Source organism: Glycomyces sp. L485, assembly GCF_022548875.1.
GTDB lineage: Bacteria > Actinomycetota > Actinomycetes > Mycobacteriales > Micromonosporaceae > Glycomyces.
In genome coordinates this window covers 56,238-112,993 of the sequence record NZ_JAKZEW010000001.1, presented here as the reverse complement: position 1 = coordinate 112,993, position 56,756 = coordinate 56,238, and the positions used below count along the sequence as shown (strand labels likewise).

General features: G+C 67.7%; 55 protein-coding genes and 3 pseudogenes (1 of these 58 only partly in view). 37 read left to right on the top strand and 21 right to left on the bottom strand.

The features are described from left to right. Window positions 1-57: 57 nt before the first annotated feature. Complete coding sequence (locus tag L0U85_RS00560; protein ID WP_241375658.1) at window positions 58-954, bottom strand: hypothetical protein; 897 nt, start codon at window positions 952-954, stop codon at window positions 58-60. 629 nt (window positions 955-1,583) lie between these two features. On the opposite strand from L0U85_RS00560, the gene L0U85_RS00555 reads away from it, so the two are divergent. After that, complete coding sequence (locus L0U85_RS00555) at window positions 1,584-2,432, top strand: hypothetical protein (RefSeq protein WP_241375657.1); 849 nt, start codon at window positions 1,584-1,586, stop codon at window positions 2,430-2,432. Beyond that, window positions 2,429-2,794, top strand: a complete 366-nt coding sequence (locus L0U85_RS00550; RefSeq protein ID WP_241375656.1) for a hypothetical protein — start codon at window positions 2,429-2,431, stop codon at window positions 2,792-2,794. The genes L0U85_RS00555 and L0U85_RS00550 overlap by 4 nt, the downstream gene beginning before the upstream one ends. A gap of 169 nt (window positions 2,795-2,963) precedes the next feature. Here L0U85_RS00550 and L0U85_RS00545 read toward each other — a convergent pair whose 3' ends face one another. Then, window positions 2,964-3,131 carry a hypothetical protein gene (locus tag L0U85_RS00545; protein WP_241375655.1) on the bottom strand — a complete coding sequence of 56 codons (168 nt, stop codon included), beginning with the start codon at window positions 3,129-3,131 and terminating at the stop codon, window positions 2,964-2,966. A gap of 153 nt (window positions 3,132-3,284) precedes the next feature. Further along, window positions 3,285-4,223 (bottom strand): NAD(P)-dependent alcohol dehydrogenase, encoded by a 939-nt coding sequence (locus tag L0U85_RS00540; protein ID WP_241375797.1) that lies wholly within the window; start codon window positions 4,221-4,223, stop codon window positions 3,285-3,287. 127 nt (window positions 4,224-4,350) lie between these two features. On the opposite strand from L0U85_RS00540, the gene L0U85_RS00535 reads away from it, so the two are divergent. The 3 genes from L0U85_RS00535 to L0U85_RS00525 are packed head-to-tail and all read left to right on the top strand — an operon-like array spanning window position 4,351 to window position 6,820. Beyond that, the gene (locus L0U85_RS00535) at window positions 4,351-5,007 is read left to right on the top strand and encodes a DUF2306 domain-containing protein (protein WP_241375654.1); all 657 of its coding nucleotides are present in this window, start codon (window positions 4,351-4,353) and stop codon (window positions 5,005-5,007) included. A 14-nt stretch (window positions 5,008-5,021) separates the two neighbouring features. Further along, window positions 5,022-6,143: a histidine kinase gene (locus L0U85_RS00530; RefSeq protein WP_241375653.1), complete on the top strand. Its 1,122-nt coding sequence runs from the start codon at window positions 5,022-5,024 to the stop codon at window positions 6,141-6,143. Next, a complete protein-coding gene (locus L0U85_RS00525) occupies window positions 6,140-6,820 on the top strand; it encodes a response regulator transcription factor (RefSeq protein WP_241375652.1) in 681 nt (226 codons plus the stop codon). Before L0U85_RS00530 ends, L0U85_RS00525 begins: the two co-directional genes overlap by 4 nt. 34 nt (window positions 6,821-6,854) lie before the next feature. Here the strand turns inward: L0U85_RS00525 and L0U85_RS00520 are convergent, their stop codons facing one another. Genes L0U85_RS00520 through L0U85_RS00505 form a run of 4 tightly spaced genes read right to left on the bottom strand, consistent with a single transcriptional unit; the run spans window position 6,855 to window position 9,829 of the window. Beyond that, complete coding sequence (locus L0U85_RS00520; protein ID WP_241375651.1) at window positions 6,855-8,039, bottom strand: hypothetical protein; 1,185 nt, start codon at window positions 8,037-8,039, stop codon at window positions 6,855-6,857. Next, the gene (locus L0U85_RS00515; protein ID WP_241375650.1) at window positions 8,036-8,365 is read right to left on the bottom strand and encodes a type VII secretion target; all 330 of its coding nucleotides are present in this window, start codon (window positions 8,363-8,365) and stop codon (window positions 8,036-8,038) included. Before L0U85_RS00515 ends, L0U85_RS00520 begins: the two co-directional genes overlap by 4 nt. A 4-nt stretch (window positions 8,366-8,369) precedes the next feature. After that, on the bottom strand, window positions 8,370-8,753 hold the full coding sequence (locus L0U85_RS00510) for a YbaB/EbfC family nucleoid-associated protein (RefSeq protein WP_241375649.1): 384 nt from the start codon (window positions 8,751-8,753) through the stop codon (window positions 8,370-8,372). Next, the gene (locus L0U85_RS00505; RefSeq protein WP_241375648.1) at window positions 8,750-9,829 is read right to left on the bottom strand and encodes a carboxypeptidase-like regulatory domain-containing protein; all 1,080 of its coding nucleotides are present in this window, start codon (window positions 9,827-9,829) and stop codon (window positions 8,750-8,752) included. The genes L0U85_RS00510 and L0U85_RS00505 overlap by 4 nt, the downstream gene beginning before the upstream one ends. Window positions 9,830-10,144: 315 nt before the next feature. Between L0U85_RS00505 and L0U85_RS00500 the strand changes: the two genes are divergently transcribed. After that, a complete protein-coding gene (locus L0U85_RS00500) occupies window positions 10,145-11,023 on the top strand; it encodes a class I SAM-dependent methyltransferase (protein WP_241375647.1) in 879 nt (292 codons plus the stop codon). A 108-nt stretch (window positions 11,024-11,131) separates the two neighbouring features. Here L0U85_RS00500 and L0U85_RS00495 read toward each other — a convergent pair whose 3' ends face one another. Next, window positions 11,132-11,470 (bottom strand): YciI family protein, encoded by a 339-nt coding sequence (locus tag L0U85_RS00495; RefSeq protein WP_241375646.1) that lies wholly within the window; start codon window positions 11,468-11,470, stop codon window positions 11,132-11,134. A 396-nt stretch (window positions 11,471-11,866) separates the two neighbouring features. Further along, window positions 11,867-12,976, bottom strand: coding sequence for a hypothetical protein (locus L0U85_RS00490; protein WP_241375645.1), 1,110 nt, complete (start codon window positions 12,974-12,976; stop codon window positions 11,867-11,869). A gap of 257 nt (window positions 12,977-13,233) precedes the next feature. Here L0U85_RS00490 and L0U85_RS00485 point away from each other — a divergent pair, with 257 nt between their 5' ends. From L0U85_RS00485 to L0U85_RS00450, 6 genes are all read left to right on the top strand, one after another. Next, window positions 13,234-14,040, top strand: a complete 807-nt coding sequence (locus tag L0U85_RS00485; protein WP_241375644.1) for a hypothetical protein — start codon at window positions 13,234-13,236, stop codon at window positions 14,038-14,040. A 157-nt stretch (window positions 14,041-14,197) separates the two neighbouring features. Continuing rightward, window positions 14,198-15,019, top strand: a complete 822-nt coding sequence (locus L0U85_RS00480; protein ID WP_241375643.1) for a hypothetical protein — start codon at window positions 14,198-14,200, stop codon at window positions 15,017-15,019. A 524-nt stretch (window positions 15,020-15,543) separates the two neighbouring features. Further along, a complete protein-coding gene (locus L0U85_RS00475; RefSeq protein WP_241375642.1) occupies window positions 15,544-16,146 on the top strand; it encodes a DUF1707 domain-containing protein in 603 nt (200 codons plus the stop codon). Window positions 16,147-16,436: 290 nt separating this feature from the next. After that, the gene (locus L0U85_RS20350; RefSeq protein ID WP_277605191.1) at window positions 16,437-19,409 is read left to right on the top strand and encodes a S8 family serine peptidase; all 2,973 of its coding nucleotides are present in this window, start codon (window positions 16,437-16,439) and stop codon (window positions 19,407-19,409) included. Between the two features lie 140 nt (window positions 19,410-19,549). Beyond that, entirely contained in the window at window positions 19,550-21,052 is a 1,503-nt protein-coding gene (locus L0U85_RS00455; RefSeq protein WP_241375641.1) for a family 43 glycosylhydrolase, read from the top strand. 82 nt (window positions 21,053-21,134) lie between these two features. Beyond that, the gene (locus L0U85_RS00450; protein WP_241375640.1) at window positions 21,135-22,613 is read left to right on the top strand and encodes a family 43 glycosylhydrolase; all 1,479 of its coding nucleotides are present in this window, start codon (window positions 21,135-21,137) and stop codon (window positions 22,611-22,613) included. 60 nt (window positions 22,614-22,673) lie between these two features. On the opposite strand, the gene L0U85_RS00445 is transcribed toward L0U85_RS00450, so the two are convergent. Beyond that, window positions 22,674-23,396 carry a response regulator transcription factor gene (locus tag L0U85_RS00445; RefSeq protein ID WP_347177316.1) on the bottom strand — a complete coding sequence of 241 codons (723 nt, stop codon included), beginning with the start codon at window positions 23,394-23,396 and terminating at the stop codon, window positions 22,674-22,676. Window positions 23,397-23,657: 261 nt separating this feature from the next. Between L0U85_RS00445 and L0U85_RS00440 the strand changes: the two genes are divergently transcribed. The 7 genes from L0U85_RS00440 (at window position 23,658) to L0U85_RS00410 (ending at window position 30,687) form a co-directional block, all read left to right on the top strand. Then, window positions 23,658-24,701, top strand: a complete 1,044-nt coding sequence (locus tag L0U85_RS00440) for a hypothetical protein (protein ID WP_241375639.1) — start codon at window positions 23,658-23,660, stop codon at window positions 24,699-24,701. A 14-nt stretch (window positions 24,702-24,715) separates the two neighbouring features. Next, window positions 24,716-25,444 carry a DUF2993 domain-containing protein gene (locus L0U85_RS00435; protein ID WP_241375638.1) on the top strand — a complete coding sequence of 243 codons (729 nt, stop codon included), beginning with the start codon at window positions 24,716-24,718 and terminating at the stop codon, window positions 25,442-25,444. Between the two features lie 362 nt (window positions 25,445-25,806). Continuing rightward, window positions 25,807-26,658: a sulfurtransferase gene (locus tag L0U85_RS00430; protein WP_241375637.1), complete on the top strand. Its 852-nt coding sequence runs from the start codon at window positions 25,807-25,809 to the stop codon at window positions 26,656-26,658. A 30-nt stretch (window positions 26,659-26,688) separates the two neighbouring features. Then, window positions 26,689-27,003, top strand: a complete 315-nt coding sequence (locus L0U85_RS00425) for a DUF1416 domain-containing protein (RefSeq protein WP_241375636.1) — start codon at window positions 26,689-26,691, stop codon at window positions 27,001-27,003. Between the two features lie 1,201 nt (window positions 27,004-28,204). Beyond that, window positions 28,205-29,767 (top strand): hypothetical protein, encoded by a 1,563-nt coding sequence (locus L0U85_RS00420; protein ID WP_241375635.1) that lies wholly within the window; start codon window positions 28,205-28,207, stop codon window positions 29,765-29,767. After that, window positions 29,749-30,015, top strand: coding sequence for a hypothetical protein (locus L0U85_RS00415; protein ID WP_241375634.1), 267 nt, complete (start codon window positions 29,749-29,751; stop codon window positions 30,013-30,015). Before L0U85_RS00420 ends, L0U85_RS00415 begins: the two co-directional genes overlap by 19 nt. A gap of 27 nt (window positions 30,016-30,042) precedes the next feature. Continuing rightward, window positions 30,043-30,687 carry an ATP-binding cassette domain-containing protein gene (locus tag L0U85_RS00410; RefSeq protein ID WP_241375633.1) on the top strand — a complete coding sequence of 215 codons (645 nt, stop codon included), beginning with the start codon at window positions 30,043-30,045 and terminating at the stop codon, window positions 30,685-30,687. Window positions 30,688-30,690: 3 nt separating this feature from the next. Here the strand turns inward: L0U85_RS00410 and L0U85_RS20980 are convergent. Then, window positions 30,691-30,807 (bottom strand): annotated as a pseudogene (locus tag L0U85_RS20980) (sigma factor); the annotation flags it as partial. An 89-nt stretch (window positions 30,808-30,896) separates the two neighbouring features. On the opposite strand from L0U85_RS20980, the gene L0U85_RS00405 reads away from it, so the two are divergent. Beyond that, on the top strand, window positions 30,897-31,514 hold the full coding sequence (locus tag L0U85_RS00405; protein ID WP_241375632.1) for a hypothetical protein: 618 nt from the start codon (window positions 30,897-30,899) through the stop codon (window positions 31,512-31,514). A gap of 5 nt (window positions 31,515-31,519) precedes the next feature. Here the strand turns inward: L0U85_RS00405 and L0U85_RS00400 are convergent, their stop codons facing one another. Then, window positions 31,520-32,662, bottom strand: coding sequence for an NADH-quinone oxidoreductase subunit D (locus tag L0U85_RS00400; protein ID WP_241375631.1), 1,143 nt, complete (start codon window positions 32,660-32,662; stop codon window positions 31,520-31,522). A 104-nt stretch (window positions 32,663-32,766) separates the two neighbouring features. On the opposite strand from L0U85_RS00400, the gene L0U85_RS00395 reads away from it, so the two are divergent. From L0U85_RS00395 to L0U85_RS00380, 4 genes are all read left to right on the top strand, one after another. Next, window positions 32,767-33,210: a DUF1707 domain-containing protein gene (locus L0U85_RS00395; protein WP_241375630.1), complete on the top strand. Its 444-nt coding sequence runs from the start codon at window positions 32,767-32,769 to the stop codon at window positions 33,208-33,210. Window positions 33,211-33,711: 501 nt separating this feature from the next. After that, complete coding sequence (locus L0U85_RS00390) at window positions 33,712-34,455, top strand: 5-oxoprolinase subunit PxpA (protein WP_241375629.1); 744 nt, start codon at window positions 33,712-33,714, stop codon at window positions 34,453-34,455. Beyond that, window positions 34,452-35,111, top strand: coding sequence for an allophanate hydrolase subunit 1 (locus tag L0U85_RS00385; protein WP_241375628.1), 660 nt, complete (start codon window positions 34,452-34,454; stop codon window positions 35,109-35,111). The genes L0U85_RS00390 and L0U85_RS00385 overlap by 4 nt, the downstream gene beginning before the upstream one ends. Window positions 35,112-35,160: 49 nt before the next feature. Beyond that, a complete protein-coding gene (locus L0U85_RS00380) occupies window positions 35,161-36,051 on the top strand; it encodes a biotin-dependent carboxyltransferase family protein (protein ID WP_241375627.1) in 891 nt (296 codons plus the stop codon). 23 nt (window positions 36,052-36,074) lie between these two features. Here the strand turns inward: L0U85_RS00380 and L0U85_RS20975 are convergent, their stop codons facing one another. The 3 genes from L0U85_RS20975 to L0U85_RS00365 form a co-directional block, all read right to left on the bottom strand. Beyond that, a complete protein-coding gene (locus L0U85_RS20975) occupies window positions 36,075-36,872 on the bottom strand; it encodes a class I SAM-dependent methyltransferase (protein WP_241375626.1) in 798 nt (265 codons plus the stop codon). A gap of 140 nt (window positions 36,873-37,012) precedes the next feature. Next, on the bottom strand, window positions 37,013-38,167 hold the full coding sequence (locus tag L0U85_RS00370; RefSeq protein ID WP_241375625.1) for a PLP-dependent transferase: 1,155 nt from the start codon (window positions 38,165-38,167) through the stop codon (window positions 37,013-37,015). Window positions 38,168-38,364: 197 nt separating this feature from the next. Then, complete coding sequence (locus tag L0U85_RS00365; protein ID WP_241375624.1) at window positions 38,365-40,419, bottom strand: cytochrome c oxidase assembly protein; 2,055 nt, start codon at window positions 40,417-40,419, stop codon at window positions 38,365-38,367. 168 nt (window positions 40,420-40,587) lie between these two features. Here L0U85_RS00365 and L0U85_RS00360 point away from each other — a divergent pair, with 168 nt between their 5' ends. The 4 genes from L0U85_RS00360 (at window position 40,588) to L0U85_RS00345 (ending at window position 43,676) form a co-directional block, all read left to right on the top strand. Then, on the top strand, window positions 40,588-41,694 hold the full coding sequence (locus L0U85_RS00360; protein ID WP_347177315.1) for a DUF5925 domain-containing protein: 1,107 nt from the start codon (window positions 40,588-40,590) through the stop codon (window positions 41,692-41,694). Window positions 41,695-41,708: 14 nt separating this feature from the next. Next, the gene (locus L0U85_RS20970) at window positions 41,709-42,569 is read left to right on the top strand and encodes a pentapeptide repeat-containing protein (protein WP_241375623.1); all 861 of its coding nucleotides are present in this window, start codon (window positions 41,709-41,711) and stop codon (window positions 42,567-42,569) included. A 222-nt stretch (window positions 42,570-42,791) separates the two neighbouring features. Then, a complete protein-coding gene (locus L0U85_RS00350) occupies window positions 42,792-43,115 on the top strand; it encodes a DUF3817 domain-containing protein (RefSeq protein ID WP_241375622.1) in 324 nt (107 codons plus the stop codon). Window positions 43,116-43,181: 66 nt separating this feature from the next. Further along, window positions 43,182-43,676 (top strand): NUDIX hydrolase, encoded by a 495-nt coding sequence (locus L0U85_RS00345; RefSeq protein WP_241375621.1) that lies wholly within the window; start codon window positions 43,182-43,184, stop codon window positions 43,674-43,676. Window positions 43,677-43,693: 17 nt separating this feature from the next. Here L0U85_RS00345 and L0U85_RS00340 read toward each other — a convergent pair whose 3' ends face one another. Continuing rightward, window positions 43,694-44,020 carry a phenolic acid decarboxylase gene (locus tag L0U85_RS00340; RefSeq protein ID WP_241375620.1) on the bottom strand — a complete coding sequence of 109 codons (327 nt, stop codon included), beginning with the start codon at window positions 44,018-44,020 and terminating at the stop codon, window positions 43,694-43,696. A gap of 355 nt (window positions 44,021-44,375) precedes the next feature. Between L0U85_RS00340 and L0U85_RS00335 the strand changes: the two genes are divergently transcribed. Next, a complete protein-coding gene (locus L0U85_RS00335) occupies window positions 44,376-45,260 on the top strand; it encodes an aminoglycoside phosphotransferase family protein (RefSeq protein WP_241375794.1) in 885 nt (294 codons plus the stop codon). Between the two features lie 79 nt (window positions 45,261-45,339). Here the strand turns inward: L0U85_RS00335 and L0U85_RS00330 are convergent, their stop codons facing one another. The 3 genes from L0U85_RS00330 to L0U85_RS00320 all read right to left on the bottom strand — a co-directional run bounded on the left by L0U85_RS00330 (window position 45,340) and on the right by L0U85_RS00320 (window position 47,287). Continuing rightward, window positions 45,340-45,867, bottom strand: coding sequence for a hypothetical protein (locus L0U85_RS00330; RefSeq protein ID WP_241375619.1), 528 nt, complete (start codon window positions 45,865-45,867; stop codon window positions 45,340-45,342). A gap of 164 nt (window positions 45,868-46,031) precedes the next feature. After that, entirely contained in the window at window positions 46,032-46,511 is a 480-nt protein-coding gene (locus L0U85_RS00325) for an NUDIX hydrolase (RefSeq protein ID WP_241375618.1), read from the bottom strand. A 221-nt stretch (window positions 46,512-46,732) separates the two neighbouring features. Further along, on the bottom strand, window positions 46,733-47,287 hold the full coding sequence (locus tag L0U85_RS00320) for a histidine phosphatase family protein (protein WP_241375617.1): 555 nt from the start codon (window positions 47,285-47,287) through the stop codon (window positions 46,733-46,735). 450 nt (window positions 47,288-47,737) lie between these two features. On the opposite strand from L0U85_RS00320, the gene L0U85_RS00315 reads away from it, so the two are divergent. From L0U85_RS00315 to L0U85_RS00305, 3 genes are all read left to right on the top strand, one after another. Further along, window positions 47,738-48,511: a hypothetical protein gene (locus L0U85_RS00315; protein WP_241375616.1), complete on the top strand. Its 774-nt coding sequence runs from the start codon at window positions 47,738-47,740 to the stop codon at window positions 48,509-48,511. A 34-nt stretch (window positions 48,512-48,545) separates the two neighbouring features. Then, window positions 48,546-49,262: a hypothetical protein gene (locus L0U85_RS00310; protein ID WP_241375615.1), complete on the top strand. Its 717-nt coding sequence runs from the start codon at window positions 48,546-48,548 to the stop codon at window positions 49,260-49,262. A gap of 491 nt (window positions 49,263-49,753) precedes the next feature. Beyond that, on the top strand, window positions 49,754-51,103 hold the full coding sequence (locus L0U85_RS00305) for a hypothetical protein (RefSeq protein ID WP_241375614.1): 1,350 nt from the start codon (window positions 49,754-49,756) through the stop codon (window positions 51,101-51,103). 65 nt (window positions 51,104-51,168) lie between these two features. Here L0U85_RS00305 and L0U85_RS00300 read toward each other — a convergent pair. Next, window positions 51,169-52,110 (bottom strand): annotated as a pseudogene (locus tag L0U85_RS00300) (YafY family protein); the annotation flags it as partial. A gap of 85 nt (window positions 52,111-52,195) precedes the next feature. Between L0U85_RS00300 and L0U85_RS00295 the strand changes: the two are divergent. The 5 genes and pseudogenes from L0U85_RS00295 to L0U85_RS00275 all read left to right on the top strand — a co-directional run bounded on the left by L0U85_RS00295 (window position 52,196) and on the right by L0U85_RS00275 (window position 56,501). Beyond that, window positions 52,196-52,618: a VOC family protein gene (locus L0U85_RS00295; RefSeq protein WP_241375612.1), complete on the top strand. Its 423-nt coding sequence runs from the start codon at window positions 52,196-52,198 to the stop codon at window positions 52,616-52,618. An 8-nt stretch (window positions 52,619-52,626) separates the two neighbouring features. Next, window positions 52,627-52,842: pseudogene (locus L0U85_RS00290) on the top strand (IS701 family transposase); the annotation flags it as partial. Window positions 52,843-53,307: 465 nt separating this feature from the next. After that, entirely contained in the window at window positions 53,308-54,327 is a 1,020-nt protein-coding gene (locus L0U85_RS00285) for a LacI family DNA-binding transcriptional regulator (RefSeq protein ID WP_241375611.1), read from the top strand. A gap of 23 nt (window positions 54,328-54,350) precedes the next feature. After that, a complete protein-coding gene (locus tag L0U85_RS00280; RefSeq protein ID WP_241375610.1) occupies window positions 54,351-54,791 on the top strand; it encodes a hypothetical protein in 441 nt (146 codons plus the stop codon). A 183-nt stretch (window positions 54,792-54,974) separates the two neighbouring features. After that, window positions 54,975-56,501, top strand: a complete 1,527-nt coding sequence (locus L0U85_RS00275; protein WP_347177320.1) for a glycoside hydrolase family 32 protein — start codon at window positions 54,975-54,977, stop codon at window positions 56,499-56,501. 158 nt (window positions 56,502-56,659) lie between these two features. Here the strand turns inward: L0U85_RS00275 and L0U85_RS00270 are convergent, their stop codons facing one another. Continuing rightward, window positions 56,660-56,756: the final stretch of an ATP-binding cassette domain-containing protein gene (locus L0U85_RS00270; RefSeq protein WP_241375608.1), read on the bottom strand. Its footprint extends 692 nt past the window's final position; only the last 97 of its 789 coding nucleotides appear in the window; its start codon lies beyond the right edge, outside the window; the stop codon is at window positions 56,660-56,662.

The following is a 56,756-nucleotide window of genomic DNA, read 5'->3' as shown; positions in this document are numbered from 1 at the left end:
CCGCTCCGTGCGGTTCGGATGATCGTCCTCCGCGGAGGCTCGGTCTGAGAACCTATATCAGTCTGAAGTCTCCAGCAGCGCTTCCCCTCCGGATAGAGCTGCGGCGCAATCGCCTTCCACAGTGACTTCGAAGGAAAAGGTTTCGACTGCTCGGCCGGAACTGAGCTCTACGCTCATCGGCACCACGGTCGAACCAGTGGACGTGACCGGGTCACCATCGAAGCTCTGGATCGCGCTGGCCTCGCCGAAGAGCACTTCCCAGTCAGAGAGAGCGTCACTCAGTTCCCGCGGCTCGACCCCTTCGTACTCCCTGCACTGGTGGCCGGCAGCGGCCTCGATGTTGCGGGCGACGAAGACCGCGCTCAGATACCGTGCGGCCAGCTCTTGCGGATCACCGGCCGATCCGGGCTCGTCCTGCTCCTGTTCGTGCCGAACCGCTTGAGTCACGCAGAAGTCGCCATCGGACTCTTTGACGGTGACTGAAAAGGACTCTTCGCGGAAGGAATTCCCTGCTATATAAGAGATCGTCGCATCGACCTCGGCCCCTTGAGCCGTCATTTCCGGCAGTTCGGTCTTGACCTCCGTCTCAGGATAGCTTCCTAGCTCCTCTTCATAGAAGGCACGCAGCTCGACGAGATCGGCCGGCTTCACTCCCGGCGAGGCTCCGTCGCAGAGGACCTGCTCCGCGCGGTCTACGTCGTCGTCACTACCGAAGCGCAGGTAGCGTGAGGCGGCGTTGATCTCGTCGGTGGCGGGCTGGTCGCGGACATCGGTGGCGGCGGAGCTTCCGCCGGAGGCGAAGCCGGGGGCGATCCAGGCGCCGCCGAGCAGCACCACGGTCCAGACGCCGGCCATCGAGACGACCCGGCCCCAGTTCCTCGGCGGGTCGCCGAAGTCCGGCCCGTCGTCATCGACCGGCTGAAACCTGAACCTGCGCTTCGTGCCTTCGCCCACGATGACTACCGTACCGAAGCCCGGTCCCGCGCGCTCAGCTCGACCGCATGCGATCCGAGAACCGCCGTCTCAAGCTTGGTGGCACCCTAACCGCCTGAAGCCATGCTTCATGACCGACATCTCCAGTTCCGCCCCTGAACCCGAAATCGGATCTGGCCTCCAGCGCTGTCGCTGCAGCAGTCGCCGTACGAACCCACTTCAGGACTATCCAGCATGCCTGGGACGGGTAGGGCCGCCGTGGTGCTCCTGTGGATTCTGTTCGGTCCGAGCATCTGCGGCGGTCTCGTCACCACTTACGGTCGCCTTCCCTTGCATTCGATTGAACCTGCTCTCGGAAGTTCTGCCCCGGTGAACAACAGGGGACAACATGAGAGTTTGTCTGATGAGCTCAATAGACATGGGGGCCAATGAGGTTCACCGAGCAAGCGAAATGTGACGCCAGAGACGCTAGACGGTTTTGGTTGGTTGGCGTGTCATTGCTTGAAAGCACTAGTACAGGTGTGTAACGCTTTTGTGCACGCGCAGTGCGCGGACTCCAAGACCAACTGAATACGGAAGCGGCGGGCCGCCCTTCAAACGCCAATCTGACCGGCGGCCCGCCAACCCAAACCATCGGAAGGAAACCCTCCATGGTCTCTGTCAGCGTACGTCAAGAACGCCCCGAGGCGGTAGAGCGAAACTCGTACGACTACCCGCATCCCGACAACCCCGGCTTGAGTGAAGTCCCAGGCCAGGGGTACTTCGACTGGGCGGGCCGCCGCCTGTTCCTTCCCGACGGCTCACCCGATCCGGCTACGCCTGGTGCGTACCGGTATCAAACGCGTCCGGACCTGTGCGATGTTGAAGCGCCGGACTCTGATCCGGCTTCGCCGCGTTACGAACCGCCGCACCTGCGGCACCAGCCGGGTGATACCTGGATCATCGATGCCAACCGCCCCCACGACCCGGAGGACACGGGTCCGTACGGGACGCCGGGTTGGCGTCAGGACCGGCGCACCGGCCGCCATCGTCGCGGGGAGTTGCCCGATCCGATTCCCCCGTGGGAGAAAGAGCCCGATCCGGTCGCCGAGGCAAGGCCGAGCCCGGCCCCGAGCTGTCGCCGGGTCTTGAGCGAAGAAGACCTCGGCGGCGAAGAGCCGTACCGGTTCTCGAACCTGCGCGAGGATGCCTGGGACCGGTGGCTGGTCGACTCCGAGCCGCTCGCCGCCGCCCATAAGTCCACATTTTCGGCGACTGAACGCGAATGCGGGCGCACGATCGCGGCCCTGCTCCGTCTCGTCTGGTGGATCGTCGTGGTACTCAAGGGGCCAGAGGCAGCAGCACCCTCAGACCCGCCGGCCAACACGAACCCGGTCGACATGCGGCACGTCCCGGCCAACAGGCCCAGCCCGCACCCCAGGTCCGAAGCGCCCTACGTCCTCCAGTGGGAGCGGCACTTCGACCAACTCCACCCGGCATCGGGAGGCGGTGTCCGGTGAGCCGCTCCCGCCGCACGCCACGACAAGTCCGCCGCCGATACTTCGTCGCGCTCACCGCGCTGCCTGTCCTTGCCGAGGCTGTTGAGAGCACCGATCCAGATGGGCTTCCGGTCCTCGCCGTCGAGACCATCGGAGGCCGAACGCTCCGATTCGCCACGCTCCCAGCCCAGCCACGGCTCCGCGTCACCTTTGCCGACATCGAACCGGCAGTCCTCGGATCGATCATCGGCCTCGACGGCGACCGCCCGGAGTTGCGGGTCGCAACACCCGTCCATATGGATTGGAGCGCAACACACTCCTCTGCAATCGCCGACACCGCTGCCCGCATCTGGGCCGCCCACCAGCGCGCTTGCGACCGCTGAACTGCTGACGGGCCGGGGCTTCGCCCCGGCCCGCGCGGTCGACAAGCCGCTTGGCATTCCAGTTGGGTCGTATCAGTTTGTCCAGCGCGATGTCAGGGCCTGCTCTACCAGTATCATGCCTGGTCACAGGCTCGCATACGAGTGGTAGGGCGGGCGAGGTTCCACAGCCTCACAACTGATCTCCGGCTGCAACGTGCGCAGGAGGGTGTGTCCCGCCGCCGTCCTTCGGGTCGTCCTCGCAGGTGCGTTGGCTCTCGGCCATGTTGTTGGGGATCAGCAGCGCTTCGGCAGCACGCTCGGGATGCTCGAGACTGAGCCAGCCGTCGCCCGTGAACACGCCGTCGGACTCCTGCCACGCTTCAAAGGAGTATACGGTCGCACAAGTCAGCGCTACCCGATCTGTGTCTACTGCACACGCGTCCAGCCGACGTCCGACAGAGACTCGCCGTTGTATACGAACCGGTAGGCGAAGTTGACCCGGTCGCCCTCTTCAGGCAGCTGGGGGTGGGGTCGAGGATACGGTGATGCTCACGTTTCCCCTCTTGTGTCCCTTATCGACGTATCGGTGCGCCTCGACGATCTCCTCCATCGGGTACGTCCGGTCGATGACTGGTCGCAGGTGGCCCCGTTCGATCAGGTCTTTCAAGTGCAACAGGTCGGCATACTCGATCTTCGGGAGGCGGGAGTTGTTCACGAAGACGCCACCTTGTTTCAGGATTCGTCGACAACGCGCCGCACTGGTCTTCATCACGGCGTCGTACACGATGTCGTACCTGTTCGCAGTCCGGGTGAAGTCCTCTTCGGTGTAGTCGATGACCTCGTCGGCGCCGAGGGAGACGACCAGGTCACGGTTCCCGGTGCCGCAGACGGCGGTGACTTCCGCACCGTGGTGCTTGGCGAGCTGGACGGCGTACGTTCCCAAACTGCCGGAGGCGCCGTTGATCAGGATCTTGTGGCCTTGACCGACCCGCGCTTTCTGGAGGTTCTTCAGCGCGGTGAGTCCTCCCGCAGGTACGGCGGCCGCCTCCTCATGGGTCAGGTTCGCGGGCTTCGGCGCCACCAGCCCCGTCCGTTGGACACGGCCGTTGTCCACGGCGGGCAGGCACCGGTACTCGGCATATCCGCCCAGCCCGAACCCGGTGAACGCGAACACCTCGTCGCCCGCCGTGAAAGACGTGACGTTCTGCCCGACGGCTTCGACGACACCGGACAACTCCAGTCCGAGCACGAGGTTCTTCTTCGGTGCGAAAAGTCCGTAGACCAGCCTCGCCAAGAACGGGTCCGCCCTCCTGATCCGGGTGTCACCGACATGCGCCGTCGTCGCCAACACCTTGACCAGCACGTCGCCGGCCGCAGGCTCCGGCTTGTCAACCTCTCGCAGCGCGAGGCCCTCGGGCGGCCCGTATCGCTCGCACACAACCGCTTTCATCTCCACCGGAGCCTCTCCTCGATCCACGAGAATGGACACTCACCCTATCCGCATCGCGACAGGCCGCAGCGAGACATTCGGCCACATGGCCGAAGCGCCCGAACGTCGCGGCCAGCAGGATCACGGTATGGACCTTTCTCGGAACCCTCCTCGCCGCGAGTGGCTGATCGCTGCCGGCCTCATCCTGCTCGCCCTCGTTCCCGCCCTCGCCGGGATGATGCGTATCGGCGAGATCGCCACCGGCGCAGCGGAGACGACCGCCAACTCCCGATTCCTGCGAATGCCGCTGCCGGTCGTCCTGCACATCACCGGCGCGCTCGTCTACTCGATCGTCGGAGCCTTCCAATTCCTCCCCGGACTGCGGCTGCGGCACAACGCCTGGCATCGCTTCGCCGGGCGGTACCTGCTTGTACCGGCCGGGCTCACAGTGGCCGCAAGCGGGGTGTGGATGACCGCGTTCTACGACATGCCTCCCTCCGACGGCGTCGCGCTCGCGGTCTCGCGATACATCGTCGGCGCGCTCATGATCGCCTTCATCGCGCTGGGGGTCGCGGCGATCGCCCGGCGGGACGTCGCCGCGCATGGGCCGTGGATGATCCGCGCCTACGCCCTGGCGATGGGCGCGGGCACCCAAGTGCTCACATCGGGCCCGTTCCTGCTGATCTTCGGAGAACCCGACGTCTTCTGGCGCTTCGCGCAGATGAGCGCCGGTTGGCTCATCAATGCCGCCGTGGCGGAATGGGTAATCGCCCGTCGGCACCGACCCGCGCTGAGCGCGACATGAGTAGCATCCCGAGCGTGCGATGGTTGATCAGGTCCGTGTGGTCTCGTCCGGCCGCCGCGGGCGCGGACGGCCCGAAGCCGCGGGATGCCGTGCTCGTGATCGCGCTGGCCGCGACGACCGTCCTCGAAAGCACCGTCCGTTCGGACCTGTCTTGGCCGTTCGCGACCACAGTCCTGACGCTCGCACTCCTGGCGGGACTGCCGTGGCGACGTTCTCGACCGCTCATCGTCGTGGCGGCCACGACACTCACGACGTCGGGATTCGAGATCGCCCAGGCCGCTGCGGGAGTAGAACCGAACGCGCTCGTGACGATGTTCGCGCTGCTCGCGGTTCCCTATGCCGTGTTCCGCTGGGGATCGGGGCGGGCTCGTATCGCAGGCGGCGCGGTTCTCGCAGCCGGCCTTGCGCTCTCGATCGCGCTCGGCGGTGACGGGCTCCCCGGTGCCGTCGCCGGGGTCGCGATCGTCGGAGTTACGTGTCTGATCGGTGCGCTGCGGCGCGAGCGTGTGGAGTCACGCGTACGGGAGTTCGAGGCCGTCCGCGCGTCCGAACGCGAGGCTCTAGCCCGCGACCTGCACGACACCGTTGCGCACCACGCCTCGGCCATCGTGATCCGCGCGCAGGCGGCGGCCGCCGACCCGCGCGACACGGCACGCGTAGCGGAGTCCCTCGGTGTCATAGAGAGCGAAGCGCAGACGGTCCTCGCCGACATGCGCGCGCTCGTGGGCACCCTCCGCGCTTCCGCCGACTACGCTCCCTCCGCGGGACTCGCCGAGCTGGCCGGCCTCGCCGACCCCGGCCCGCCGAGCGTCACCGTGCGGGTCGACGCGCCGGACTCGCCGTCTGCCGTCGTCGCGTCGAGCCTGTTCCGGATCGCGCAGGAGGGCGTCACGAACGCGCGCCGACACGCCCGGGCCGCCAAGGCGATCGACGTCGCCGTCACCGTCGGCCCGGAAGTCGCACGCATCGTCGTCCACGACGACGGCGCCCCCGCACGCCCGGCCTCGGGCGAGGGGCATGGGCTGAGGGGGATGTCGGAGAGGGCGGCGCTCCTGGGCGGGGACGTCGCCGCTGGCCCGGACTCGGCCGGAGGCTGGACGCTGCGCGCGACGATCCCGGTCAGAGGTGCGGCATGATCCGGGTGGTGGTCGCCGACGACCAGGAGAGCGTGCGCACGGGTCTTCGCATGCTGCTGGAGACGCTGCCGGACATCGAGGTCGTCGGCGAGGCCGCAGACGGCGTGGCGGCCGTCGAGCTCGCACGAAGTCTCCGGCCCGACGTCGCGCTCCTTGACATCCGGATGCCCCGACTCGACGGCATCGAGGTGACCTCCCTGCTCGCGGGCCAGGGTGTCGCCGATCCGATCGCGGTCGTCGTCATCACCACTTTCGACCTCGACGAGTACGTTCACGGCGCGCTTCGCGCCGGTGCCAAGGGATTCCTGCTGAAGGACGCCGGGCCGCAGCTGATCGGCGAAAGCCTACGGGCCGCGGCGAACGGCGACGCCCTCATCTCGCCCAGGATCACGGTCCGGCTGCTCGAAGAGTTCTCACGCCCGCGTCGGCAGGTCCGGCAGCCGGTCTCGCCGCTCACCGCCCGAGAGGAGGACGTGCTCGCGCTGCTGGCCGTCGGACTGACGAACGTCGAGATCGGTGAGCGGATCTTCCTCTCGCTCGGAACGGTCAAGACGCATATCGGCGGCATCCTGGCCAAGCTCGACCTGCGCAACCGAGTCGAGGCCGCGATGTGGGCGTATGAGACGGGCCGGGCGCGCTCCGAAGCCCCGGACGACACGCGCCCCGGCCGACGCTGACGCCTCCGGACCGCGCCATTCCGACAGGAGGACCTCAGATGCGCTCGGTGGTCGATTCCTCCGCGTCCTGGCCCGATTCGCCGGCGGCGTAGTTGTTCTTCATGCCGCCGAGGAAGCCGCGCAGACCGGTGGCGCCGGTGCCACCCGCGACTTCGGCCAAGTACGCCAGGCCGGAACCGTTCTCGCCCCACTTGAGACCGTTGTCCCAGACGTTCTTGACCGAACCGTAGGCGTCCCCCACATCGTCCGCGATCGAGGTCGGCCCGCCGACGCGGCCGTAGCCGGGGATGTACGGCTGGGGAAGGTTGTACCCGCCGTTGAAGTTGAACATGTCCCCTTTGAGCACCGGGAACCTGTCCTTAAGCTTGTCGAAGGGGATGTCGAGCGCCCTCATGTTGTTCGCGATACCTCCCGCCAACTCGTCGGCCATCTGCGACACGCTGCGGATCATCTTGCCGAAGGCGTTGTCGGCGTGCTTGATCTGGCTCAGCGCCTCCGCGACCTTCGCCAGGCCCTTGGAGACCTTGGTGCCGATCTTCGCGGAAGTCTGGATCGCGCTGGTGATCGTCATCGCGATCCCGGCGCCGATGGAGCCGCCGAAGGACCACGCGGCGTTGGCGAGGGCCGCCAGGCCGATCATGATCGCGCGGGAGACGAATTCACAGAGCAGCTCCAGCACAATGGCCTTGAGCGTCGAGACGATGATGCCGATGACCATGTAGCACTGGGACACCGCCTGGGCCGCGGACGCGGTCCCGTCGAGCAGCTCCGAATAGGCCGCTCCGACCGACTTGTAGGCGTCCGCCGCGTCGCCCTTCCAGCCCTCCACCTCGGCCATCATCTCGGCCACCGAACCGCTGGAGGCCTGGAGCCCGCCGGCGATGTTCGACCAGGTCTCGGTGAGCGCGGAGATCGCGTTCGGGTCGCCGGTGAACCACTCGAGCGGCTCGCGAAGGAAGTCGACGTGCTCGATGAGGAAGCCGACTCCGGCCATGACCAGTTCTTTGAACGGGTTGAGCGCGAAGGCGAGCACATCGAGGCCGGCCACCGCGCCGTCGATGGCGAAATTAGACCAGTCCCAATCCTCGCTGCCGGCGGCGGAGAGGTCCGTCCCGACGTTGGTCAGGCTTTCGGCGAAACGGCTGCCCGCGAGCGGCGCGGGGTCCGACAAGCCGTCCCCGTCACCGTCATTGCTGACATAGAAGGCGTTGTCGCTCATTCCATCGCCTCCGCGATCTTGTCGAAGTCCTCGGCGATCGCGGAGTCGATGCTGTCATAGACGGCGGCGGTGCCCGCCACGGCCTCGGCGAGCGCGTCGTTGAAGCCGATCGCGGCGTCCATCGCGCTCTTCGCGTTCCAGGTGACGAGCTCCATGGCGGGGACGGCGATGGGGCTGATGATGGCGCCGTAACTCTCGTTGAATCCGCCGCCCTCGGCCATATCGGCCGCCGCGCGGCATTCCTTGACGACCCCGCCGACGACGCTGGCGATGTTCGCGCCATGCTGCGCCAGCGTCTCGGGTTCGACGTCGATTCCCTGTCCCATGTGCCTACCTTTCGTTCAGCCGGGTCGCGTTGCGGTACACGGACATCGTCTCGGAGTCCGCGCCGAGGACCGACTCCATCACCGAGTCCAGATTCTGCACAGCCTGCTGCATGGCGTTCCGGTACGTCTCCAGGACCGTCTGGCGCAGCGTCTCGGCGGCCATGCGGCGCACCTCCGGAGTGAACCGAATGTCCTCGAGTCCACCGGAGACGTTGACGGTCACGGACACTTCGCTGTCAGGGGACTCCGCCGTGGCATGGGCCTCGGCCATCGCGGCCTGCAGGTCCTGGGCGCGCTCCTGCATGGCACGGTTCCGCTGCTGGAAGGCTTCGAAGTAGGCCTCCGGGTCCTCGAAGATCGACGGCCGGCTCGAATTGCGGTCACTCATGACGGCGAGACTAACTCACCGCGACGAACCCGCTCGTGGAAGAGGCTGTGGTGAAACCGTTCATCCGTCTGGCCGTCCAGCGGCCTGCGCGGAAGGCGGCGCTTGCGGAAGCCGATCAGATTGCCGTCGATGCCGTAGGCGCGGGCCTCCGATTCGAAACCAGTCAGGCGCAGCGAGTAGATGTCGTTCTCGTAGTGCTGGATGACCGTGCCGTTGAGGCGAAGGTGCGTGACCCATCCCGGCTTGACCTCGACCGTGTCGTCCCAGGTGACGAAGCGGTCGTCGTCGCAGGCGCGCTCGCCTTCGCCTTGGCGCGGAGCGGCGAGCTCGACCTCGTGCGCGCCCTGCGGCAGCGGAATCCACCAGCGTCCCCAGGAGAGATGAAGGTCCGATCCGCCGATCACGACGGTCGGATCGGGCATCCAGGGCCGGTGACCGGTCACCTCGGGTTCGCCGTAATGTTCGAGCAGGTACCAGTCGATGCTCTCGTTCCTGTCGATGCGCTGCCAGACGACCTCCCAGGTCAAGTCGAGCAGCACACCGCCTCCGTGCGGTGTCGCATCGGCGATCTTCGAGGCCGTCATCGGCAACTCGTACACGCTCGGGCCACCGGTGTCCCGAGGCTCGACAGCGATCCGCTCCTGCTGGCGCCGATGGCGTTTCGATCGCCGCATGGTGCCGACGTGGTGGACGGTCATGGCCGCCCACAAGGCGAGGACGAGCAGACCGAACGCGCCGCCCGCGATGAGCCTCTCCCGATCGGTGTCCACCAGCCCCGGAACGAGCGCGCCGATGAGGCAGCCCGGGAGCGCGACGATCAGCAACGCGATCGCGACGGCGAGCGGTCCGTAGAACACCGCCGTCCAGTACCGGATCCGGCGCGCGAACCGGTCGGGCTCCAGCGGCAGTTCGACGTCCGCGGAAGGCCAGGCGCGATCCGGGTGCGAGTCGAGGGCCACGGTCTCGCCCTCGGCGACCGTCACCGTCCACCAGCCGGCGAAGCCCCCGGCCTGGACGGAGCAGCGGTAGTCGCCGGGCGGCAGTCGCACCCAGGCGGTCCCTACCCCCTGCGCCACCGGTCGGGAGTCGACCATCAGCACGGGCACGCCGGGAAGCGGGAACCGACGCACCGCGGCGTGCCCTCGGGGCTGCCCGCTGTTCAGCGGTCTGTCCGCCCTGGTCGCTTTTCGCAGACGTACCTTCAAAAGCCCGTAGCCGCTGCCGACGCGGTCCGGAGGCCGTCCGGTGACGACGTGGAAAGGCGATTCGGGGTGCGAGGAGACCTCCGGATTCGGCGTCGTACTCAGCGCTCTTCTCCTGCCTCGTCGGGGTGGCACCGATTGTAAACTCGCGGCCCCGCGACCGGCCCCGACGCTGGTAGGTTCGGCACCATGGCACACGTTTCGTCCCATGAGTCCAGCGCGGTGATCGACTTCGGCGAAGAGGCCGAGCGGTTCCGCGAGCACGCCGACGACAAGGCCGAAGGGGAGCGGCGCGCGGCCGCCCGGATCTCCCGGGAGAGCGACGCCGTCATCGTCGACGTCGGCTGCGGAGCCGGGGGCATGGCCCTGGCGCTCGCCGCGTCGCACCCTGGTGCGCGCGTGATCGCCGTCGATGCCGAGCAAGCCCTGGTCGACCTGGCCCGGGAACGAGCCGAGGACGCGGGGCTGGCGGTCGAGACCGCCGTGTCCAATATCGACGAACCCGAGCGTCTGGCCAAGGCCGTCGGCGCGCCCGCTGATCTCGTCTGGGCCGGGCACGTCCTGCACCACGCCGCCGATCAGCAAGCGGCGCTTGACACACTGGCCGGTCTCCTCGCCACGGGCGGGCGGCTCGCCATCGGCGAGGGCGGCGTGGCCTCGCAGTTCCTGCCCTGGAATGTCGGCATCGGCCGTCCGGGCCTGGAACTGCGCCTGGCCGAGGCCGGGTCGCGACGCATGGAGGCCGAGAACCTCGAACACAGGGCCGAACCCATGCCGTACGGCTGGAACCTGGCTCTAGAGCGGGCGGGACTGGCCGAAGTCAGCGTGATCAACGACGTCACCGCGCTGCCCGCCCCGCTCGAAGGCGAAGCCCTGAAGCGGGCGCTGCACGTCCTGTCGTCGCGGGTCGGCTGGTTCGAGGACTTCATCGACGCCGAGGACCAGGTCGTCTGGGAGACCCTGCTCGACGAGGACAGCCCGCACTGGCTCGGCAGACGCCGCGACCTCCACCACCTGGAGATCCAGTCGATCTACATGGGAGTCAGCCCTGGCTCGAGTGATGGATGACGCCGCCGGAGCCGGGAGCCGCCGGAAGAGCCCCGAAACGAGAGACAGTCATGCGGCGGCCAGTGGGGCCCGTAGCGAGACTCCCCGAGGAGACCTGACCGAGCGCGTTCACATTCCGGGCATCGGTTGTGATTCGTGGACTTCGATCACACACCCACCGGACATCTGCAGGTGCGGGTGGGATCTCGCCAGATCCACCGCAGCATCACGGCTGTCGGCTTCGAGAATGGTGTAGCCGACGACATCACTAGTGCTCGGCTGCGTGTCTCCGCTCGCGTCGACGCGTGTGCCTCCCGCGAGCGGTGTCCCGAAGTCCACCAGCCCCTTGCCGACCCGCTGACTCCATGCAATCCACTGCCGCATTACCTCCTCCATCTGCTCCGGGTCCGGTGGGGCGGCGTCGGCGGGCGGCGTCGGTGCGTGGTAAATGTAGACGAACTTCGGCATGTTGACCTCTCTCTACGGATGACTGAGTCACCTGGACTGATCGCGGGGCGCGAAGTTCGGCCGAGTTGCCGCCGGTCAACTACTGGCGAACTGCGTCTGACACCGGCCGGGCGGCTTTCTCTGCCACGATAGATTTCCTGGCGCTCTCCAACCTGGGATTCGTGAAATCACGCAGGAGACGCTCGGAATGGGATCCCCCCGTCCAATCGCAGGCATCGAGCAGCCCGTCATCTGCAACCGGGCTCTGACGGCGAAATGGAGCTCTTTTCTAGAGTGTGGGGCACCCGAGCTGGGGGTATGGAAAAGGACACGCTGTCGGCCACATAGGATTCGAGGTGCAAACCAATACGAATCCTGTTCCGCAGCAGAAGACGCCGCCCACATCGCGCCTCAAGCTCAGTCGCCGGCGTCGAGCGTGCCGGTCTCGGCTTCGAGCCGGAAGAGCCGGTCGAGCGCCGCGATCCCGTAGACGTCGGCGAGCCCCTCGGCACGGGCGAAGTCGCTGAGCAGGTCGAAGCCGTCCTCGACACCGAGCCTGCCGAGCCGGTAGGCGGCCTCGATGCGTCCGTACCACGGAAAGTTCGCGTCGACGGCCAGCGCCGAGTAGGCCTCGATCCCGCTATCGGGGCAGATCCCGTGCAGCGCTTCGGCCGCGTCGACTCCCAGGTTGTAGTCCATGCTGGACTCGACGCCCTTGATGATGCGCCACAGTGCGCATTCGGCGGCAGGGACGCTGTCCTCGGCCAGCTGCTCGGCGCAGATGATCCGCAGCCGCGGGGTGATGAGCGGCGCGGTGGCCAAGTGGCGAAACGCCGTCGCGGCCGATCCGCGGTCGATGCGGCGCAGCGTGTTCGCCGCGCTGTGGCGGACGTACTCGGAGACGGCGTCGTCGGTGACCAACTGCGTGAGGGCGTTCCCGGCTGCGCGGGTCGCGAAGTCGACGAGCGCGCTGGCCGCGTCCAGGCGGTACTGGTCGTCGACGGCGGCGTCGGTGGCGATCGATTCGAGTGCGCGGGTGCCGTCCTCGGCGCTGAAGCGGACCATGTGCTCGGCCGCCTCGAGCCGCACTTCGCAGTCCACTTCAGATGACTCGGCCACCGGCCTGAGCCGCAGAGCCATGTCGCCGCCGCCGAGGTCGACGAGGTCCTGGATGAGCTGGATGCGCAGATCGGGCTCGACGCCCTCGTTCTTGATGCTGCTCACCAGGTTCTTCATCGCCCGCTCGCGCCGCTCGGGCGGGCGCACCTCCGCGGCGGCGTCGACGGGCTCGGCGACCTCGTCGGGCCAGAAGGAGTCGCGCGGCCTGATCTCCTTGTCGAGCTTGGGGTTCTGCGCCTTTCGTCGTCGCCGCTGCCAGCGGCATGTCGCCCACGTCGCGGCGAGAGCCGGGTAGATCAGGCCGTAGCCCAAGAGGCGGTTGACGCCGATTATCTCGACCACGGGCAGCGGTGCGAGCACGCTGGAGAGCCGGGCCGTCCACAATCCAATGGGAGGGACAGTCGCCATACGTTGAACCTCGGTTTGAAGTCGGCTGGAAACCGGGAATCGGAGGTGGGGTGCTGGGGCCATAGATCGTAGCCCCCCAAGGCGAATGCAAGTCGCACTGGGTGTGCGACCGACGGTGACGGGCTCTGCTCGCGCGGCCTATGCGCAGTGGTGCCCACCGCGCGCGGCAACTGCGTGTAGCCGCCCCGCTGTACGATCGATGGACCCCGGTGACCACCACCTAGAGCCCCCCAGAGCAGACGAGGCCACAGAGAGCGATGACTTACCCGCCCGCCGGCGGCTACGACCCGCAGCAGTACCACGTGTCGAGCCAACCCCCGCAGCAGCCCAGCGACCCTTATGCCCAGGGGTACAACGCTCCCCCTCCTCAGCCGAACTACGGCCCGGGGCCCGCCCAGTACCCGCCGCCGAACATGACGCCGCCCATCGGCGTCCAGCCCGGCTACCCGCAGGGCCCGCCTCTGCCGCCGCCGATCCCGCCGGCCCAGCAGGGCCCGAACCTCGGGATCGTCCTCGGTGTCATCGTCGGCCTCGTGGTGCTTCTCGGTGTGGCCGCGGTCCTCATCGTCCCCGGCATGCTGGAGGACGACGATCCCGTCGCGAGCGGTGGGGAGACGACCGAAACCGAAGATGAGCCTGCGACCGAGGACACCACCGAGGCCGAAGAGCAGCCCTCCGAGGAGGAGGACTCTGGCGAGCTCCAGGGCTGGGGCGAGCCGGTCAGCTCCGAGGACTTCGAACCGAACTCGCCCGAGGGCGCCGCGATCTCCTGGGTCGTGGCCGCCGACAAGGGCGACAACGACACTCTCGACTCGCTTATCTGCGCGAAGCCCACCTCGGACATGGAGTGGCAGCTCGACTACCAGAAGGAGTACGGCGGGGCGGGCTACGACTTCATCATCTGGAGCGTCTCCCGCGAAGAGAACGGCGACACGCTGGCCTGGGCGAACTGGACCTGGGACGACGGAGCGCCGGACGAGGACGACATGGACAGCGGCTACACCTACACCGTCGTGGAAGAGGACGGTCAGTGGAAACTGTGCGACGCCGAGTACGGGTCTTAGGACCTGACGGCATCCGGCCGCGCCCTGACCTTCGCCTGAGGTCCGGGCGCGGGCATCGCCGCTCCATCCACAGCGGATCGCCCCGGTTCGCCGGAAGTTATCCACAGGCCGAGATTCCATCCTTGACGATGCGTGTTCACGCCGTGACACTCGATGCATGCTCCAGATACCTATGTACCGCACCGTCGCACAGACCTCTCTCGCTTCGGGCACGGGATTGCGCGAGCGCTTCGAGGACGCCTTCGAGTCCGATCCCTCCATCGTCGCCACCGGCCGCACCGCCGCGTGGATCCACGGGTTCGACATCCTGCCACCGGGATCCGAGGAATCGGACTGGCCTCTCGAATGCGCCTCGGATCTGCCCGCACCCGACACCACCGTCGTCGACGGCCTGCCCGTGACCTGCCGGGCCCGCACCCTCGTCGACTGCGCAGCGGGCCTGCCGCGGCTCGAAGCCGTCGCCGCCGCCGACCAGTTCCTCAGGGCCGGCGTCGACACGCGCAGCCTGACCGCCGTCCTCGAACGGCTGCGCGGCGACCGACTGCGCCGAGCGAACGCGACCCTGCTCGCCGCCGACCCCAGGGCCGAGTCGCCCATGGAGTCGTGGACCCGCTGCCTCATCGGCGACGCGGGCCTCCCTGCGCCTGAGCCGCATCTGCGGGTCGGAACTCCCGGCGGGCGCTCGGCCGTCCTCGGGCTCGGCTGGGAAGAGTGGAAGGTCGGCGTCGAGCACGAGGACACGGCCACCCGCGTCGATTTCGCCGCCGATACCGGCGACCGGCGGCGCCACCAGGCGCTGCGAGGCCTCGGCTGGGAGGTTCTCGTCCTCACCGGCTCCGATGTGATGGAGCATCCGCGAGGCTGGCTCGTCGGCCTGCGCGAGGCGTTGCTCGAACGCGGCTGGGCCCCTGACCTTTCGGTCCTGCACGATATCGGCGCCCGCATCGACGCCGTCGTCGACGCCATGGGCGTCGAATGAGCGCGGCGGTCACTGCGGAGCCACGCTACGATCGGGGCGAACATTGTTCGAGTCCCCCGCAGTCGGCCGTCAGGAGTGCGTGTGTCGGAAACGTCCTTCACCGGGTTCGCGCACCCGGCGGTCCCCACCATGGACGAGATCCGGGCTTGGGCGCTCGACCCGGCATCGGTGGCCCCAGAGGGCCGCCAGTGGGACCTGACGCTCGCCACCGACGAGCTCATCGACACCTGGCTCGAACTGGCCGGCGACGCAACCTGCCCGAAGCGCTCGTTCGCCCTGCACGTCCTCTACATCTACGCGGGCGACTCCGTGCGCACGAAGTTCCGCGTGCACTCGCGCAAACGCGTCGACAAGCTCCTCGACAAGGCGCAGGGGACGCGTGACCAGTATGTTGGACTGTGGGCCGCCAACACCAAGGCGCTCATCCGCCAACCGGACCTGTTCGACTACGATGAATGGTGCAACGGCGGGCTCGTTCGCAGGCCGCGGCGGCTGGCCGCCGGTTCGACCAGAAGGTTACGCACATGTCAACGCCCGACCCGAGCATGCGCGTCTCGAACGCCGAGCGCGAATCCATCATCGCCAAGCTGCACGCCGCCACCGAAGAAGGCCGGCTCGAACTCGACGAGTTCGCCGAGCGCTCCCGCGAGGCTTACGCCGCCAGGACCTACGGCGAGCTCGAGGGCCTCCTCGCGGACCTGCCCGACACCGACGGGCAGCTCGCCGCCCGCGGGGAAGCTTCCCCGGAGGCGCGGCGCGCGGCGAACACTCCCGCCGAACTCCGCTTGTCGCCCAAGGCCTCCGCGATCCAGCGCAAGGGCGAGTGGCTGGCGCCCCGCCGCATCGTGCTGGACGCCAAGGCCAGCTCGGTCAAGCTCGACTTCTCAAGCGCGGTCATCGGCACCCGCGAGGTCGACGTCGAGATCGACGCCGGAGCCTCGTCGGTCGAGCTCATCCTGCCCGACGGCGCCTATGCGGACGACGAGCTCGACCTCATGGCGGGTGCCGTCAAGAACCTGTGTGAATACAAGGGAATGCAGGGATTGCGTTTCAACGTAACCGGAAAGGCCAGGGCCAGCTCGGTCAAGATCCGGTTTCAGCATCGTTTCCTTTGGTGGCGCTGGTAATCGCTCGCCGACAGTTCGGAGCCGCTTCTTTCACAGCCTGCCCGCACGGCGAATGTCACAGCCACGTAACAGTATCGGTCGAACGTCGAATTCTCCTCATATGAGGGTTTACAGCGAGTCATGCTCACCATAGGCTCGCTTTCGTGCGCCGCTTTCCACCCTGCGCGGCGCTCGTCCCTTTGAGAGGAGCTCATCGAATGGGATCTTCGTCCCCCCATCTCTCCGGGAGACGCGCGAAGGCGCGCGTCAGATCCGGAGCCAGGATCACACTGGCGGCAGCGACCGTCCCCATGGTTATCGCAGGACTCGCCACCACGGCCGGACCGGCTTCAGCCCAGCCCGCCTCGCTGCCCGAGGTCTCGCCCGAGCACTACAAGGAAGCCCCCGCGGAGCCCGTCGAATACGAGGACGGCTACTACGTAGTCCAGCTGCCGGACGAACCGATCGCCACCTATGAGGGCGACGAGGCCGGGATCGCGGCCACCGCCCCCGAAGACGGCGACGCCATCGACTTCGACTCGCCCGAGGTCGAAGAGTACCGCGACCACCTCGCTGAGGAGCGCCGGGAAGTCCTCGACGAGCACGGCGTCGAAGCCGTCGTCGAATACGACACGGTGTTCACGGGCTTCGCCGCCCAGCTGACGGCCGAAGAGGCCGAGGCGCTCGCTGCCAGCGACAAGGTCCTGTCCGTCGCCCCCGACAAGATCTACCAGCTCGACACCGCCACCACTCCGGACTTCCTCGGCCTCGAAGGCAGATGGGGCGCTTGGAAGTGGCAGTTCGGCGACCCCGAGAAGGCCGGTGAAGGCGTCGTCGTCGGCGTCATCGACTCTGGCATCTGGCCCGAGAACCCCTCGTTCGCGGCGCTGCCCGAGCCCCGCCCGGACCAGGACCTCATCGACTCCAAGTGGAACGGCGAGTGCGAAGAGGGAACCGACGACGACCCCGCCGCCAACATCACCTGCAACAACAAGCTGATCGGCGCCCGCTGGTTCGACTCCCGCGGCGCAGCCGCCGACGGTTACGCCTCGCCGCGCGACCAGGACGGCCACGGCACTCACACCGCCTCCACCTCCGCCGGCAACTACCAGGCCGAGGTCGTCATGGACGGCGAGGAGTACGGCACGGTCTCGGGGATGGCCCCGGCCGCCCGTATCGCCGCCTACAAGGCCTGCTGGGGCGGCTGCGCCAGCGCCGACCTGGTGGCCGCCGTCGAAGCCGCCGTCGCCGACGGCGTCGACGTCATCAACTACTCGATCAGCGGAACCAACACCGCCGACTTCCTCGACCCGGTCACGATCGCGTTCTTCAACGCGGCCGCCTCCGGGGTGTTCGTGTCCGCCAGCGCCGGGAACAGCGGCCCGGTCACCGTCGCCCACCAGGAGCCGTGGACGACCACCGTCGCGGCCTCCACTCACGACATGACCTACCGCTCGGAGTTGACCTTCGGCGACACCACCGTCACCGTCGCCGCGATCAACGGCGGAGCCGAGTGGCCGATCAAGCTCGCCGCCGACGCCGCCGTCGACGGCGCCGACTCCGACGCCGCCGTGGGCTGCGACCCCGGCAGTCTGGACCCGGCGAAGGCCGAGGGCTTCGCGATCCTGTGCGAGCGGGGGAACCTGTTCACCGACATGGCGAACGAGGTCGTCTCGGCCGGAGGCCTGGCGCTGATCGTCCGCGACCAGAACGAGCGCGGGCCCGCCAGCGTGGTCACCTCGCAGCCGGCGCCGACCGTCCACCTCGACTACACCTCCGGCCTGGAGCTGGCCGATTGGGTCGCGGCGACCGAGGACCCGGCAGTCTCGATCACCACTTCGGAACGCGAGAAGCAGGTCGCGCCGTCGATGGCCGCGTTCTCCTCCTCCGGTCCGGCGCAGTCGGCCGGTCAGAACCTGCTCAAGCCCGACATCACCGCCCCCGGCGTCGAGATCCTCGCGGGTCTGACCCCGGAGGGAAACCGCGGCAACGACTACGGTGCCGCGCAGGGCACCTCGATGTCGAGCCCGCACATCGCCGGCCTGGCCGCGCTGATGGTCTCCGAGCACCCGGACTGGTCGCCGATGGCGGTCAAGTCGGCCTTGATGACCACGGCGTACCAGACCGACTCCTCGCGCCGGCCGATCCAGCGCGGCGGCGAGGACGCCACTCCGTTCGACTACGGCGCCGGCCACGTCGACGGTAGGGAGATGTTCGATCCGGGCCTGGTCTACGAGTCCGGCCCGACCGACTGGATCGAGTACATCTGCGGCACCTCGGAGTCGGCGAAGATCCCGTCGACCTGTGAGAACTTCGACCCGATCGAGCCTTCGCAGCTGAACTACCCGTCGATCTCGGTCGCGGATCTCACCGGCGTCGCGACCGTCACCCGCACGGTCACCAACGTCGACGACAAGGCCGGCTTCTACAAGGCCAAGATCGACGCGCCGGACGGCACGACGGTCAAGGTCGACAAGCGGTACCTCTACATCAAACCGGGCGAGTCTGCGACCTACACCCTCACGATCGAGCGCACCGACGGCGCGTTCGGCGAGTGGGCGTTCGGCGACTTCACCTGGAAGGAGTACGGGACCTGGGGATGGGACCGCAACGAGGTCCGCTCCCCGATCGTCGTCAAACCCTCGCAACTGGGCGTGGACGCCGAGATCGCCCTGAGCGGCGCCTCGGGCGAGTCGACTCTCTCGGGGACTTCGGGCTTCGACGGCACGCTCGGCGCCTCGGTGTCGGGCCTGGTGCCCTCGGAGGAGTCGACGGTGACGCTGACCGACCCGGACAGCTCGACGTTCCCCAGCGACGCCCCGGTCGAAAGCCCGCACGCTGCGTCGTTCGAGTTCGCGACGTCCGAGGACGCCGCGCTGGTGCGGTTCTCGACCTTCGGCGACGACCATCCGGCGGGGACCGACCTCGACCTGTTCGTCTACGAGAAGGCCGACGACGGCTCGCTGGCGCTGGTCGGCAGCTCGGCGACGGGAACGTCAGACGAGACCGTGACCCTGCCGGGCGGCCGCACCTTCGTGGTGTTCGTCGACCTGTGGGCCGGGGCGGCGAGCGTCGACACGACGCTGCACGCCTGGATCGTGCCGAGTTCGGGTGAGGGGAACCTGACGGCCTCACCGGCCGAGCAGGGCGTTAGCCTGGGCGGGGCGTTCGAAGTGGACCTTGCCTGGTCGGGGTTCGAAGCCGACGCCCGGTACCTGGGCACCGTCGACTTCAATGCTGAAGGCGAGCACATCGACTCGACGGTCGTGAATCTCACGACCTGAACCGAGTTACTGAACGAGGTGCCCGCCGCGGTTTCGCGGCGGGCGCCTTTTCACGTGATCCGGGATTGATCGCTCGTATCTGTTTACGTTAACATCGAGGCATGTTTATCCATAAAACTATCGAGTTAGGTGATCATCACATGAGAAGACGAAGAGCAGGGCTGCTCGCCGGGTTCACCGCAGCGGTCCTCGCAGCGGCGGGCCTGGCGTTCCTGAGCCCGACGGCCTCCCATGCCGAGGTCGACCCCGAGGCCTGGTACGTCCTGACCAGCCGCCATTCCGACCTGGTCCTCGACATCGAGGGCGCCTCCTCCCAAGACGACGCGGCCCTGATCCAGTGGAACCGCACCGACACGACCAACCAGCAGTTCCGCTTCGTCGACGCAGGAGAGGGGCACTACCGCGTTCAATCCCGGCACAGCGGGAAAGTGCTCGGCCTGGCCGACCAGAACACCGCCGACGGCGCCGAAGTCGTGCAGGAGAGCGACACCGGCGCCACCGACCAGCAGTGGAGCGTCACCGAGAACGGCGACTACGCCACCCTCGTCAACCGCCTCTCGGGCAAGGCGCTCGACGTCTGGGAGTGGTCGACCAGCCCCGGCGACCGCATCTCGCAGTACGACCCGACCGGCGGCACCAACCAGCAGTGGCAGCTCGTCGAGATCGGCGGCGGCGACCCGGACCCCGAGCCCGACCCGGAACCCGGCCCGTCCGACTGCGACAACCCGCCTAGCCAGCCGGGCAACCTGAGCGGCAGCCTCGGCGCCCACGACCCGGCGCTGTGGGCGGGCTGCGACGGAGAGCCGTGGTACGTCTTCGCCACCGGCGACGGCAGGTTCGGCGACGGCAACATCCCGATCCGCCGCTCGACCGACAACGGTCGGACATGGCGGGACCTCGGCCACGTCTGGGACACCAAGCCCGCCTGGCTCTCCCAGCAGATCCCGGGAGTCGACAACCTGTGGGCCCCTGAGATCCACTACGACGCCGACCAAGGCAAGTACTACCTGTACTACACGGCCTCCACGTTCGGCTCGCAGCGCTCGCTCATCGCCCTGGCCACCAACACCACGCTCGACCCCTCCGCTCCCGGCTACCGCTGGGTCGACGAGGGCATCGTGTTCGAGTCACGCGAAGGCGACGCCTACAACGCGATCGACCCGAACATCATCGTCGACGACGACGGGACACGCTGGATGGTCTACGGCTCCTGGTGGCGGGGCATCCACACCATCGAGCTCGACTGGCCGTCCGGCAAGCCCGCCTCCGGCGCCTCGCCGATCCGGCTGGCGACCAAGGACGGCGGCATCGAAGGGCCCTCGATGATGAAGCGCGGCGACTACTACTACCTGTTCGTCTCGCTGGGCCGCTGCTGCGCCGAAGCCGAATCGACCTATCAGATCGCGGTGGGCCGCTCCACCTCCCCGACCGGTCCGTTCCTCGACTCGAACGGCGTCGACATGCGCAACGGCGGCGGGACCGTCGTGCTCGCAGGCCACGGGGGCTTCGTGGCCTCCGGCGGCCAGTCGCTCCATCGCGGGCTGATGGCCTACCACTCGTACGGCTCGAGCGGCGGGTTCGCGCTCGGCATCGAGCAGATCCAGTGGAACGCCGCCGGCTGGCCGGTCCTGGACGGCAACTGACCTTCACCCCGGGTCGCCCCGGCCCCGCGGCCGGGGCGACCCGCCCTCACACCACAGCAACGACTCCCTTTGGAGCGCAATCATGTCCAGACCCATTCGCAGACGCGCGCGCAATCTGATCGCGCTCGCGCTCACCGCGGCCATGGCCGCCTTCGGCCTCGCCGCCGCCTCCCAGGCTCCGGCGCAGGCCTCTGTCACCCCCGGCACCTGGTACGTCATCACCAGCGTCCACTCCGGTCTCGCCCTCGACATCCAAGGCGCCTCGACCGAGACCGGCGCCATCTTGACGCAGTGGAACCGCACCGACGCGACCAACCAGCAGTTCCGCTTCATCGACGCCGGAGACGGCTACTACCGCATCCAGGCTCGTCACTCCAACCAGGTGCTCGACGTCTACGAGTGGAACGCCGACGACGGCGCGACCATCGCCCAGTGGACTGACCTGGGCGGCACCAACCAGCAGTGGTCGGTAACCGAGCACGACGACGGCTCCTACTCCTTCATCAACCGCTTCTCCGACAAGGCCCTCGACCTGTGGGACTTCTCGACCGAGCCCGGCGCCCGCATCTCCCAGTACACCTACACCGGCGACGCCGTGCAGAAATGGGAGCTCGACACCGTAGGCGACGGTTCCACCTCCAACCTGACCAACCCGATCCGCGAGAACGGCGCCGACCCGTGGATCGAGTACTGGGACGGCTACTACTACCTGTCCACCACGACGTGGGACTCCACGGTCATCATGCGCCGCGCCACCACCCTCGAAGGCCTCAAGACCGCCTCCGACACCGTCGTCTGGGACGACTCGGGCGTCTCGAACCGCTGCTGCTCGCACTGGGCGCCTGAGTTCCACCGCATCGACGGGACCTGGTACCTGATGTACACCTCGGGGAACTCCCAGACGAACTTCGACGGCCAGAAGCTCCACGTGCTGCGCTCGACCAGCTCGACGCCCATGGGGCCGTATGAGTTCATGGCCACCCCACTGCCGAACCAGTGGAACATCGACGGCTCCTACCTCGAACTCAACGGGCAGCTGTACCTGCTCTGGTCGGAGTGGATCGGCTCGGACCAGACCGTCCGCATCGCGCTCATGTCCAACCCGTGGACGGTGACCGGCTCGCACAGCACGATCGCCCGGCCCTCCCACAGCTGGGAGACCGTCGGGGCGCGGGTCAACGAGGCCCCGGCCGTACTGCAGCATGACGGACAGACGTTCATCACGTTCTCGGCCTCCTCCTGCAACACGCCCGACTACAAGCTCGGCCTGCTGACGTACACCGGCGGCGATCCGCTCCAGCCCGGCTCCTGGTCGAAGCGGTCGACTCCGGTCTTCCAGCAGGGCAACGGGGTCTACGGGGCCGCGCACAACGGCTTCTTCACCTCCCCGGACGGCACCGAGCACTGGCTGGTCTACCACGGCAACACCTCGCCCGACCAGGGCTGCGGCAGCACCCGCCAGACGCGCGTCCAACCGTTCACCTTCAACGCCGACGGCACCCCGAACTTCGGCTCCCCCATAGCGAACGGAGTGACCCTCCCGACGCCCTCAGGAGAATGAACCTGGTGTTAGACGAAACCGGGGCCGCGATCCTTTCGGATCGCGGCCCCGGCCGACGTTCTACGCATCCACTCTTTCGGGCTCCGGTTCGTGCTCGCGGAGGTTCTCCGGCGGCGGGGCGACGAACTTGTAGCCGACCTGGCGGACGGTGCCGATCATCGACTCGTACTCGCTGCCGAGCTTCGCCCGCAGGCGCCGCACGTGGACGTCGACGGTCCTGGTGCCGCCGAAATAGTCGTAGCCCCACACCTCGCGCAGCAGCTGCTCGCGCGTGAAGACCCGCCCGGGATGCTGGGCGAGGAAGCGCAGCAGCTCGAACTCCTTGTAGGTCAGGTCCAGGGGACGGCCCTTGAGCTTCGCGGCGTACGTGTCGGGGTCCACGGTGAGGTCTCCGGCTCGGATCACCGCCGGGCCCGCCGCGGCGGCGGCGTTGGGCTTCCCGGTGGCCAGGCGCAGCCGCGCCTCCACCTCGGCCGGCCCCGAGCTGGCGAGCAGGAAGTCGTCGACGCCCCAGTCGGCCTGGAGTGCCGCCAAGCCCGCCTCGGTGACGATCCCGAACAGAGGCACCGTCAGCCCCGTCGCCTGGAGGACCCTGCACGTGGCCCTGGCGTCGGCCAGTTCGGTGCGGGCATCGACCATCACCGCGTCCGGGCTCGGTCCGCTCAGGAGCGCACGCACGTCGCGGCCCGCGTAGCGGGCGCGGTGGGGCAGCAGTTCGAGCGAGGGCAGGATCGACTCAGGGGACTCCGGAACCGGATTCGAGGTGAGGATCAGTATTTCCACAGCAGTCCTCCGCTGATCTTGAGCACACGCGGTCTTCGCTTCCCGACGTCGACGGCGGGCGGCTTTACAGACGGTAGGTGGAGTCTTGGATAAGTGTAAACGGTCACCAGGCAAAAGACCAGCTTCACCTTCCCGAAACCTCACCATGCGGGATCACAGCGGTGAGCGGTGACCGAAAAGAACACTTCATCCCCCAGACACCCCCTCCTCACGGGAGCGAAGGTGAACGGTTCTTGGGGGCCTTGCCGTAGGCTGTCCATCGTGTCGTACAGCCGACCCGACGAGTCCTGGGGCTACGAGCCCCCAGAGCCCGCTCGGCCCACCGACGGCCCCGCGTGGGGCGGGCAGGAACCACCCGCCGAACCGCCCCGGCCCGGGCGGCGCCGCTCCATGCGCTCCCGTCGGTCCGCCCGCGCCTCGGACGAGCCGGCCCCCGAGCCCGCCCCGCGCACCGGCGAGCACGAAGCGGACCCGGACCACACCATGCCGCCGCCGAGCCCTCACCTGCTGCACCGCCTCCCGCCGCTGGCGGCCACGGTCGTCATCAGCGCCGGCCTCATCCTCGGCGCACAGCTGGAACGCCCGGCCTACGCCGTCGGAATCGCGGTCCTGCAGCTGGCGATGCTGCTGTGCGTGACCTGGACGCGACGCATCGACGGCACCTGGGTCACCCTCGCGGTCGGCGCGGGCCTCGCGATCGCCGCCGACTGGGCCGCGGTCGCGTGGACGCCGGTCTCGCTCATGCCGATCACGGTGCTGCTCGCGGGTGCGTTCGTCGCGACCGCGGCCGCGCAGCTCGTGCGCCACGAGCACGCGGGCGTCATCGAGAGCGTCGGATTCACGATGCTGCTGTGCGTCGCCGTGACCGGCTACGCCAGCTATATAGCCCTGTCGCGCCTCGGCGCGGCCCCGCCGGCCATGTACTCGGCCGTCGTCGCAGCCGGCACGGCCATACTCGCCGCCCGCGCCGTCGACCTGGTCATGCCCGATCCGCGCATCAACCGCCAGGTGACGCGCGGCGCGTTCGGCGTCGTCATCGGCACCATGTGCGGCACCGCATCGGCCGCTTACGCGGGGCTCGTCATCGAAGGCCCCGAGCCGCGCAACGCCGCCATCGGCGGCCTCCTCATCGCGCTCACCGCCGTCCTGGTCGACCTGGCCTGCGGCTACATGGCCGCCGCGCGCCGCATCGACGGCGAGGGCACCGCCCCGCACCCCGTGACCGACGTTGCGGGACCGCTCCTCGCGTTCGCCATCACGGGGCCGGTCGTGTATCTGTTGAGTGCTTACTACATCATCGACTGAGTGGAGACCACTCCGTGGGCAAGATCCTCCGCCGCATCCTCGTCCCCCTTGTCATCGTCGTCGCCCTTGTGGCGCTTGGTGACCGGATCGCCAACGCGATGGCCGAGCGGCGCGTCGCGACCGAGGTGGCCGACACCGCCGCCGAGCACGGGGCCTATTCCGACCATCGCCCCGACGTCACCATCCACGGCTGGCCGTTCCTCACCCAGGCCTGGTCGGGCGAGTTCGAGCAGATCGACATCGAGATGCGCGAGGTCGGCGCCGAGGGCCTGACGTTCCCCTCGCTGGACATGGTCGCCCACGACGTGGACGCCGACTGGCGCGAGATCGCCGACGGCACCTCCGAGATCACGGCCGCGCGGGTCGACGTCTCGGGCACCGTCTCGGTCGAGTCCCTGGAGACGCTGCTGCGCGAGCGCACCGGCTACGACATGACCGTCAACGACGACGGCACCGCCTCGGTCACGGCCGTCGCGGAGGCCGCCGGGTTCGAGATCGAGGTGGAGGGCACCGGGGCGATCGAACTGGGCGAAGGCGCGATCCGCTTCTCGCCGGACATCGTCGAGGCGCTCACCGAGAGCCTGCCGCCGGGCTCGGACGCGTTCGTCGAACGGGTCAGAGACGAGATGTCCACCGTGATCGACCTGCCGGAGCTGCCGTGGGGCATTCAGCTCACCGAGATCGCGATCGCTGAGGGGAACGTGGAGATCTCCGGCTCGGCGCCGGACGTGGCCCTAGTCTGACGGCGCTGCGCGACAGCCCACAGTCCGCATGCCGAGAAGGCATGTGGCCAGGGGGCGGGAAGTCTGCTAGCGTTCTGCCCATGCGCAAGCCGATGCTCACCAAGAGGCGTGCGATCGACTTCTGCACGATCGCGACCACGCTCTGTCGAATGCCCTAGGCGGCTCGTCCCCCAGGCAGGACAGTCGCCGCTATGCGGCCCAGGCGTGCGCAAAATCTTAGAGCAAGGCTTCAATCCCCGTCCACGGCAAGCTTCCGCCTGGATGATCCCTGCTCGATCTTCTCCGCGCTCAAGCGCCGGGCCCTCCTTGCGAACTCAGTGAAATCAAACTTCAGTCACATTTACGTTCAGGAGAGAACAAACATGGCTCGTGAAGACGTGCTGGTAACCGCCGACTGGGCGGAAGAGAACCTCGACACCCCGGGCGTGGTGTTCGTCGAAGTCGACGAGGACACCTCCGCCTACGACACCGGCCACATCAAGGGCGCCGTCAAGATCGACTGGAAGGACGACCTCCAGGACCCGGTCCGCCGCGACTTCGTCAACCAGGAGCAGTTCTCGCAGCTGCTCTCCGCGCGCGGCATCGCGAACGACGACACCGTCGTCCTCTACGGCGGCAACAACAACTGGTTCGCCGCCTACGCGTACTGGTACTTCAAGCTGTACGGCCACGCTAGCGTCAAGCTCCTCGACGGCGGCCGCAAGAAGTGGGAGCTCGACGCCCGCCCGGTGACCACCGAGGTCGTCAAGCGCGAGGCCACCACCTATGTGGCCAAGCCGCAGGACGCCTCCATCCGCGCGCTGCGCGACGAGGTCACCGCCGCGATCGGCACCAAGAACCTCATCGACGTCCGTTCCCCCGACGAGTACGCCGGTCGCCTGCTGGCCCCGGCCCACCTGCCGCAGGAGCAGAGCCAGCGCGCCGGCCACGTCCCGACCGCGCTGAGCGTGCCGTGGAGCAAGGCGGCCAACGAGGACGGCACCTTCAAGTCCAACGACGAGCTCCGCGAGATCTACGTCGGCGAAGCCGGCCTGGACGAGGACAAGTCGACGATCGCGTACTGCCGCATCGGCGAGCGCTCCAGCCACACCTGGTTCGCGCTCCGCGAGCTCCTCGGCTACGAGGACGTGAAGAACTACGACGGTTCGTGGACCGAGTACGGCTCGCTCGTCGGCGTGCCGATCGCGCTCGGCGACGAGCCCGGCACGAAGTAACCCCGGCGACGGAAACGAGAGGAAAAGCCAATGGCTGCAGACGGATGCGGTGCACCCGCACAGGACACGGCCCTTCCGGCGTCGGTCGACATCGAGAAGGAGACCGTGCTGACCGGTACGGTCGTCAACGACGAGGGCGAAGCCGTGCAGGGCGCTTACGTGCGACTGCTCGACGGCTCCGGCGAGTTCACCGCCGAGGTGGTGACGGGCGAGGGCGGCCAGTTCCGTTTCTTCGCCGCGCCGGGCAAGTGGACGCTGCGGGCGCTGTCGCGCTTCGGCGACGCCACCGGCGAGGTCGAGGCCGCGCAGGGTCTCAACGAGACCAAGCTGGCCGTGAGCCGCTAAGAGAGTTCTTGGTCCCGGTTCGATGAATCGGTCCTGATGAGCGAGCCTCAGATGAGGCTCGCTCATTTTGCTTGATATGACCGGCGAACGCCCTGCATATACCGGTGATCTCTCCGCTGAGCGGCGAGCGTTGATCGAGCCGATCGCCTCCGCCTGGCGGGCCGATTGAGCCGAGCGGGCAGGGATCAACGGCCAGGTCATGACCTGCGCCAGATGGTGAACGCGATCCTGTACCTCAACCGGACCGGCTGCCGGCCCGCCTGCCCCACGACTTCCCACTCTGGCAAACGGTCTACTACTCTTGCGCCGCTTAGAAGAACGAAGGCCTTACCGAGCGAATCAACGACGCGCTGCCCACCGCTCGACGCAAGCACTCCAAACGTGCGCCCCGCCCGAGTTCGGCGATCGCCGACGCCCAGCCGGTCAAGACCTCGTCCGACGTCCCCGAGTCTTACCAGGGCATTGGTGTAGGCAAGAAGATCAAGGGCCGCAGCGCCACATCGTCACAGACTTCCTCAGTCTGGCCGTGGTCGTCACCGCCGCCGAGCCCAGATCGAATCGTCTGCGACCCGGATCGCTCAAGGAGGGGCAGGCCTAGCCTGAGTGAGCCACCACGACAGCCCGGCCAGCCCGAGCCCGACCGGCGGCCGAACCCGAGGGGCGAGAGCCCTTCCCGGGCGATGGCACACCGTTCGAGGTCGCCCTCTGGCGGGTGCGGCACCAGCGCAACGACGCTCCCCGACGCAGCCTCGGCGACGGCACCGCCCCGGCATGAAGCCCGGGCGGGGGCACAAGGCGCGGCATCATTCCCGCCGCGCAGTGCCCCCGCTTGGCGTTCCCGAGCCGATCCCTGTCGCTGAACCATGTCGAAGGAGCTCGTCGGCACTGAAGCCATCCCGTCGCGCGCTCTGCGATACGTGCCATATGCGTCTGAACTCTCACTGTGAGTGGCAGATATGAGCTACTTCATATCCGCGTGCACACGCTTCATGGCTGTCCTTGGTAGGCTTTCCTCCGAAAAGTGACGATAACTCCCGCCCCTGGACGACCCGGCGCCTCAGAGGAACAACTACGTGGACTCCCATGCCGCCGCCCTGGAACCAAGCGACTACCTTTCAGCCCGCCAGAAGCAGGTGATCATCTGCCTCCAGGTGCTTGTAGGCGGGAGACCGCCTGCGGGCCGTAGGCGCGGAGTAGATGAATGATCAACAGAAGCGTGAGATTCCTGCACTTGGCGAACTGGATAGCCGCGGCGTTCCTTGCGTTCGTCGTGGTCGTGCAATGGGACGAGGATTCGCCGTTGCCCGCCGAGGCCTCCCTGACCGTGCTGACGTGGGACGATTCTTCCAGCGTCGAGGAGTTCAGGGCCGAGGCCGAGGACTTCGCCCGCGAGAACCAGATCACGTTCGCGCAGGAAGTGGTCGACCTCGACGAGCGGCACGCGGTGCGCCACTTCTACCTGGTGGACGGCGACCCGTCCACGGGATCAGACTGGCTGACCGGAGGCTACAGAGACTTCTCCTCGGCCGTGACAACGCGGATTGACGACTTCGAAGAACTCGGGAACCACACCCCGATCGGCAGGTACTACGTCTTCGGTGACGCTGCCGAAGCCGCTGAGCTGCAAGGGTTCTTCTCCGAGCATGGAATGGAGGCCGACGTCGTCCGGTACGGCGCGTCGCGCGGCGTCTCCATGACCGTGTACACGGCCCTGGCGATCATGGTCTTCTTCACCATGGCCGTAGTCGGGGCGGGGGTCCTCTCCGGAGTCAAAGCCTACGGAGTCGGCCGACTCCACGGGCTTTCCTACAGCCAACTGCTCTTCGACGACATCCGCGGAGCCGCCGGAATCTGGGCACTGTCCGGAATAGGGGTCACGGCTCTGGCGGCGGTCGCGATCGGAGTGTACAACGGCTTCTCCTCGCCGGCGGCCTTCTTCATGGGGATGATCGCGGTCGACCTGGTGCTCACCACCGCGGCTCTCCTCGCGAACGCCCTGGTGCTGGCGCTGGTCATGAACGTTCGAATCCAATCGGCCCTCAAGGGGGAACTCCCGGGACGCAGCGCTTCGACCATCGCGTACGCGTTGCGGCTGGCCGCGGTGTACGTCGCGATCAGCTCTGCCGCGACAGCGATCACGACGGGACTTGACGTTGCAGAGCGCGATCGGTCCTATGACGCCTACGAACGCATGGGAGACATCGCAGGCCTGGAACTCGGGAACGCCTACTCCGTCGAGGATCAGAGTGAACTCGACCGAGTGGTCGGACCGTGGCTGCGCGACCAGGATCGCGAAGAGAACGTGATACTGGTCGAACAGGGAAGGATCTCCAGCCCCGACCCCGGGTTGAACGGCCGGACCGTGCTGTACGTCAACGAAACGTTCCTCGCGGGCCAGGAGATCCGCATGGAAGACGGGGGAGGCTACAAGGGCGTCGCCGACGAAGGCGAAATCGACGTGCTGGTCCCTGCCGCGTTCTGGGGTGACCGGGCCGACCTGGCGGAGGAACTCAGCCTGGAGCCCAAACTGATCGAAAGCGCGGCCGAGACCGTCGAGTACGAGCCGAAGGCCATCGCAGACGGACAAGAGTTCTTCACCTATCTCCCCCCGTCCGACACTCCGGTGGCCGCCGTGGAGTTCACCGCTCCACAGGCATACGTGACCGATCCAGTGGTAGTCGTGCTCGGCGAACGAAGCGGAACTCCCAATGGATATTCGCGCGCCATACGAACGGCTGGCGGTTCATGGCCGTTCATCGCGTAATCCTGGCCCTCGAAACACTGGTGCTGCTGGTACTGGTCGGCCTGATTCCGTACGAGGTGTGGTCGTTGGGGCGCCAGGTGGACGCCTACCGGCAGATGGGGATGCCGGTTCCGGACGACGCCGTGTCGATGACAGCGGGCCAGTGGGCGGCGATCGGACTCCTCGCGGCGGTGGTCGCCGGAGGAACCTTGGCCGCCCTGGTCCGCTCCCATCACCGTGTCGTCCGCGGCGGAGTGAGCGAGGCATAGGAAATGACTGCGAACGGGAGAGACACCGTGTTGGAGACCGAAAACCTGGCGATATCTTTCGGCAGCAGGGAACTGTGGTCCGGCGTGAGCGTCACGGTCAAGTCGGGGCAGATGGCCGCTCTCACCGGGCCGAGCGGCTCGGGAAAGTCTACTTTGCTCAACTGCATCGGCATCCTGGAACGCCCCGGCACCGGGGCGATCCGATTCGACGGACGTGAACTGACCGGAATGGGACCCGGCGCGGCCAGGAGGTTCCGGCGCGATGCGCTCGGATACCTCTTCCAGAACTACGCTCTGGTGGAGAACGCCACGATCGCGCAGAACCTCGGCGTGGCGCTGCGGGCACGCGGCAGGCGCGGCGGCGACGCGAGGCGTGCGACGGCCGAGGCCCTGGAACGAGTGGGCCTCCGCGGGAGGGAACGTGATCGGGTCAACAGCCTCTCCGGCGGCGAGCAGCAGCGCGTGGCGCTCGCCCGCCTACTGGTCAAGGAGCCGAGCATTGTGCTCGCCGACGAACCGACCGGCGCATTGGACCGCGGCAACTCCGAAGTGGTCGTGAAGCTGCTGCGAGAGATGGCGGATGCGGGGGCGTGCGTGGTGATCGCCACCCATGACGACTGGGTTCGCGACCAGTGCGACGAGGTCGTCGCCGTCGACGACTACACGGGCTGAGGCCGCTTCCTGGACCGCGTCCTCGGCCTCGGCGACGGTGCCGAGGAGGCCGTAGGCGACACCGACGAGGCGGGGTCTGAGGTCCTCGAAGACTGCGGCGGTGGCGTTCGGTTCGTTCATGTCAGGAGGACGAGACGAGCGGCCGAAGTGTGACGGACGAGCACCGATTGTGGTCGGCGTCTCAATAATCGATGAGGCAGACTGTTGGCGTGTTCTCGAACCTCTCCCCGATATGGCGCAAGCGCCTGCGCGTCATCGTCGCGGCGTGGGCGCTGCTGCTGGTCGCGGTCGCGTTCCTCGCCTCGGGCGCATCGGTACGGGAGCAGGTGGAGGCCCCGCGGGCCCGCGAGGACATGGACGCGGTCATCGGCGAGGCCGCGCTGTACTTGACCGGCGAGGTCTACTTCCTCAGCGTCGGCCCGCTGGAGGTCGGCGAATGCGACGTCACGCCGCTGCGACCGGGTGTGGCCTTGGCGAGGACGCTCATGATCGAGCGGAGCCACGAGGTGGCGCTCGAAGGGCTCGCCGATCGGTTCGGGCTCGCCCGCTCCGGCTCGGCCGCGCCGACCTGGATCGGCACGACCGCGGGCTACATCGAGGTGCGGGTCACCGAGATCGATCCCGGCATCTCCCAGGTCAGGGTGAGCACCGGATGTCGGCCGGCCGACGGCCTCGGTGTCTTCCGGCCCGCCCCGCCGGCGGAGGCGGACGCGTCGTGGAACTTCGGCGCGGTCGACTGCCCGGGCGGCGGCCGGCTGGAGAGCTGGACGACGCCCTCGACCCGGCAGCCTCTCGCCGTCGAGGATTCCGACGGCGGCTGCGTCTGACGACGTCACTTGTCGATGTCGCCGACCACGAAGAACATCGAGCCGAGGATCGCGATCATGTCCGGGATGAGACAGCCGGTCATGAGCGTGGTCAGCGCCTGCACGTTCGAGTACGACGCGGACCGCAGCTTCATCCGGTAGGGCGTCTTGTCACCCCTGCTCACCAGGTAGTACCCGTTGGCGCCCAAGGGGTTCTCGGTCCAGGCGTACGTCTCGCCGACCGGCGGCTTGAAGATTTTGGGGAGCTTGACGTTGACCGGCCCCTCGAGCGCCGCCGCTCTGTCCAGGCAAGCGCGGGCGAGGTCGATCGAGGCCTGCACCTGGTCGAGCAGGACCATGAAGCGCGCGTAGCAGTCGCCCTCGTGGCGCAGCACGATCGGCACGTCGAGTTCGGGGTAGGCCAGGTACGGCTCGTCGCGGCGCAGGTCGAAGTCGAGTCCTGAGGCCCTGGCGACCGGACCGCTCACCCCGTAGGCCGCCGCCGTGGCCGCGTCCAGCACACCCACCCCCTTGGTGCGGGCCGCGAAGATCTCGTTGTGCCGCAGGAGGTTGTCGAGCCGGATCATGCCGTGCTCGACCTCGTCGAGCGCCGTTCGGGCCCGGTCCTCCCAGCCTGCGGGCGTGTCGGCTTTGAGCCCGCCGACGCAGTTGTACATGTAGTGGATGCGCCCGCCGCTGGCCTCCTCGAACACCTCCTGGAGGCGCTCGCGCTCGGTGAAGGCGTAGAACATCGGGGTGATCGCGCCGATCTCCAGCGGGTACGAGCCGAGGAACATGAGGTGGTTGAGCACCCGGTTCATCTCGGCGAGCGCGGTGCGCAGCCACACGGCCCGCTCGGGCGCCTCGATCTCGGCGAGCCGCTCGGCGGCGAGCGCCACGCCCAGCTCCGAGGAGAACGCCGACAGCCAGTCGTGGCGGTTGGCGAGGAGCATGATCTGCCGGTAGTCGCGCACCTCGTAGAGCTTCTCGGCGCCGCGGTGCATGTAGCCGACGATCGGCTCGCACTCGGTGACGCGCTCGCCGTCGAGGCGCAGCCGCAGACGCAGGACGCCGTGGGTGGAGGGGTGCTGCGGACCGATGTTGAGCACCATGTCGGTGGTCTCGGTGGCGGCCCCGACGCCGACGACGACTTCCTCTCGCGGTTCCATGGGCACCATCGTCGCAGCTTCGGCTCGCGGAAGGAAGCCCTTGGCCTCATGTTGCGTCTGCCTGGCATCCTTGAGCCTGCAGCCGACTTTGGAGGTGTGGCCAGATGGACCGCGATCAGATGCGTGCCTCGGAGTCCGACCGGCAGCTGGTGATGGACCGGCTGCGGCAGGCCGTCGAGGACGGACGCCTCGACGTGGCCGAGTACCAGCAGCGGATCGACGCGGCGATGAGCGCCAAGGTCTACTCGGAACTCGACGTGCTGCTCGCCGACCTCCAGCGCCTGCCGCCCCCGGGATTCCAGGACTCGCAGCCGATCCGAGCGACGACGCCGATCCGGCCGACCGTCTCGCGCGCCAATGAGCGGCTGCGCGAGGACATGGCGGCGCGCAACCGCAAGTGGAAGACGGCGGGTGTCGTGGCGCTGATAGCGGCAGGCGTCTCTACGGTCCTGATCGTGGCGTTCCCTCAGCTGCTGCTGTATATCGCGATCACGGTGCTGGTGGTGCTGATCCTGTTCGTCCTGGCGGGCGTGCTCGGACTCTTCTAGCGCTGGAGGACGTTTCAGCCCCGCGGGGTTGCCGCGGGGCCTTCGCTCTGCCCAATGTCATTGTGCCACTTGATATTTGATCATGGCGAAGGAGCCTTCACTCCCGCCTGGAGGTTCGAGAGGTCGGTTGCGAACCAGGGAGAGTTGCGAAGGCTCCCCGAATAGGGAGTCGGCCGGGTCTGCACCGGGAAGCACCCGTGACCGAGGGTTTGGTCAGGTGCATGTGCGGAGGCCGGAGATCGCTGCAACGGCTTGGCGTAAGAGCACCCGCAGTGGCACGACAACAACGCAGGCTGTGTCTCGCATTCGCCCTGCGCCGACTCGGAGTTTTGGAGAGCGTTTTCCGCAATGTCGCCCCTCACAGTATCGCTCCAGCGCGGTAAGGACGCCCTCAGGCACACCGGGGGCCGACCGGGACCCCCTTTCGCAACTCGCATTCAGGAGATTTCGCCCACGGTTCCTGAAGCGCCCGGATTTTTTGCTTTCCGGTAACGTGAAGCCATGGACCTCAACGCGGACCTGGGGGAGGGTTTCGGACGCTGGGAGCTCACCGACGACACCGGGCTGCTGCGCCTCGTCACGAGTGCCAACGTCGCATGCGGCTTCCACGCCGGGGACCCGCTCACCATCCAGCGCGTCTGCGCCACCGCCGCCACCGCGGGCGTCCGCATCGGCGCACAGGTATCCTATAGGGACCTGGCGGGTTTCGGCCGCCGCGAGATGGACGTACCCCCGGCCGAACTGGCAGCCGAGATCGCCTATCAGATCGGGGCGCTCCAGGTCTTCGCCCGCGCCGCGGACGCCGAGGTCCGCTATGTCAAACCTCATGGAGCGCTTTATCATCGAGCAGGACGCGACGCCGCGCAGGCGGGCGCCGTCATCGAGGGCATGCGCATCGCGAAGGTGGACGTGCTGCTGTGCGGGCTCGGTTCCGAGCTCGACCGAGCCGCAAGGGAAGCGGGACTCCGCGTCGTCGGCGAGGCCTTCGCCGACCGGGCCTACCAAGAAGACGGGCGCCTCGTACCCCGAGGAGCCCCAGGCGCGCTGCTCGATCGTGCGGCGTCCGTGGCCCAGGCGGTCGACCTGGCCGCGAACGGCGAGGTCGAAACCGTCGAAGGCACCCGGATCCGGGTCGAGACGGACTCGATCTGCATCCACGGCGACGGGCCCGAACCCGTCGCTACCAGCGAAGCGATCCGCTCCGCACTGGACAACCAAGGCATCAAAGTGGAGGCCTTCTCGTGACAGTCCCGCGAACCGGCAAGACCCCGGGCGGACGGCTCAAGCCGCTGCCTTCGGGACCGCGCGGCGTCCTCATCGACTGCGGTACGGGCGAAGCCGCCCGGGCCTGCTACCGGGCGCTCCAGGCCCGGCGCGTCAACGGCTCGCTCGAGGCCACGGACCTCGTACCCGGTGCCACCACGGTCCTCGTGGACGGTGTCGAGGAGCCGGAGCTCCTGGCCGCGGAGATTCCCGACTGGGTGCTCACCGACGACACCGGGCAGCCGGGCGAGGCCATCGAGATCCCGGTCTGCTACGACGGCCCCGACCTCGATGCCGTCGCCGAGCTGTGGGGTGTCGCCCCGGGGCAGGTGGCGGACATCCACACGTCGGTGGAGTACGAGGCGGCCTTCTGCGGCTTCACGCCCGGCTTCGCCTACCTCGAGGGGCTCCCCGAGCGGTACCACACCCCGCGGCGGGAGGACCCGCGCACGTCGGTGCCGGCAGGGTCGGTGGCCGTCGCCGGGCCGTACACCGGGGTCTACCCGCGGTCGAGCCCCGGCGGCTGGCGGCTGATCGCGACCATGACCAACCCCGGCAGGCTGTGGAACGAGCACCGCGAGCCCGCGGCCCTGCTCGTTCCGGGCACCCGCGTCCGGTTCGTGAAAGTGGAGATCTAGTGTCGATCCGTGTTTCGGGCCGCGGGCGCGGCGATGGGCGGGAGAACGTATGAGTCACATCGAGATCATCCGCTCCGGGATCCTGACGACCTGCCAGGACGCCGGTCGCGCCGGCTGGGCGCACCTCGCCGTGCCGCCATCGGGCGCCGCAGACCGTCCATCATGGCGTCTGGCGAACCAGTTGGCGGGCAATCCGACCGGCGCTTGTGCGCTGGAGACGACACTGACCGGCTGCACGATCCGCGCGCACCGCAACGTCACTGTGGTGGTCGGCGGGGCACCCTGCTCGGTGACCGTCGACGGTCACCCCGAGGCCTGGGGTCAGCCGGTGAAGCTGCCCGCCGGATCGGTGCTCGACGCCGGCCCCGCCGAGGTCGGAGTGCGCTCCTACCTGGCGTTCTCCGGTGGACTGCATCCCAAGGCGAGTCTCGGCTCGCACTCGACGGACCTGCTCTCGGGGCTGGGCCCGGCGCCGGTCAAGGACGGCGACACGATCCCGCTCGGGCCGAGTCCCGCGCACCCGCCGCTGCCGACGCAGTGGCCGGCGCCGTGGGCGGGGGTGAGCGAGGAACTGGTGATGAAGCTGCACCTCGGCCCGAGACTGGACTGGTTCACCGCGGAGGCGGTGAGCGAACTGGCCAAGGGCGACTGGACGGTCTCGGAGCACTCCAACCGGATCGGCCTGCGCCTGATCGGTCCCGCACTGCGGCACAAAGAGCCTGGCAGGGAGCTGCCGAGCGAGGGCATCGTGGCGGGGAGCCTTCAGGTGCCGCCGAACGGACAGCCGATCCTGTTCGGCGCCGACCATCCGACGACTGCCGGCTACCCGGTGATCGGCGTGGTGGGTCCGGCGGCGCTCGCGGCGGCCGCGCAGGCGAGGCCGGGAACGAGGATCCGCTTCGCACCGATCCCGATCCCCCACTGGAACGAGCGCCCCTAGCGACAAGATCCTATAGGATCTGCTCATTGTAGCCGTGTCGTCGGGCGGAGGACCACCGTGCCGCGCTCGTGTTTGAGGCGTTGAAGTTCGAACTGCGGGAACCGCCCTGTCCAGCGCTCGGTGATCGCGCGCTCGTCGGGGCGGTTCGCGTCGTCCAGGACGACCACGGCGTATCCCGCGAGCCGGTCGGCGAGCAGCGGCAGCGCCGGGTACCGGGCCTGGAGGCCGGTATCGGCGGGCGGGCCGTCGACGAGCAGCATGTCGAGCTCGCCGGAGGGGATCGCCGCGGTGTCGTACCAACGCCAGAGGTCACCGTCGACCTCCACCTCCGACAGTCCGGCGTCGACCACCTCGGCCCAGTCGGCGAGCCCGCGAACGGTGAGCTCGCGGCGGGTGAGTTCGGCGAAACGGGGATCGTGCTCCAGGGCGGTGACGGTGCCCGAGCCGAGCGAGCGCATGGCGTAGGCCATGATGACCGTGGTGGTGCCGGAGCCGCATTCGAGGACGCGGGTGCGCTTGTGCGCCATGACCTCCTCATAGAGGAAGCGGAGGAGTTCGGGGCCGGCGGCCCAGTCGCGCATGCGGGGCAGGGACGCCGACGGGTCGATGTCGCGGTAGAGGGCGAGAAGGTCCTCGATCTGGGCGTACTGCGTCCGGACCCGGCCCTGCGAGACCTCGTGGATGCGCTCGACCCCCTGTTCGACGGCGGCGAGGCGTTCGAGCACCTCGCGCTGGGACTCCCGCAGCTCCTTGAGCGTCGCGGTCAACTCCTGCACGCTGTTCGCGAGGTCGATCAGCAGCATACGTTCAGATCGTCGCACCACAGCCTCCTTGTCGGCGGCGCCCGCGAGCCCGTGAGACCACCCGGTGAGTCGTCGCGGCCCGGTCGTTCCTGACGGAGACGTTATGGAACCGGCGAGCACTCCCGATTCCGGGGCACCGAGCTGTCAGCAAGCCGCGCTCAGGTGTCCAGCGCTACGGCGAAGTCGGCTATGAGGTCCTCTGCCGCCTCGATGCCCGCCGAGAAGCGGATCAGGTCTTCAGCGACCCCCTCGGCCTCCACCGACGTCGCACCCGAATGGCCTCCCACCGCGGCGGGGCGCACCACCAGCGACTCCACGCCGCCGAGACTCGAAGCGGTGTACGGCAGCCTGAGCGACTTCATCAACCGCTCCGCCGCCGCCACGCCACCGACCGGCCTGAACGACAGCACCGACCCGAACCCGTCGAACAGCGACGCCGCCCGCGCGTGATCTGGATGCGAGGCCAGTCCCGGGTAGGTCACCTGAGCGACCTTCTGATGCGATGCGAGGAACTCCGCAATGGCCAGCGCGTTCGCGTTCTGCGCCTTGACTCGCAACGCCAACGTCTTCAACCCGCGCGCCAGCAGGAACGCCGCGTGCGGGTCGAGGCTGCCGCCGTAGGCGCTCAGCACCGACGCCACCGAGGCGATCCGCTCCGCCGAGCCGGTCACCACACCGGCGGCGATGTCCGAATGGCCGTTGAGCGCCTTGGTCGCCGAGTGGCACACCAGGTCGAAGCCGATGCGGTGGGGCCGGAAGACCACCGGCGTCGCGAAGGTGTTGTCGATGACCGACGTCAGGCCGTGCTCGCGCGCGAAGCGCGCGACGCCGGCGAGGTCGCCGACCCTGATGAGCGGGTTCGTGATCGTCTCGACTAGGAACGCTTTCGTGGTGGGGCGCAGAGCCTTCCGCCACTCCTCGTGGTCGGCCGGGTCGACCACGTCGATGCTCCAACCTAGGCGTCCTGCGTGCTCCACGAGGAACCGGTGCGTGCCTCCGTAGAAGGTCCCGGCGGCGATGAGGTGATCGCCCGCGCCGAGGACGCTGTGGAGCGCGGTCGTGATCGCGGCCATCCCCGAGGCGGTGGCGACGGCGGCCTCGGCGTCTTCGAGTGCGGCGAGCCGGTCATGCAGGTGCCGCTGCGACGGGTTGGTGCCCAGTCGGATGTACCGCACATCGTCCACTGAGCTTCCCGGAGCGGTCTCGAAGACCGTGCCCTGGTAGATCGGGTGGACCACTGAGCCGTTCGAGGCCGGCCTCGGCTCACCGCCGTGGACGGCCAGGGTCTCGAACCGGTTTCGATCGTCGCTCATCTGGTCGACATTACGGTGCCGATCAGCAACGATCAACGATTTGTCCTTAACTTCCACTTACGTCTGCTCGGCACACCGATCAACCGTTCGACGACGCGCCGCTGTCCGGACCAGACGTCCAGGAGCGCATCACGGAAGGCGCCGGCCGCGCGGCGCAGGGGCCACCACGACCAGACCGGACGGAAGGCAGCGCGCCATCAGCGGCGTTCCTGGTCGAGGCTCGCAAGGTAGGCGTTGTAGACCTCGTGAGGATCGTCCTCCGGTCGCCCGTTCTCGCCGGCGCGCTCGGCCATACGGTCGAGGCGACGGCCTTCGCGCTCCTCGGAGCGGGCCCATTGGGCGATGAGCGTGCCGATGATGATGAGGCTCGGGATCTCGCCGAACGCCCAGGCGATGCCGCCGCCGGCGCGCTGGTCGGCGAGCAGGTCGTCGACCCACGGCATGGCGAGCCCGGTGTACCAGTCCGCGGCGATGACCCCGGTGCCCATCATCAGGGTGAGCCCGAAGATCGCGTGGAAGACGATCGAGACGAAGTACAGCAGCACCTTCGCGGGGTAGGTCAGCGGCCGCGGCTTGGGGTCGGGTCCGATGATCACCCAGAAGAACAGGGATCCGGCGAGCAGGAAGTGCGATGTCATGAGCAGGTGCCCGAAGTGCGAGCCGAGGGCCCACTCGAACAGGCCGGTGAAGTACATGGCGTAGAGGCTGGCCAGGTAGATCGCGAGCGTCACCAGCGGCTGCGAGACGAACCTCGAGAAACCGCTGTGGATGAACGCCAGGAGCCACTCACGCGGACCACCGGCACGGTTCGCCCTGATCGCCCGCAGCGCGAGCGTCACCGGCGCGGCCAGGACCAGCAGGATCGGCGCGAGCATGTTGAGCGCCATGTGCTGCACCATGTGCGCGCTGAACAGGACCATCCCGTACTTGCCCAGGCCGGTCGAGGTGGCGAGGACGACGACGGACCACCCGCCGATCCACAGCGCCGTCCGATGCCACGGCCAGGCGTCCCCGCGGCGACGCAACCGCACCACGCCGGCGACATAGAAGCCGATGGCGGCGAGCGCGGCGGCGCAGAACACGATCGACGGGTACCAGTCGAGCGCCACCGACGAGAACGTGAGCGGCCCGGGGGTCGGGAAACCGAGCACTGCGGTGTTCGGATCGGGGAGCTCCTCGGCGGGCGGCGGGGTGACCGACAGTGACGACGCGAGCCCGAAGGCGACGCCCATGACCGCCAGCTCGACAGCCGCGAGCCGCAGGAAGGCGCGCCGGTCTCCGGACTCGACCGCCGGGAGCGTGCGGCGCCGGTGCGCCCAGCCGAGCAGGCCGCCCGCGACCAGGACCGCGAGTTTGGCGAGGGCGATGCGCCCGTAGCCGGTCTCCCACAAATCGGTGAAGTCGACGTTGGCGAGGAACACGATCAGGCCCGACGCGGCGATCGCCGGGTAGGCGAGCGCGGCGGTGTTCGAGTAGCGCCGCACGGCTCCGGCGGCATTGGCTCGGGCGATGAACAAGGCGAACAGGCCGCCGGCCCAGAACGACGCGGCGACGATGTGGATGATGAGCGCGTCGATGGCGATCTGGTGGTTGCCGTTGGCCGAGGAGTGCCCCGAGAAGACCGGCGGGAGCGCGGCGGCCAGAGCGAGCACGGCGGCGAAGACGGCGCCGGCGACTCTGAACGACCGCGCCGCCACGATGGCGGCCGCCGAGGCCAGGATCGCGGCGAACGCGAGGCTGTTGCCCTGCTCCGACTGGGTCGCGTACGACCAGGCGCCGGTCAGGCCGACGCCTGAGAGCGGCAGCGCGAACGTGTCGGCGAACTCGATCGGCAATCGCGCCAGCGCGATCAACGCCCACAGCGCCGAGGCCGCAGCCCCGACGCGCAGCCACCGCCACGACTGGGCGGCGAGCCGGGCCCGGTCCCCGTCCCGCCCGGGCAGGAAGAACGCCGCGGCGACGGTGCAGCCGACCGCGGCGAGCACTGCCAGGTCGTACCCGTATTTGAGCAGGCCCGAGGCCCAGGTCACGGCCGGGTCGGCCGCCGAGAGTCCGGGCAGGTCCTCCATCTCGACCGCGCCGCCCCATTGCAGCGCCAGGACCGCCGCGATCGCGCCGACCACGAAGGCGGCGAACCCGGCGAGCGCACGCCACCCGAAGTGGCGGGCCGGCCTCGGGTCGCGTCGAGCGCGCACGCCGACGCCGGGTATGGTGTCGGCGGTGTTTTCGCTGGTCTCGGTCGACGTGGTCACGCAACCCATCCTGACGGATTGTTCCAGCTCACGCCCCACCGGGTAGGGCCGGTCATCGCGGAGGACTCCCTGACGAGCCGCACTGACCGGCACCGGTGATGTCGGGGCCATAAGGCATTCTGGATCGCAATGGGAATCATTGAACAACACGGCGACATTCTGAACCTGATGCACGGAACTGGCGGTGTCCTCGGCAATATGCACTTCACTCTCGACGGGTCGGACGATCCCTCGAACGTGCTCAATCTGATGAGCTTGGACGGGTACGTCACAGGCACGCAGCCGCACGCGGTCGTGCGCGCGCTCGAAGCGGTCGCGGACGACCTCGACCTGATTCCCGAGGGCGGCGAGCTGATTCGTTCGATCTCCGGCACGTCCTTCCTGCAGTTGGTGCGAGGCGAGCACTGGACGCTGCGCACGCAGCGGTGGCGCGACGGGTCGGGCCAGGCGGTGGTCACCGCCGAGACGAAGGAACGCGCCGAGGAGATCGCCTCGTTCGTCGCCGACCAGGCAGGATCGCCCGAAGAACTCGGCGACGACAAGGTCGACATGGGGTTCTGGTACCGCTCGGCGCGCGGGCCGTTCCGGTCGACGCGGTCGATCGCGGCGCCGCAGTGGCCCGAGATCGAGCAGAACTACGCGGCGGGCACGGGCTCGGCGCTGGGGAAGCTGATGGCGACGAAGCCGTCCGACGTGGCCGGTCGGCTGGTGCTGCTGCACGGCCCGCCCGGGACGGGCAAGACCACCGCGCTGCGGGCGCTCGCGCGGGAGTGGGCGGACTGGTGCCAGGTGGACACGGTGCTCGATCCCGAGGCGTTCTTCGCCGATCCCTCCTATCTGATGGAGGTGATCATCGGCTCCGAGATGGACATGCACCTGGGCGAGGACGAGCCGAAAGGTGAGAGCTGGCGGCTGATGGTCCTGGAGGACTGCGACGAGCTGATCCGCGGGGAGGCGAAGGAGGCGTCGGGCCAGTCGCTGGCGCGCCTGCTGAATCTGACGGACGGCCTGCTAGGGCAAGGCCGGGAGATCATGGTCGCGATCACGACGAACGAGCGGCTCGACCGGTTGCACCCGGCCGTGGTGCGCCCGGGCCGTTGCCTGGCGCAGATCGAGGTGGGCGAGCTGTCGCCCGCGGAGTCGAGCAACTGGCTGGGCGGGGAGCCGGTGAAGTCCCCGATGACGCTGGCGGAGCTGTACGCCCGCCGGAGCGGCACCGACCCGACGATGACCGAGCCTGCGATCCCGCAGCAGGCCATCGGCCAGTACCTCTAGGCCACGCTCCTCCGGTGCCCACCGGACTCCTGAGGCTCGTCGGTGCCGCCTGGCGAGCAGGGGTGCTCGGGTTCGTCGCCTCAGGCATGGACGTCCGGGTCGTCGAGGTCGTGGCTCGTGCGAGCGCCTACCGCTCGCACGCCGCGATCACCGGACTGTCGCAGGGCTCCCATAACCTGCGGTGGCACGCAATCACACCTTCGGGGGTCCCTATGAAGTTCAGGAAGATCGACGACGAGCGTTCGATGCGGCGGCCCGACGTGGAACCGGAGCGGCTCGTCGAGCTGACCGAGGACCTCGATCTCGACTTCGAGTACAGCGAGCGCCTCCTCAAGGGCGCCGACTGGTCGGACCAGAACGCCTACGGAGTCTTCGAGTCGGGAACGATCAGCGATGCGAACCTGTCGGGTACCGTGCTGTCGCCTTTGGAGATCGTCGATGCGACCGTGGACCACTCCGTGCTCTCCAACGGGCGCTGGGAGGAGATGACCGCGCGGCGGCTGGAGATCACCGACTCCCAGCTCGTCGGATGGCAGGCCCAGTTCGCCCTCGCGTCCGACGTCTACATCGCCGACTGCCGGGCAGACTTCGCGGGCGTCTCGATCGGCAGGGCGAAGGGCCCGGTGGTCTTCGAAAGGTGCCGGTTCTTGAACGCGAGCTTCCTCGGCGACCTGTCGAAGACGGTGTTCATCGACTGCACGTTCCCCGGCGCTGACTTCTCGCGAGTCGCCGACGCGCGCGGATGCGACATGCGGCGCTCCGATCTGGGCGGGGTGAGCGGCCTGATGAGCCTCAAGGGTTCGCTGATCACCTCTCACCAGGCCGTGGACATCGCGGGCGAGCTCGCCGTCGCGGCTGGTTTCACCCTCGCCTAGAACCTGTCTCGTGCATCCGAACGGATCGGCCTCGGCTGTCGAAGGCGCCTCGGCCGTGCACCGGCGCGGTTCGCGCCGTCGATGAGCTCGATCCCGCCCGGACTGCGGCGAAAGAGCAGTCGGTGACGGCCGACATCATCGCTCGCGGCGCCCGCACGCGGCCTGCGACGGCACGCCTACGATTCGGGCACACCCGCCGCGAGCACTGATGCGAGGAACACCATGATCGCCAATCCCGTCTTCCGCTACCGCATGCTGACCCTGGCCGAGGGCTGGTCCTTCGTACTGCTCCTGGTCTTCGGCTCGCTGCTGAGCCGCATCTCGGAGATCGACCTGGTGATGCCGCTCGGGATGATCCACGGAGCACTGTTCACCCTGCTGGTGGTGGCGACCCTCGTGATCCGCGGACGCTTCGGATGGGGTGTCGGAACGACCCTGGCGGCATTGGCGGCGGCAGTGGTCCCGCTGGCCCCGTTCGTCTTCCACCGCTGGAAGCGAACCGAACTGCTCGCGGCCGAAGAGGCCGCCGAACCCGCCGGCGCCTGACTCGTCCCGCATTCGGCCGCCATGGCTTCCCGCCTCCGCCCGCCCGGCCGGGGTACCGTGACGGGCATGGCGCATTCGGACACTCCGCCCCAATCCAACTTGATCGACAGCGTCGCGACCTCCTTCACGGTGGCCTGCGCGTTCTTCACCGACCCCGAGGGCCGGGTGCTCATCGTCAAGCCGAACTACCGCGACGACTGGTACTTCGTCGGCGGACTGGTCGACAAGGGCGAACTTCCGCACGAAGGCTGCGCCCGCGAGATCAAGGAGGAGATCGGCCTCGACGTTCCCGTCGGCGCGCTGCTCACGCTCGACTGGCAGCCGACCGTCGACCTGCTCCCGATGCCGCAGACCTTCTACCTCTTCGACGGGGGCGTGATCGAGGATCCCGACCAGATCCGGCTTCAGGCCGAAGAGCTGGACGATTTCCGGTTCGTTCCAGCGGACGAGGCCGTGTCGCTCTCCGCGCCGCTCAACCGGCCCCGCATTCCGATGGCTCTCGATGCCCGCCGTGCCGGCACCACCCTCTACCAGCCGACCTACCGCCACCGCGACGCCTAGAGCCTGGGGCTTCGACCTCAGCCGGACTCGGTGATCGTGCCCGACAGCAGCTCACTGTGCCGCTCACCTTCCGCCTCGTGCGTCCGGATGGTATGCACGGTGTTGTCGTTGAGGTTCATGGCCAAGGCCACGGTCAAGCCGCTGATCTCGTTCCACCCGACCAGGTAGATCCCTGAGGCGACCTCGGCCGCACGGAGCCGGACGTCCTCCGAGGCCCCTTCCATCGGCCCGGCGACGGTCTCGTAGTGCAGTGTCCGGCCATCGGCCGAATACGTGTGGTGGAAGACCATCCCGTTGTCGACCTTGATCTCGTAGCTCTTGCCGGCGAAGGCGAGGCCGTCCATGCCAGGCTCCTTTCCTTGACGCGGCACGCGCTCGCTACGCGGTGCCGTCTACACCTCCAAACTATGAGTTCGGCGCGTTGAAGACCTGGAAGTCCGAATACTCGTGCTGATCAAAATCGGATCGTCCGGCGACATTCGGTCCGGTCCCGGTCGGATCGCGGGTGGTCTTGTCCCGCGGGCAGGCGTCGACCGCCCCTGCACCGCCCGGCCTCACGCCGAGGCGGTCGGCGAGACCCTGGACGAGGCCCGTGAGCGGCTTGGCTCGACCGAGCAGTGCGGGGAGATATGGGTAAGCTGGGCCGCGTCATGATCGATTCGGCCATCGGCAATGAGTTGGGGACTCTTGGGTGACTTGGTGATTGACGAGGCTCTTGTGCGGTCGCTGCTGAGCGACCAGCACCCGGATTTGGCCGGCCTGGAACTGGGGCTCGTGGACGGCGGCTGGGACAACCAGATGTGGCGTTTGGGCGATGACCTAGCGGTCCGGTTGCCGCGGACCGAGCGCGCTCCGTCGTTGCTCGACATGGAGCACCGGTGGGTGCCGGAGCTGGCCCCGCGCCTGCCGCTTCCGGTATCGGTCCCGGTTCGCCTCGGCAAGCCCACGGAGCGGTTCCCCAAGACCTGGTTGGTGACCACCTGGGTTGCCGGATCACCGGCCGACAGGACTGCGATCGACCGCGGCCGGCACGCCGGCGAAGTTCTCGCGGGGTTCTTGGCGGCCCTCCACCAGAAGACTCCAGAGGATGCCCCGCTCAACCCGGATCGCGGTGTCCCCTTGCGGAAGTTCACCGCCGAAATCGAGCGGTCTCTCGAGACCCTGGACCCCGCCGAGAATGTCACCGGCCTACGGAAGATCTGGAACGACGCGGCCGCTGCGGCCGAGTGGGACGGGCCCCCGGTTTGGCTGCACGGCGACCTGCACCCGGCGAACGTCGTCGTCGACGAAGGAACGCTGGCAGGAGTGATCGACTTCGGTGAGCTGTGCGCGGGAGATCCGGCCACCGACCTCGCAGCGGCATGGCTGCTGCTCCCTGCGGGCGAGGCTCAGCGGTGCCTCGAGGAGTACGGCACGGCCGACGAGCCCACGATCCGCCGGGCACGCGGGTGGGCCCTTCGGCGCGCCCTGCACCTCATCGCGATCGGCAGAGCGGGCGAGATGGGCTGGACCGGAGGGAAACCGACCTGGAAGCGCGCTGGTGAAGCCGCGCTCGACCGGCTGCTCTCATCCCACGCATCATAGGTAATGGATCTTCTTGGGGCGCATGGATCCACGGCCGTGAGGCGAGTGCGACGACGGGAGACCGGCTCCCGAGTCCCGCTTATTCGCCGGACGTGGGAACGGCCGGCTCGATCCAGTCGTCCTCGTCCGGGTCCTCGAAGCAGTCGGTGCTGACGGCGACGATGATCGTGGACCAGTCGGGTTGCCGCGTGGCGCTGAACTGCGCCTCTTCGCTCTCGGCGCGCGCGACGGCGTAGCCGCTCTGGCCCCAGAAGACGCCGTCGTCGATGTCGACGTAGCCGAGGTCCTCGACCCAGAGTTCGTGAATCCGCCGCAGGGCCGCGGTCGTCTCGGTCGGTTCGAGCACGATGGAGTACCTGGCCACGGCCCGGTACTGGACGGCCTCCTCGTCGTGGCAGGGATGGTCGACCGTCTCGATGAACTCGGGCTTTGGGAGACCGGCGTTCACCAGAGCCGCCGACGTCTCCCCACCCAGCGTCAGCGCCTCGTCGATGGCCTCGGGCTTCGGTTTCGTCGACGCAACACACCCGGCCAGCGTCACGGCGGCGAGTGCGGCGAGGGCCAGCGTTCGGGCAGCATGAGTCTTGACGGCGTCGGAGTGGTCCATAGGGCTGGAGCATACGGAGCGCATTTCGGGCCGCCGACACGAAGTGCCGCCGTCCGCTCCCCGGCAACCTGTATGGGCTCCACACTTCGACACCTCGCTGCTGGACTCGCGATCCGAGTCTCCACCACGGACCTGGGATCGGCACGAGCGCGCGAAACCAGGTCTCAGTCGATGCTCGATCGGTAGAGCGTGGCGCCAGTCCGCTGGGCTTCCAGCGCGACTGGCATCCGCCTGCGCCCGTTTCGGGACAGCAACGGCAGGGCCTGATCGGGAGCGAGGAACCGGTAGTCGTCGAGCTCGTCGTCGCACAAACGGACCCGGTCGGGTTCGATGATGCCGCCGTCGAACACGAACACGATCAGTGGAAGGGGTCGACTCTGCAAAGGCGGCGTCCAATCGACCAGAAGCAGTCCCCCGAGTTCGACATCGAGCCCGATCTCCTCCTTGACCTCTCGCACACAGGCCTGCTCGGGGGTCTCGCCCTCATCGAGCTGGCCGCCGACGAACAGCCAGTGGTCGCGGTAGTTCGGCTTGACGACCAGGATCCGGCCGGCCGGATCGGTGAGCAGAGCACACGCCGCGGCTATGTTCTTCGGCAGACTCTCAAGCCACTGCTCTGGAGGCAGCCATTCGTTGCGGGACACGGTATCGACCGTATCCCCCCGGTCTGCCATCTGCGGTGCAGCCGTCACGATAGTTCGTGGGCGTTCACGACTTCTCCCAGACCGGCTCGGGCGGCGGGCCCAGGCGGGTCCGGCGCCCGCGATAGCCCGCTATCAGGCAGCGCCCACTCGAAGACCGACGAACCGCAAGTGATCCAGCGAGCCCGTTTGGTCCTGACGCCCGGTTGAAGGGCATCCCGGTGTCATCGGCTGAGCGAACGCCCGGTGAAGGTGTAGGTCCAGCCTGGCTGCCATTGGAACGGGGCGTCGACAAGGTCCTCGATCCTGGCCCCGCCGAGGAGCACTTGGAGTGCCCAGCGATTGGCCGAGTGAGCGATGATCAAGACCCGTCGGCCTTCCCACGAGTCGGCGAGATCATGAAGGAAGCCCCTGGTCGCGTCGATGACCTGGCGATAGCTCTGCCCGCCGGGGAAGGGTTGGTCGATGTGCTTCGCGCGAACGGCGGCAAGACGGCTCACCGGGCAACCGTTGAGATCGCCGTAATCGCATTCGCGGAGCCGTTGGTCGCGGTAGACGGGGATCGCCGTTTCACCGAACGCGATCCGCGTGGTCTCCTCGGCACGGCGGAGGTCGGAGGTGAAGACGGCTGCGAGCCCGTCGTCGCGACGACGTCGGCCAAGCTCAGCCGCGACTTCGCGGCCCCGAGCCGACAGCCGCCCCGGCAGCCAGCCGGTCGCGATGCCGCTTTCGTTGTCCTCGGTGATCGAGTGGGTCTCGTAGACGAGCTCGACGGTCATCGGTTCCCTGACCTTACTGCCGGTGCAACGGCATTGTGTCGTAGTTCCGTCGGCTGCCAGGCGGTTCGTTGCGTTTCAGGAGGTTCGGCGCGCTCGCGCCAGTTCGTGGAGTCCTCGTTCGCCGGTTCCATTCGATCAGGCTAACGCCGCCGCGGGCCCGCCCCGGACTGCAGGACAAAGGAACTGCTGAAGTGCGGTGCCGCTCGTGGGCCGCACGCTTCGGGCGCGGCGTCGCGTTGATCGGCAAGATCGCCTCTATCCGGCCGGGACCGACTTCCGATTGAGCGCGCCGCGTGAAGAACCGGGACCTTAGCCCCCAAAAGTTATGCTTGGCCCATGGTGCCTCCCCCGAACTCACCGCCCGACCCACCGCCTCGATCGCCGAAGCCGGATTCTGGCAGCCAACCGGAGCCGACCCACTACCAGTTCAGCGACGCCCCCGTGGCCTCGATGCCCACCTCGCCGATTCCGCCCGTCCCGCCGAGACACCACTCCCGCACGGCCGCACTCGTAGGCGCGTCCGCCGCACTGACCCTCGTCGTCGCAGTGGCGATCACCTTGGTCTACGTCGTCAGTGAGGACGAGGGCCCCGCGGGTCAAGCGGCGCAGATCTCGCTCGCGCCCAGCACGTCTCCCGCTGAGGAATCGCCCGAGCCGGCCGCCCCGTCACCGTCGCCCGAATTCGACCCCGACGAGTTCGAGATTCCCGCCGGATACCTCGGTGTGCGGTCGCTCGGCGCGCTCACGCGGGAACCGGATGGATTCGAGGAGTACGCGGGGCCCGCGGAGGCGACACAGGTGTCGGTGGACGCCCACACCTACAACTACCAGACTCATGACGGTTGGATGTCCAGCGTGAGCGTCGGCGTCTTCGACGCCAACGGGGTCGTGCTCGATACCGATGATCTGGAGGGCACTGCCGAAGCGGCTTTGGAGGCGTGGGCCCACAGTTCAGCGTTCGAGCAGGTGAGCGGGATGACCATCGAATGGGTCGACACGCAGTTGCTTCCGGTGGACGGCAAGACCGGCGCGATGACCGCGGCGATGCTGCGATGGGATCCCGGCGACCACACACAGGACACCTCAGAGGCCGTGCAGCTCATCCTGGTCGAGATCGACGAGACCACCGCTTGGATCGGGCTGGCGAGCGTCACCGAAAGCCATTTCGACAGCCACTACGAGGCGGCTACCTTTGCGCTCATCAACACCACCTTCGCCATCTAGCGGCGGGCGACCGCGCTACTGGCGCGGGGGCTTGGTGGTCACCGCGACCACCGCTGCGGCGCTGTCGCTGGTCCTCGTGGCCGTGTGGTTCGCTGCTGATCAGGGCCTGATCGGAAAAGAAGAGGCCAGTGCGCCGCCGCTCGACTTGACCACGCTGCGCCCTGGGGATCCGGGGACCGATGGAATCGACATCCGTCCAGGAGAGAGGGACCAATGCGTGCCCTACGAGCCCGAGTGGGTCTGGCCGGCGTTGAACTACGTCGAGTGCGATTCGGATGAGGCCTTCTGGGTCGAGTACGCGGCCAGCGACGAGGTCGACGGGTTCGTGGACGCCGAGGGCACCGCCGATGAGTCCGCGGTCGTGGAGGTCTGCGGTGAGGACTACGGCAACCCTCAACCGGGTCGAGCCTGGCTGGACGTGGTCACCTTTTCTGACACCGACACCGGGAGCATCTCCTATCTCTCCTGCATGCGGGCTATCGTGACCGCCGACCAGTCCGGGCGGCTTCCCGTCATGCCGTCGGTGGGCGACTGCTTCGACGACAGCGACTCATGGTGGACCGTGCCGTGCGACCACGAGCACTCGATCGGGACGGTGATCGACGTGATCATCACTCCGGATCTGCCCGAGCTTACGGACGAGGATGTCCATCGCGTCGCAGAACACTGCGAAGGCGGCGACTCGACGCTCGAAGTGGACGCCCTCATCTCCGGCGGCACCAATTTCATTCTCTGCTACAACGAACACTGAGACCGGCCCACCACCTGCGGGAAAGTCGAACGCCCCCAGCAGACGATGAAGAACTCCCCCACAGCTGCCGACCCGCATCCCACCGACGACCATGGTGGACTTTGAGGTCTTCATGCGGCTCTTGGGCTCCGCTGGATAGCAGAGTCCGGCGTACTTCGCATGCGGCGCTCGGAAGTAGTCGAGCACGCGAGGCCGGAAACGTTCGACACCGCCGTCTTGACATGATTCATCCAGTCGGTATCGTCCCATATGCACAATAGTTCGACGGCACCATCGTTGCCTCGACGCATCATCGAGAAGAAGGTCCTCTCATGACCGACCCAGCAAGAACTCAACCCAGCCCTCGGACGCCAAGGGGTCTGGCAATCCTCGGCACTCTCACGGTTGCGGCCACCACCGTCCTGGCGGGTGGAGCTTCCCCCGTTCACGCCGCGGAGACATGCGCGGGAACAAGCCTCAACGACTTCGAGGGCGATGGGTCTGCCGATGTCGTGCTCGGCGACCCAGATGCGACGGTGGAAGGCGTCGACTACTCCGGACGGATCAACGTCCTCTATGGCGACGGTGCCGTGTCGCTGATCTCGGAAGCCGATATCCCGGAGCTGTCGGTGCAGGACGATGCCTTCGGGGAGGTGTTGGACTCGACCGACTGGAACGGCGACGGCTGCGCCGACCTGTTCGTCGGCATCCCGTCGCACAGTGCGAACGTCTCCGGCGCTGGAGCGGTCGTATTGATCTACGGCTCCCCCGAGGGCCTCGATCCGTCCAGTGCCGAGATCTTCCACCAGGGCGACGGGCTCGTGCCCGGCACCGAGGAAGTCGGCGACCACTTCGGTGCCGCGCTGGCCGCGGGCCGTGACCAGTACGGCGAGCCGTTCGTGCTCATAGGCTCTCCCGGCGAGTCGGTCGGGAACGCGACTTACAGCAGCGGCAAGATAACGTATATGCGTCCGTCGATCGCCGTGGACATCCACGAGGATGTTCCCGGGGTCGGGGGCGAGAACGGCTCAAATGACCACTTCGGGGAAGCGGTCGCGGCCTCTAGCGGATACTTCGCGATCGGCAACCCCACCGAGTGGTCCAGCGACGTGGCCGCCTCCGGCACAGTGCATGTCTTCGAACACGGGGCAACTCCCGGAACCTATTCCGTCGTCGGGAACTACTCGCAAGGCGTCGGAGGTCTATCCGACACGGCCGAGGTCAACGACCGGTTCGGCGCCGTCCTCGCCATGGCGGACTACGCCCCGTCCGGAGCGGAATCGGGTGCAAGCGCCGTCCTGGCCGTCGGTGCGGAATACGAGGACGTCGGCGAGGTCGTGAACGCCGGCATCGTACACGTGCTCGAGGTCGGACCGAACGGCGTCGAAGAGGAGGCGGCATTCCATCAGGACACCGCCGGCGTCTCCGAAGTCGCCGAGAGGCATGACAACTTCAGCTCCTCCCTGGCGTTCGTTGATCAGGACGGCGCTGTTCCCACCACCTGGAGCGAGGTGGCCCTGGCCGTCAACACAGCGGGCGAGGACGACGGTGCCGGACTGATCCAAGTCTTCCCCATGTCGGGCGCCCCCGGCGACAACGACGTCACGATCGATGCCGCGGCGCTCGCCGGAACGACGGATGTCGAACCGGCGGAGCTCGCCGGCCTCGGACTCCCGCTGCATTCGGCGAACGGCTCCCTCTACGCGGGAGCCTGGGACTGGGACGGCGGCATCGTCTTCCGCATACCTTCCTCCAGCATCGCCCCCGGCTGGACCGGGGAGGCCGACCTCATCCGGCCGGGCACGTTCGGCGTCCCGGCCGACGGCATGGAATCGCTCTATTTCGGATACTCCATCGCATAAATGCGAAAGCTCGGACCTGGCCGAACCCGCACTAACCTCGCGTTGACCGAATGATCCCGGTCGGCGGCGGCGTTGAAGCGGGCGGCCAGGTTTTCTAGGCAGGTGCGGAGTTCAGGTGGGGACTCTACTTTGAAGGGCAGGTCGAGCCTGGTCATGTAGGCGGCGAGGTCGATCAGGGAGTCGCTGCCCGTTTGCCAGATACAGCCGCCGCCTTCGATCGGTTCGAGGAGTCCGCTCCCTGGTGGGAGTCTTTCGGAGACGGTCGTTGCCGGGACCTCGAACCGAATACGGGCTTGGTGCTTCCACGCACCCGAGCCGATGCCGGTCATGACGTGGGTCAGCGCGTCTTCCGGTGGGTTCTTGGGGGTGAAGCGCGGGCCGTTGGGTGTTCTGGGGTCGATTCGGTCCGCTCTGAAGGTCCGCCAGTCTTCTCTATCGACGTCCCAGGCCAGGAGGTACCAGCGGAGGCCGGTGTAGACGAGACGGTGTGGCTCGGCTCGGCGTCGCGACTCTTGGCCGTCGCGGCTCTCGTAGTCGAAGCGGAGCTGTTCGCGACGGCGGGTGGCATCGGCGATGGTGGTGAGTGTCGCGGGCTCGACAGGCGGGCCCGTGCCGGATGCCGTGACAGTCGCCGCGCGGAGCATGTCGACTCGGTGGCGGAGCCGCGACGGCATCGTCTGCTCCAGTTTCATGAGTGCTCGGAGGGCTGTTTCCTCTATGCCGGCGATCGAGCCGGAGGACGCGGACACCAGGCCTATGGCGACCGCTACGGATTCCTCCTCGTCGAGGAGCAGCGGCGGCACGGTGTTTCCCGCCTCAAGGCGGTAGCCGCCCGCGCTGCCGGTGGTCGAGCGGATCCGGTAGCCGAGGGTCCGCAGACGGTCGACGTCGTTGCGGACCGTCCTGGTGGTGACGCCGAGGCGCTCGGCCAGGTCGGGGCCGGTCCAGTCGCGCCGGGACTGCATGACGGCGAGCAGCCGCAGCAGCCGCACCGAGGTCTCCAACATGCTCCCAATATCGCACACATTGAGGAACGAAACGTTCCGCAATGCCTCTTAACGTGGGGGAACAACGACGAACGAGGAGCAAGCCATGTTGCGAGGATTCACAACCGTCAGCTATTACGCCGAGGACCTGGAGGCCGCCAAGGCCTGGTACACCGAGCTGCTCGGCGTCGAACCGTACTTCGAGGTGCCCGGCGGGTACGCCGAGTTCCGCATCGGCGACTACCAGCACGAGCTCGGCCTGATCCAGGGCGACTACGCCAAGCACGACCTCGGAGCCGTGCCGGGCGGGGAAATCATCTTCTGGCACGTCGACGACCTGGACGCCACACTCGAGCGCCTGAAGTCGATGGGCGCCACGGAGTACGAACCGAAGATCGAGCGCGGCCCGGGTTTCACGACCGCCTCGGTGATCGACCCCTTCGGGAACATCCTGGGCGTCATGTACAACCAGCACTACCTCGACGTCCTGTCCGAGCTGGCCGGATCTGGCCCGAAGTCCGCAAAGTGATCATTCAATCCAGGTAGGCGATCGAGGAGTGCTTCCAGGCCGCCAAAGGCGAATGCGGGCTCGACCACTACCGAGTCCGCAGGTGGGAGGGCTGGTACCGGCACATCACCATGGCCATGCTCGCCCATCATGCCTTCCTTGCTGTGGCGGCGGCGACCGACCAAAAAGTCCACGTGAGCTGGGAAGACTCGCAGTCCCCGAAATCCGCCGTCTCCTGGCGGTGATCCTCCATCCCGCTCGTTTGGACATGCCCTCGCCGCCGCCCACTGGCGACGCCGCCACCAAACCCGCGCAAGACAATCCCGCTACCAGCGAAGAGAGTGATACTGCTGATCGCGGCCGATGCAGCGGGACCACCCCAGCCGCGATAAACCCCGCCGAGGCCTTCTTGAGGATGTCACGCTCGGCCCGCAGGCGGGCGTTCTCGGCTTTCAGACGACCTGTGACCCCCTCGTCCCGAACGAGGCGCAGCCGACACGAAGCGTCGCCAGAAACGCCTCGCAATCCACTCATGACCTCGGGCGCATACCGAGGCGCGGGATGGTGTGACCTAAGATTCACTGTTATAAAAATATAACTTTTTCGATATCTTTTCGTGCCCATCGTTTTATAAATTTAGTTAATCGATTAACTCCGCATGGCATGAACGTAGCACCGTAGTTGATCGATTGATCGATGGGAGCAAGTCAATGGTGACCAAACCGCCCCGCCTCGCCGACGTAGCGAATGCTGCCGGAGTCTCGACGGCAACGGCCTCCATGGCGCTCAATGGAACCGGTGGCTCGCGCATCGGTGCGGACACCCGCAGGAGGGTCCGCGCTACCGCGACCGAATTGGGCTACCGTCCCAACACGATCGCCCGGGGCCTGCGGACCCGCCGTACCCAGATGATCGGGTTCGTCGGCGATGACGTGGCGACGACGCCCTTCGCCGGACAGATGATCCGCGGCGCCCACGACGCGGCCCGTCGGGCCGGAATCCTGCTGCTCATGGTCGACACTTCAGGCGACCCGTCCGAGACAGGCGAGGCCATCGCGGCGCTCCAGGAGCGCCAGATCGACGGTATCCTGCTGGCCACCATGTACCACCAGGTCATCGACGTACCCAAGGCGATCGGCTCAACCCCGGCAGTTCTGCTGGATGCGCGCAGCGCCGACGACTCGGTCTCCTCGGTCGTGCCCGACGAACGCGGCGGCACCCTGGGCGCCCTGGCCGAACTCGCCGCGGCCGGACACCGGCGCATCGGCCACCTCACCACTGCCGAGGACGTCGAGGCGCGTCGCATCCGCCTGGCGACATGGCGCGAGCACGTCGCCGCCTACGGCCTTGATCCAGGCGAGTTGCTGGCGGAAGCTCCTCAGGCCAAGACGCGCGGCGGCTACGAAACGGCCGTGCGGCTGCTCTCCCGGCCCGAGCGTCCCTCGGCGATCTTCTGCTTCAACGACCGGATGGCCATGGGCGTCTATCGCGCCGCCGCCGAACTCGAACTGTCCATTCCCGACGACCTCTCCGTCGTCTCCTATGACAACCAGGAACTCATCGCCCCGGAGCTGGATCCCGGGCTGACCTCGGCGGCCCTGCCTCATTTCGAGATGGGCAGCTGGGCCGTCAAAGAGCTGCTGCGCAAGCTCGCCGAACCCGACGCCGAACCCGTCCAACACCTCATGCCCTGCCCGATCGCCCGCCGCGATTCCGTCGCGCCGGCGTAATCCGTCAGTCCGATCCCAATAGAGTGCACCACGACTGGGGCTGGGACTCCTGGCATGCCAGGTCGGACGACCTGGAATCTTGGGAGGCGCTGCCGCCGCTGAGTCGGCCGGACGAGCTCGGCTTCGGACAGATCGAGGTGACGCAGTTGCACCGGGTGGACGGGCAGTGGCTGCTCCTGTTCTGCTGCGGGCCAAAGGAGGCCTCGGACGCGCGACGGGCTCTGGGCGAGACCGGCGACAACTACGTCGTACCCGTCGACGATCTGCTGGGCGGGTTCGACATCGCCAAGGCCCGGCCGTTCGAGCACGACAGTCTCTACGCCGCACGTCTGCACGATACCGGCGGGATCCCGCATATCATCGGTTTCCGCAATTTCGAGTTCGGTGAGTTCATAGGTGAGATCACCGACCCGATCCCCGTGCGGTGGGATGGTGCAAGGCTGGTGCGCAGCCTTCCGGCCTGAGAAATTGCCATTCCCCTCGCCACTGTGAATCGTTCTCCATCGGTAGGCCATTTCGCGAAAGCGAGGTGGCCTGCTTCCAAATTAACCGAACTTAACTTGACGAGTCCGCGGGATTAACCCCCATTAACCATATATATTTATATACGTCAATTCAACAACCGCAATCGCAGATTTGGAGCAATGATGCTACGAACTTCGAGACGAACGCTCCTCCGAGCCGCGGGCGTCGGCGGCGCCGCAAGTCTGGTGGGCGCGCCTTTGGCCGGCCCCGCTGCCGCCCAGGCACAGTCACGCCGGCCCGTCTACCACTTCGCCGTTCCAGACGGCTGGAAGAACGACCCGCAGCGGCCGATTTACGTCGACGGAAAGGCCTATTACTACTACCTTTACAACAAGGATTACCCGGATGCGGTCGGAACCTCGTGGCGCCTGGTCTCGACTGACGACAACGTCGATTTTCAGGATCTCGGCGTCGCCATTCACAAGGAGACCAATCCCAACGGATCGATCTGGTCCGGATGCCTGGTCGTCGACGAGCAGAATACGGCCGGATACGGCGCGGGCGCCATCATCGCCCTCGCAACTCAGGAAGACCGCTTCGCGCCGGCTCCGCATCAGCAGGCGCAATTCCTGTTCTACTCGACCGATGGCGGTCGCACTTTCGAGCAGCGTGACGAGGTCGTCTTGCCCAACCCCGGTGTCGTGGACTTCCGCGACCCCAAGGTGATCTGGGACGAGGCGCGCGGTAGGTGGGTGATGGCCCTCACCGAGAACGACAAGGTCGGCTTCTACCACTCCGACGACCTCAAGAGCTGGACGTACGTCGACGGCTTCATCAGGGGCGGCCTGGGTGTGTTCGAATGCCCGGACCTGTTCTGGATGGACTCCGACACCGGTCCCGGACAGTGGGTTCTGGGCGTGAGCGCCAACGCCAAGCACCTGGGCCTGCCCGCGAACTACGCGTACTGGACGGGCGATTTCGATGGCTCGAACTTCTTTCCCAACCACGAAGATCCGAAGTGGCTCGACTACGGGTGGGACTGGTACGCGGCCGTCACCTGGGAGCGGATGGTAGGCGGCCAGGTCGATTCGAAGACTCGGTATGCCATCGGCTGGATGAACTTCTGGGACTACCCGGACAACACGCCCACCTGGGGGTCGGACGGGTTCAACGGGACGGATTCGATCGTCCGCGAGGTCTCGATGCACTGGTACAGCGCAACCGAGTCCGCGCTGGTCTCACGACCGGTCCGGTCCCTCGATGACCGAGCGTCGAACCAGATCCATCTGGGCGACATCACCGTCGACGGCAGGACGGTGCTCGACTACCAGGGACGGGCCTACCAGATCCAGACCCGCGTCACCTGGGACCAACTGGACAACATCGGTCTGCAGCTGCGATTGTCGGACGACGACTCCAGGCACATCGACGCCGGGGTCTACCATGACTTCGCGTACGTCAACCGGGCGTTCACCGGAAATCCGGATACCTCCGGTCGGTGGATGGAGAGCCACACGCCGTTCGACCCCGCGCGGCGCGAGGTCGATCTGCGGATCCTGATCGACAACCTCTCGGTGGAGATGTTCGTCGACGACGGCCGCTACGTCCATTCCAGCCTGGCCTTCCCCGAGCTCGCCGACGATCGTCTCGCGCTGTACACCGACGGCGGTCCGGCGGTCTTCCGGGACTTCACGATCACCGAGTTCTAGGTGGTCCTGGGTCGAACAGCAGCGGGCCGCTCCGCATGATCGGCGATCATGCGGAGCGGCCCGCTGCTGTTCGACCGCGGTTGTCGACCCATATTGCGAGTTCGCCGCGGCGCGACGGATTCGCTCCGGCATCCCCCTCCCGGATCCGCCTACCCCGATCAGCTCACGCTCTCCTGAGCGGCACCGGTCATGATCGCCACCGCGTCGGTCATCGAGTGCGTCCGCGGCGAAATGGTGGCCGCCCGCTTGCCGAGC

Coding starts and splice junctions, on each gene's coding strand:
- L0U85_RS00480 (WP_241375643.1), top strand. CDS start 14,198: ATGCTCCAGATACCTATGTACCGCACCGTCGCACAGACCTCTCTCGCT.
- L0U85_RS00495 (WP_241375646.1), bottom strand. CDS start 11,470: ATGCCGAAGTTCGTCTACATTTACCACGCACCGACGCCGCCCGCCGAC.
- L0U85_RS00485 (WP_241375644.1), top strand. CDS start 13,234: ATGACTTACCCGCCCGCCGGCGGCTACGACCCGCAGCAGTACCACGTG.
- L0U85_RS00315 (WP_241375616.1), top strand. CDS start 47,738: ATGCCCACCTCGCCGATTCCGCCCGTCCCGCCGAGACACCACTCCCGC.
- L0U85_RS00535 (WP_241375654.1), top strand. CDS start 4,351: ATGGACCTTTCTCGGAACCCTCCTCGCCGCGAGTGGCTGATCGCTGCC.
- L0U85_RS00350 (WP_241375622.1), top strand. CDS start 42,792: ATGATCGCCAATCCCGTCTTCCGCTACCGCATGCTGACCCTGGCCGAG.
- L0U85_RS00420 (WP_241375635.1), top strand. CDS start 28,205: ATGATCAACAGAAGCGTGAGATTCCTGCACTTGGCGAACTGGATAGCC.
- L0U85_RS00540 (WP_241375797.1), bottom strand. CDS start 4,223: ATGAAAGCGGTTGTGTGCGAGCGATACGGGCCGCCCGAGGGCCTCGCG.
- L0U85_RS00395 (WP_241375630.1), top strand. CDS start 32,767: ATGGACCGCGATCAGATGCGTGCCTCGGAGTCCGACCGGCAGCTGGTG.
- L0U85_RS00520 (WP_241375651.1), bottom strand. CDS start 8,039: ATGAGCGACAACGCCTTCTATGTCAGCAATGACGGTGACGGGGACGGC.
- L0U85_RS00380 (WP_241375627.1), top strand. CDS start 35,161: ATGAGTCACATCGAGATCATCCGCTCCGGGATCCTGACGACCTGCCAG.
- L0U85_RS00475 (WP_241375642.1), top strand. CDS start 15,544: ATGTCAACGCCCGACCCGAGCATGCGCGTCTCGAACGCCGAGCGCGAA.
- L0U85_RS00430 (WP_241375637.1), top strand. CDS start 25,807: ATGGCTCGTGAAGACGTGCTGGTAACCGCCGACTGGGCGGAAGAGAAC.
- L0U85_RS00510 (WP_241375649.1), bottom strand. CDS start 8,753: ATGAGTGACCGCAATTCGAGCCGGCCGTCGATCTTCGAGGACCCGGAG.
- L0U85_RS00415 (WP_241375634.1), top strand. CDS start 29,749: ATGGCCGTTCATCGCGTAATCCTGGCCCTCGAAACACTGGTGCTGCTG.
- L0U85_RS00360 (WP_347177315.1), top strand. CDS start 40,588: ATGCACGGAACTGGCGGTGTCCTCGGCAATATGCACTTCACTCTCGAC.
- L0U85_RS00490 (WP_241375645.1), bottom strand. CDS start 12,976: ATGGCGACTGTCCCTCCCATTGGATTGTGGACGGCCCGGCTCTCCAGC.
- L0U85_RS00450 (WP_241375640.1), top strand. CDS start 21,135: ATGTCCAGACCCATTCGCAGACGCGCGCGCAATCTGATCGCGCTCGCG.
- L0U85_RS00525 (WP_241375652.1), top strand. CDS start 6,140: ATGATCCGGGTGGTGGTCGCCGACGACCAGGAGAGCGTGCGCACGGGT.
- L0U85_RS00285 (WP_241375611.1), top strand. CDS start 53,308: ATGGTGACCAAACCGCCCCGCCTCGCCGACGTAGCGAATGCTGCCGGA.
- L0U85_RS00340 (WP_241375620.1), bottom strand. CDS start 44,020: ATGGACGGCCTCGCCTTCGCCGGCAAGAGCTACGAGATCAAGGTCGAC.
- L0U85_RS00320 (WP_241375617.1), bottom strand. CDS start 47,287: ATGACCGTCGAGCTCGTCTACGAGACCCACTCGATCACCGAGGACAAC.
- L0U85_RS20350 (WP_277605191.1), top strand. CDS start 16,437: ATGGTTATCGCAGGACTCGCCACCACGGCCGGACCGGCTTCAGCCCAG.
- L0U85_RS00275 (WP_347177320.1), top strand. CDS start 54,975: ATGCTACGAACTTCGAGACGAACGCTCCTCCGAGCCGCGGGCGTCGGC.
- L0U85_RS00500 (WP_241375647.1), top strand. CDS start 10,145: ATGGCACACGTTTCGTCCCATGAGTCCAGCGCGGTGATCGACTTCGGC.
- L0U85_RS00555 (WP_241375657.1), top strand. CDS start 1,584: ATGGTCTCTGTCAGCGTACGTCAAGAACGCCCCGAGGCGGTAGAGCGA.
- L0U85_RS00515 (WP_241375650.1), bottom strand. CDS start 8,365: ATGGGACAGGGAATCGACGTCGAACCCGAGACGCTGGCGCAGCATGGC.
- L0U85_RS00390 (WP_241375629.1), top strand. CDS start 33,712: ATGGACCTCAACGCGGACCTGGGGGAGGGTTTCGGACGCTGGGAGCTC.
- L0U85_RS00330 (WP_241375619.1), bottom strand. CDS start 45,867: ATGGACCACTCCGACGCCGTCAAGACTCATGCTGCCCGAACGCTGGCC.
- L0U85_RS00345 (WP_241375621.1), top strand. CDS start 43,182: ATGGCGCATTCGGACACTCCGCCCCAATCCAACTTGATCGACAGCGTC.
- L0U85_RS00370 (WP_241375625.1), bottom strand. CDS start 38,167: ATGAGCGACGATCGAAACCGGTTCGAGACCCTGGCCGTCCACGGCGGT.
- L0U85_RS00400 (WP_241375631.1), bottom strand. CDS start 32,662: ATGGAACCGCGAGAGGAAGTCGTCGTCGGCGTCGGGGCCGCCACCGAG.
- L0U85_RS00425 (WP_241375636.1), top strand. CDS start 26,689: ATGGCTGCAGACGGATGCGGTGCACCCGCACAGGACACGGCCCTTCCG.
- L0U85_RS00455 (WP_241375641.1), top strand. CDS start 19,550: ATGAGAAGACGAAGAGCAGGGCTGCTCGCCGGGTTCACCGCAGCGGTC.
- L0U85_RS00295 (WP_241375612.1), top strand. CDS start 52,196: ATGTTGCGAGGATTCACAACCGTCAGCTATTACGCCGAGGACCTGGAG.